Annotated in this window: 46 protein-coding genes; 28 read left to right on the top strand and 18 right to left on the bottom strand. The window is 60.2% G+C overall.

From position 1 onward, the window contains the following. Nucleotides 1-467: 467 nt before the first annotated feature. Nucleotides 468-1172: a haloacid dehalogenase type II gene (locus MUM_RS0114095; protein ID WP_010170791.1), complete on the bottom strand. Its 705-nt coding sequence runs from the start codon at nt 1170-1172 to the stop codon at nt 468-470. Between the two features lie 114 nt (nt 1173-1286). Between MUM_RS0114095 and MUM_RS0114100 the strand changes: the two genes are divergently transcribed. Both MUM_RS0114100 and MUM_RS1000000135030 read left to right on the top strand, forming a co-directional pair. Beyond that, the gene (locus MUM_RS0114100) at nt 1287-2147 is read left to right on the top strand and encodes a LysR family transcriptional regulator (protein ID WP_010170792.1); all 861 of its coding nucleotides are present in this window, start codon (nt 1287-1289) and stop codon (nt 2145-2147) included. 1658 nt (nt 2148-3805) lie between these two features. Then, nucleotides 3806-4441 (top strand): methyl-accepting chemotaxis protein, encoded by a 636-nt coding sequence (locus tag MUM_RS1000000135030; protein ID WP_442962342.1) that lies wholly within the window; start codon nt 3806-3808, stop codon nt 4439-4441. Here the strand turns inward: MUM_RS1000000135030 and MUM_RS0114110 are convergent. The 3 genes from MUM_RS0114110 to MUM_RS0114120 are packed head-to-tail and all read right to left on the bottom strand — an operon-like array spanning nt 4422 to nt 7423. Further along, nucleotides 4422-5690 (bottom strand): EAL domain-containing response regulator, encoded by a 1269-nt coding sequence (locus MUM_RS0114110; RefSeq protein WP_010170794.1) that lies wholly within the window; start codon nt 5688-5690, stop codon nt 4422-4424. The genes MUM_RS1000000135030 and MUM_RS0114110 overlap by 20 nt on opposite strands. Nucleotides 5691-5699: 9 nt before the next feature. Continuing rightward, nucleotides 5700-6083 (bottom strand): response regulator, encoded by a 384-nt coding sequence (locus MUM_RS0114115; protein WP_010170795.1) that lies wholly within the window; start codon nt 6081-6083, stop codon nt 5700-5702. Continuing rightward, the gene (locus MUM_RS0114120; protein ID WP_010170796.1) at nt 6068-7423 is read right to left on the bottom strand and encodes a sensor histidine kinase; all 1356 of its coding nucleotides are present in this window, start codon (nt 7421-7423) and stop codon (nt 6068-6070) included. The genes MUM_RS0114115 and MUM_RS0114120 overlap by 16 nt, the downstream gene beginning before the upstream one ends. 421 nt (nt 7424-7844) lie before the next feature. Here MUM_RS0114120 and MUM_RS0114125 point away from each other — a divergent pair, with 421 nt between their 5' ends. Genes MUM_RS0114125 through xylB form a run of 5 tightly spaced genes read left to right on the top strand, consistent with a single transcriptional unit; the run spans nt 7845 to nt 13837 of the window. Next, nucleotides 7845-9377 (top strand): sugar ABC transporter ATP-binding protein, encoded by a 1533-nt coding sequence (locus MUM_RS0114125; protein WP_010170797.1) that lies wholly within the window; start codon nt 7845-7847, stop codon nt 9375-9377. Nucleotides 9378-9402: 25 nt separating this feature from the next. After that, entirely contained in the window at nt 9403-10371 is a 969-nt protein-coding gene (locus MUM_RS0114130) for an ABC transporter permease subunit (RefSeq protein WP_010170798.1), read from the top strand. A gap of 33 nt (nt 10372-10404) precedes the next feature. Beyond that, a complete protein-coding gene (locus tag MUM_RS0114135; RefSeq protein ID WP_010170799.1) occupies nt 10405-11346 on the top strand; it encodes an ABC transporter substrate-binding protein in 942 nt (313 codons plus the stop codon). Nucleotides 11347-11367: 21 nt separating this feature from the next. Further along, nucleotides 11368-12360, top strand: coding sequence for a LacI family DNA-binding transcriptional regulator (locus MUM_RS0114140; RefSeq protein ID WP_029615887.1), 993 nt, complete (start codon nt 11368-11370; stop codon nt 12358-12360). A 1-nt stretch (nt 12361) separates the two neighbouring features. After that, nucleotides 12362-13837 (top strand): xylulokinase, encoded by a 1476-nt coding sequence (gene xylB / locus MUM_RS0114145; RefSeq protein ID WP_010170802.1) that lies wholly within the window; start codon nt 12362-12364, stop codon nt 13835-13837. A gap of 4 nt (nt 13838-13841) precedes the next feature. Here xylB and gcvA read toward each other — a convergent pair whose 3' ends face one another. Continuing rightward, on the bottom strand, nt 13842-14744 hold the full coding sequence (gene gcvA / locus MUM_RS0114150) for a transcriptional regulator GcvA (protein WP_010170804.1): 903 nt from the start codon (nt 14742-14744) through the stop codon (nt 13842-13844). A gap of 130 nt (nt 14745-14874) precedes the next feature. On the opposite strand from gcvA, the gene MUM_RS0114155 reads away from it, so the two are divergent. Next, nucleotides 14875-15648, top strand: coding sequence for an SDR family NAD(P)-dependent oxidoreductase (locus tag MUM_RS0114155; RefSeq protein WP_010170805.1), 774 nt, complete (start codon nt 14875-14877; stop codon nt 15646-15648). Between the two features lie 146 nt (nt 15649-15794). On the opposite strand, the gene MUM_RS0114160 is transcribed toward MUM_RS0114155, so the two are convergent. Together MUM_RS0114160 and MUM_RS0114165 are read right to left on the bottom strand one after the other, a co-directional pair. Further along, complete coding sequence (locus MUM_RS0114160; protein ID WP_010170808.1) at nt 15795-16649, bottom strand: NmrA family NAD(P)-binding protein; 855 nt, start codon at nt 16647-16649, stop codon at nt 15795-15797. Between the two features lie 96 nt (nt 16650-16745). Then, nucleotides 16746-17189: an Lrp/AsnC family transcriptional regulator gene (locus MUM_RS0114165; protein ID WP_008433323.1), complete on the bottom strand. Its 444-nt coding sequence runs from the start codon at nt 17187-17189 to the stop codon at nt 16746-16748. 130 nt (nt 17190-17319) lie between these two features. Between MUM_RS0114165 and MUM_RS0114170 the strand changes: the two genes are divergently transcribed. Both MUM_RS0114170 and MUM_RS0114175 read left to right on the top strand, forming a co-directional pair. Then, nucleotides 17320-18216, top strand: a complete 897-nt coding sequence (locus MUM_RS0114170; protein ID WP_010170812.1) for a DMT family transporter — start codon at nt 17320-17322, stop codon at nt 18214-18216. Between the two features lie 27 nt (nt 18217-18243). Beyond that, nucleotides 18244-19113, top strand: coding sequence for a hypothetical protein (locus tag MUM_RS0114175; protein ID WP_010170813.1), 870 nt, complete (start codon nt 18244-18246; stop codon nt 19111-19113). Nucleotides 19114-19161: 48 nt separating this feature from the next. On the opposite strand, the gene MUM_RS0114180 is transcribed toward MUM_RS0114175, so the two are convergent. The 3 genes from MUM_RS0114180 to MUM_RS0114190 all read right to left on the bottom strand — a co-directional run bounded on the left by MUM_RS0114180 (nt 19162) and on the right by MUM_RS0114190 (nt 23205). Beyond that, the gene (locus MUM_RS0114180) at nt 19162-21150 is read right to left on the bottom strand and encodes a peptidase U32 family protein (protein ID WP_010170815.1); all 1989 of its coding nucleotides are present in this window, start codon (nt 21148-21150) and stop codon (nt 19162-19164) included. 228 nt (nt 21151-21378) lie between these two features. After that, entirely contained in the window at nt 21379-21759 is a 381-nt protein-coding gene (locus tag MUM_RS0114185; RefSeq protein ID WP_010170818.1) for a RidA family protein, read from the bottom strand. 120 nt (nt 21760-21879) lie between these two features. After that, nucleotides 21880-23205: an OprD family porin gene (locus tag MUM_RS0114190; protein ID WP_010170821.1), complete on the bottom strand. Its 1326-nt coding sequence runs from the start codon at nt 23203-23205 to the stop codon at nt 21880-21882. A gap of 582 nt (nt 23206-23787) precedes the next feature. Between MUM_RS0114190 and MUM_RS0114195 the strand changes: the two genes are divergently transcribed. Continuing rightward, the gene (locus MUM_RS0114195; RefSeq protein ID WP_010170823.1) at nt 23788-24729 is read left to right on the top strand and encodes a cupin; all 942 of its coding nucleotides are present in this window, start codon (nt 23788-23790) and stop codon (nt 24727-24729) included. On the opposite strand, the gene MUM_RS0114200 is transcribed toward MUM_RS0114195, so the two are convergent. Beyond that, on the bottom strand, nt 24722-25627 hold the full coding sequence (locus tag MUM_RS0114200) for a LysR family transcriptional regulator (protein WP_010170824.1): 906 nt from the start codon (nt 25625-25627) through the stop codon (nt 24722-24724). The genes MUM_RS0114195 and MUM_RS0114200 overlap by 8 nt on opposite strands. A 144-nt stretch (nt 25628-25771) precedes the next feature. On the opposite strand from MUM_RS0114200, the gene treS reads away from it, so the two are divergent. After that, complete coding sequence (treS, locus tag MUM_RS0114205) at nt 25772-27838, top strand: maltose alpha-D-glucosyltransferase (RefSeq protein WP_010170825.1); 2067 nt, start codon at nt 25772-25774, stop codon at nt 27836-27838. On the opposite strand, the gene MUM_RS0114210 is transcribed toward treS, so the two are convergent. The 4 genes from MUM_RS0114210 to MUM_RS0114225 all read right to left on the bottom strand — a co-directional run bounded on the left by MUM_RS0114210 (nt 27816) and on the right by MUM_RS0114225 (nt 32880). Next, the gene (locus tag MUM_RS0114210; protein ID WP_010170826.1) at nt 27816-28820 is read right to left on the bottom strand and encodes a nucleoside hydrolase; all 1005 of its coding nucleotides are present in this window, start codon (nt 28818-28820) and stop codon (nt 27816-27818) included. The two genes, treS and MUM_RS0114210, sit on opposite strands and share 23 nt — an antisense overlap. Before the next feature lie 14 nt (nt 28821-28834). After that, nucleotides 28835-29863: a LacI family DNA-binding transcriptional regulator gene (locus MUM_RS0114215; protein WP_010170827.1), complete on the bottom strand. Its 1029-nt coding sequence runs from the start codon at nt 29861-29863 to the stop codon at nt 28835-28837. A gap of 179 nt (nt 29864-30042) precedes the next feature. Next, nucleotides 30043-31377: an OprD family outer membrane porin gene (locus MUM_RS0114220; protein WP_010170828.1), complete on the bottom strand. Its 1335-nt coding sequence runs from the start codon at nt 31375-31377 to the stop codon at nt 30043-30045. A 117-nt stretch (nt 31378-31494) separates the two neighbouring features. Next, nucleotides 31495-32880, bottom strand: a complete 1386-nt coding sequence (locus MUM_RS0114225) for an MFS transporter (RefSeq protein ID WP_010170829.1) — start codon at nt 32878-32880, stop codon at nt 31495-31497. 398 nt (nt 32881-33278) lie between these two features. On the opposite strand from MUM_RS0114225, the gene fimA reads away from it, so the two are divergent. The 16 genes from fimA to MUM_RS0114305 all read left to right on the top strand — a co-directional run bounded on the left by fimA (nt 33279) and on the right by MUM_RS0114305 (nt 51536). Then, nucleotides 33279-33824, top strand: coding sequence for a type 1 fimbrial major subunit FimA (gene fimA, locus MUM_RS0114230; RefSeq protein ID WP_010170830.1), 546 nt, complete (start codon nt 33279-33281; stop codon nt 33822-33824). 89 nt (nt 33825-33913) lie between these two features. After that, a complete protein-coding gene (locus tag MUM_RS0114235; protein WP_010170832.1) occupies nt 33914-34603 on the top strand; it encodes a fimbria/pilus periplasmic chaperone in 690 nt (229 codons plus the stop codon). A 51-nt stretch (nt 34604-34654) separates the two neighbouring features. Beyond that, entirely contained in the window at nt 34655-37243 is a 2589-nt protein-coding gene (locus MUM_RS0114240) for a fimbrial biogenesis usher protein (protein ID WP_029615889.1), read from the top strand. 22 nt (nt 37244-37265) lie between these two features. Then, on the top strand, nt 37266-37790 hold the full coding sequence (locus MUM_RS0114245) for a fimbrial protein (protein WP_010170835.1): 525 nt from the start codon (nt 37266-37268) through the stop codon (nt 37788-37790). 12 nt (nt 37791-37802) lie between these two features. After that, nucleotides 37803-38306 carry a fimbrial protein gene (locus tag MUM_RS0114250; RefSeq protein WP_010170836.1) on the top strand — a complete coding sequence of 168 codons (504 nt, stop codon included), beginning with the start codon at nt 37803-37805 and terminating at the stop codon, nt 38304-38306. 13 nt (nt 38307-38319) lie between these two features. Continuing rightward, the gene (locus MUM_RS0114255) at nt 38320-39219 is read left to right on the top strand and encodes a fimbrial protein (protein ID WP_010170837.1); all 900 of its coding nucleotides are present in this window, start codon (nt 38320-38322) and stop codon (nt 39217-39219) included. 164 nt (nt 39220-39383) lie between these two features. Continuing rightward, nucleotides 39384-40556: an EAL domain-containing response regulator gene (locus MUM_RS0114260; protein WP_010170838.1), complete on the top strand. Its 1173-nt coding sequence runs from the start codon at nt 39384-39386 to the stop codon at nt 40554-40556. Nucleotides 40557-40713: 157 nt separating this feature from the next. Continuing rightward, complete coding sequence (locus MUM_RS0114265; protein WP_010170839.1) at nt 40714-41340, top strand: response regulator transcription factor; 627 nt, start codon at nt 40714-40716, stop codon at nt 41338-41340. Continuing rightward, a complete protein-coding gene (locus tag MUM_RS0114270; protein WP_010170840.1) occupies nt 41340-43490 on the top strand; it encodes an ATP-binding protein in 2151 nt (716 codons plus the stop codon). Before MUM_RS0114265 ends, MUM_RS0114270 begins: the two co-directional genes overlap by 1 nt. A gap of 171 nt (nt 43491-43661) precedes the next feature. Next, complete coding sequence (locus MUM_RS0114275; protein ID WP_010170842.1) at nt 43662-44876, top strand: EAL domain-containing response regulator; 1215 nt, start codon at nt 43662-43664, stop codon at nt 44874-44876. A 70-nt stretch (nt 44877-44946) separates the two neighbouring features. Then, the gene (locus MUM_RS0114280; RefSeq protein ID WP_010170844.1) at nt 44947-45369 is read left to right on the top strand and encodes a hypothetical protein; all 423 of its coding nucleotides are present in this window, start codon (nt 44947-44949) and stop codon (nt 45367-45369) included. A gap of 209 nt (nt 45370-45578) precedes the next feature. Beyond that, nucleotides 45579-46163: a fimbrial protein gene (locus MUM_RS0114285; RefSeq protein ID WP_010170846.1), complete on the top strand. Its 585-nt coding sequence runs from the start codon at nt 45579-45581 to the stop codon at nt 46161-46163. Nucleotides 46164-46438: 275 nt separating this feature from the next. After that, complete coding sequence (locus MUM_RS0114290) at nt 46439-46969, top strand: fimbrial protein (RefSeq protein ID WP_010170848.1); 531 nt, start codon at nt 46439-46441, stop codon at nt 46967-46969. Nucleotides 46970-47036: 67 nt separating this feature from the next. Continuing rightward, nucleotides 47037-47774, top strand: a complete 738-nt coding sequence (locus tag MUM_RS0114295) for a fimbrial biogenesis chaperone (protein WP_010170850.1) — start codon at nt 47037-47039, stop codon at nt 47772-47774. 158 nt (nt 47775-47932) lie between these two features. Next, entirely contained in the window at nt 47933-50368 is a 2436-nt protein-coding gene (locus MUM_RS0114300) for a fimbria/pilus outer membrane usher protein (RefSeq protein WP_029615890.1), read from the top strand. A gap of 58 nt (nt 50369-50426) precedes the next feature. Continuing rightward, nucleotides 50427-51536, top strand: coding sequence for a fimbrial protein (locus MUM_RS0114305; protein WP_010170853.1), 1110 nt, complete (start codon nt 50427-50429; stop codon nt 51534-51536). On the opposite strand, the gene MUM_RS0114310 is transcribed toward MUM_RS0114305, so the two are convergent. From MUM_RS0114310 to MUM_RS0114320, 3 genes are read right to left on the bottom strand one after another with little or no spacing between them, the layout of a single operon-like run. Beyond that, on the bottom strand, nt 51523-54603 hold the full coding sequence (locus tag MUM_RS0114310; RefSeq protein WP_010170855.1) for an efflux RND transporter permease subunit: 3081 nt from the start codon (nt 54601-54603) through the stop codon (nt 51523-51525). The two genes, MUM_RS0114305 and MUM_RS0114310, sit on opposite strands and share 14 nt — an antisense overlap. A gap of 9 nt (nt 54604-54612) precedes the next feature. Further along, nucleotides 54613-55800: an efflux RND transporter periplasmic adaptor subunit gene (locus MUM_RS0114315; protein WP_029615891.1), complete on the bottom strand. Its 1188-nt coding sequence runs from the start codon at nt 55798-55800 to the stop codon at nt 54613-54615. Between the two features lie 29 nt (nt 55801-55829). Beyond that, a complete protein-coding gene (locus tag MUM_RS0114320; protein ID WP_029615892.1) occupies nt 55830-57455 on the bottom strand; it encodes an efflux transporter outer membrane subunit in 1626 nt (541 codons plus the stop codon). Between the last annotated feature and the right edge of the window lie 216 nt (nt 57456-57671).

Consider the following 57671-nt stretch of genomic DNA (forward strand, 5'->3'; position numbering starts at 1 on the left):
CCCCTGTAGGAGCTGGCTTGCCGGCGATGGTCGTTAACGATGACGCTGGCGTCCTGAATGAACGCGGCGCTCTCAGGTTTTTCGCCGGCAAGCCGGCTCCTACAGAAAAGTAGCTCTGCTTTCGCTTTGGCTTTTGCTGTGGCTTCTACCACTCAAGCCGGCCTGTAGGCCGCTGTGCTCTTGCTTTTGATCTTGATCTGACTGCCCCAATAAGCCCGAGGCCGAACGCAGGTGGTGCGGAGCGGGTAAACCGGCAGGACGCCGGTTTAGCCGCGCTGGGCCAAGGATGGCCCATCGCGGCGGCCCGCGGAGCAGCGCCGGAGTGAGGGAACACCGAGCCTAGGCGAGGTGCCGACAGGCGGGGCAGAGCCCTTTGCTTACTTTGGGGCTTTTCCAAAGTGAGTCGCTGTAAGAGCGAAACCATAAGCCGCCGTTACCCAACTAACGGATATGTACCCAAAACCACCTCACCACCCCAACGACTCAAACAACCCAGGCACCCCCTCCAGCGTCGGCAAAATCGCATCCGGCCGGTAGTCGGGCAGCAATGTGCGACCCGTTCCCCGGTCGATCCACACGCAGCGAAACCCGATATCCCGCGCCGCCGCGTGATCCAGATGCGGGCTCGCGCAAATATGCACCACCTCCTCAAGACCCACCCCCAACTGCGCATGGGCATGGTCAAACAACCGCCGATCCGGCTTGTAGGCCCCGGCCTGCTGGGCTGTGATCACCCGGTCAATGGTCCCGCCCAGTTGGGCAACGTTGCCGGCAATCACATCGTCATCCGTGTTGGAGACGATGCACAGCTGGTAGCCCATGGCCTTCAGCTGCTTAAGCGTCTGGACCACCTCGGGGAACGGCGGCATCGCACCGATGCGGTCCGTCAGGATCGCAGCGTCGTGCGCATCGGCTGGCAAACCCAACTCCTGCAGCGCCTGCCGTAACCCAAGCCCCGCCAACGTCCGAAAGCTGCGATGCGGCGGCGTTTGCTCCAGCGCATGTTCATGGCGGTCATACACGCTGATCAACGTCTCGGTATCGACCCTGTGCGCCCCCTTGGCGGTGAGAATCTCGTCGATCGCCGCACGCAAGCCTTCATCCCACTGGATCAACGTGCCGTAGCAGTCAAAGGTCAGCCAGAGCGGGCGAGGGGAGTGTTCAAGGGACATGGGGCACCTGTTCAGGGAAGTCAGTGATGACTGAAGCATAGGAACAGTACCCGTCAGTTGGAAATTAAATTACCCTCTTCAGCTCAGTTGAATTATCGATATGAAGGTCGCGCCATGTTTGATCTCGAACTGCTGCACACCCTGGTCTGCGTCGTGGATGAAGGCAGCTTCACCCGCGCTGCCGAGCGCGTGCACCGCACTCAGTCCACGGTCAGCCAGCAGATTCGCAAGCTCGAAGAGAGCGCCGGGCAGATGCTGTTGGTGCGCGACCGCTCCGGGCAACAGGTCAGCCCCACCGAGCAGGGCGAGTTGCTCACCCACTACGCACGCCGGTTGCTGAACCTGTCCCGGGAAGCGCGAGACGCCCTGAGCACCGAAGCCAGCGTGGTGCCGGTGCGCCTGGGCGTGCCGGAAGATTTCGACGCCGTGCGCATGGCCTCGATGCTCAGCGGGTTTGTGCGGGCGCGTCCCGAAGCGCGGCTGGAAACCGTCAGCGGCATGAGCACCGACCTGCGTCGGCAGCTGGACGCCGGCGAAATCGACATCGCCCTGGTCAAGCGTGAAACCAGCAGCGGCGACTGTCACGCCAGTTGGCCCGAGCCGCTGGTGTGGGTGAGCGGCCAAGACCAGGACCTTGACCTCGAGACCCTGCCACTGGCGCTGTTCCCCCAAGGCTGCATCTACCGCCAACGTGCCACCCGTGCCCTGGACAAGGCCCGGCGCAGTTGGCGGGTGGCGTTCGGTAGCCATAGCCTGACCGGGATTCAGGCGGCGGTGACCTCCGGGTTGGGGCTGAGCATTTTGCCGGTCAGCGCCGTGCTCGCCAGCCACCGCGTCTGTACCGAACTGCCACCGGTGCCGCCCTCGGAACTGGCACTGGTCAGTGGCGCCGAACGCCTGGGCCCGACGCACCAAGGCCTGATCGAATTCCTGCGGGAAGAGATTTCACTGCCACACACTGGTGCATCTTATTGATTGCATGCAACTTTTTGTGGCGAGGGAGCGTGCTCCCGTTGGGCTGCGCGGCAGGCCCAGCACCCTAATAAATAGCAGGCTAGCTAATTGGCGTGTTAATTGCCTTGGGTTATGGCAATTAGACATCACTCCCGGAGTTCGCCATGAGCAGCCTGTCGAGCAGCACGATGCAGTTATCTTCCGCCGAAAAAAGCTGGCTGCCCTGGTGGGGCAAGACCGGCAAGTTCGCCATGGGCTGGTCCTGCCGCCTCAACCGCAGCGTGTACCCGGTGATGGAGCAAACCTTCGAGGCCATCGCCGAAACCCGGGTCAAGCTTTTGCAAACCTGGACCCGGGAACAGTGGGAACACCTCAGCGAACTGGCCAGCGTGCTCACCCGCGACCCCGTGCTCACCGATAACAGCCTGCTGCTGGACAAACTGCAGCAGGCTGGCGACTTCTCCGAACTGTTTATCGTCGACCTCAAGGGCGAGGTGCTGACCACCACCTGGAACCCGTCCGCTCACCGCACCCTGAACCATCAAGCCCTGGCCGCCGGTCTCAAGGCGCCGTTCCTTCATGGCCCCTACAGCGACCCGCTGACCTTGCAGATCGGCCCTTCGTCCTCGCGTTTCCATGACGAAGTGACCCTGATGTTCTACCAACCGTTGACCCGTGAGGGCAGGGTGCTTGGCTGCCTGTGCGGGCGAGTGCCCAACGATATCCTCGGGGATTTGATCCAGCGCGAGGCCGGGCATATTTTTCCGGAGTCCGGCGATAACTACCTGTTCATGGTGCAATCGCGCTTCGACCCGGCGCTTCAGCCCGGTATCGCATTGTCCCGTTCACGCTTCGAGGACGGCGCCTTCACCCACGGCGAAAACCTCAAGAGCGGCGTGCACACGCCGTGGAAAACCGTGCAGATCCAGCGCCACACCGAACTGGAATTGCGCTTTATCGACCCGGCCACCCAACAACTGCACCCCGGTGTGCGCGAGACCATTCGCAAGGGCTCGAACCTGTTTGTCACCTATCCCGGCTACTCCGACTACCGCCACATCCCGGTGGTGGGCAAGGGCGTGACCTTTGAACTGCCGGGCTCGCCGGACCGCTGGGGCATGATGTGCGAGGCCGACCTGGAAGAGGTCTACCGCCGGCGCTCCCTGAGCCACGGCTTGATGAAACCTTACCTGGCGACCATGGCCGGTCTGTTTGCCTGCAATTTCCTGGTCCGTCACTACAGCGGCTTGCCCGCCGCCTGGACCGATGCGTGCGAAGTACTGAGCATGGTCGTGGCGGCCATGCTGTTCAGTCGCCTGGGGCCCAAGCGCCTGGCCGCCCGCCTGAATGAAATGACCGAAGTGATCCGCACCATCGCCGAAGGCGAAGGCAACCTGCGCCAGCGCCTGGACAGCGGGCGCATGGTCAATGACGAGACAGGCGACATGAGCCGCTGGATCAACAGCTTTATCGACCGCCTGGATTCGGTGGTCGGCCAAGTGGTCAAAGCCAGCCACAGCGTCGGCAACACCAATCAGTTGATGCTGGGCCGCAGCGAGGCGGCCGGGTTGATGTCCCATGAAGTGGCCGACGCCACCCACCGCATGATGATCATCGTTGAAGAGCAACTGGGGGAAATCCAGCAAGCCTCGGTGAGCGCCGAGCAAATGAAGCAGGCCATGGACGAGGTGGTCAGCCGCGCCCGCGAGCAATTCCTCGCGGTGCAGGTCGGCACCCAGTCGATTCGCGATGTGGTGCAGCGCTCCTCCGAAAGCGTGCAACTGCTGGACAGCCGCATGGCGCAGATCAGCAACATCACCGGGTTGATCAGCGACATCACCAACCAGACCAACCTGCTGGCCCTGAACGCGGCGATTGAGGCGGCCCGTGCCGGCGAGCATGGCCGCGGTTTTGCGGTAGTGGCCGACGAAGTTCGCACCTTGGCGTCGCGCACCTCCAAGGCCGCCGAAGACATTCGCCAGATGGTCGAAGGCTTGCAGAGCGAGACTCGCAAAGCCGTAGGCTTCATGGAAAACGGCGTAACCAATGTCGACAGCAGCCTGCGCCTGGCCGAGGATGCGTCGTCAGAAAACGTGCACCTGCACCAGGCGGTGGAGAGCATGTTCAGCATCATCCAGCAGCTCAATGCCCGCAGCCTCGACTATGGCAAGACCATCAAGCAGGTCAGCCACTCTTCGGAGCAGATGCGCCTGACCGTGGGGGTGTTGCAGACCAGCGCGGAAACCGTGCGGGTGAACGCCAACAAGTTGCAGAAGCTGGTGGGCTTGTTTGAGGTCAGTGGGGCTGCGGCCTGACCAGGCCACGTTTCTCCAGCAACAGGCGCTCCAGCTCCTGCATCGGCAACGGCCGGCTGAACAGATACCCCTGGATCTGATCGCAGCCGGCTTCCCGCAGGAACTCCAGTTGTGCCTGGGTTTCCACGCCCTCGGCCACCACTCGCAGCTTCAGGCTATGGGCCAGTTCGATGATGGTGCGGGTGATCGCCGCGTCCTGGGGGTTGCTGGTGACTTCGCGGATAAACGCGATATCGATTTTCAGCGTATCAATCGGAAACCGCCGCAAGTAAGCCAGGCTTGAATAACCAGTGCCGAAGTCATCGATGGAAATCTTTACCCCCATCGCCCGCAGCCGGTGCAGGCTGGCGATGGTGTGCTCAGTGTTTTCCATCAGCGAGCCTTCGGTGATCTCAACCTCCAGCCAATGCGGTTCTACGTTAACCCTGGCGAGGGACTGGGTGATGTCGGCAATCAAGTCTCCTTCGATCAATTGATGCCCCGACACGTTGACCGACACTTCGACGGCACCCACCGCACTGGATTGCCACTCGGCGATCTGGCGGCACACGTTGTCGATCACCCAGCGACCGAGCACCACGATCAACCCCAGGCTCTCCAGGATCGGAATGAATACCGCCGGAGACACCGCGCCATAGCCAGGCCGGTCCCAGCGCAGCAAGGCTTCAAGGGCACATACCTGACCGCCGGCCAGCTCGACCTTGGGCTGGTAGTGCAGTACGAATTCTTCACGTTCGACGGCCAGGCCCAGGGCTTTTTCCAGCTCCAGGCGAGCCAGGTCTCGGATGTTCAACCGGGCGGCGGCATGCTGGTGATGTTGCAGTTGCTGCTCCAGCATCAGGCTGTGATTTTTCAGCCGGTCGCCATGGGCCTTGAGCCGCAGCAGGTTACGCACCCGCAACCACAACTCGACCCGTTCCACCGGCTTGCTGATGAACTCTTCGGCACCGTTTTCCAGTCCGCTCAGGCGGGCGCTGGGCTCACTCAGGGCCGAGAGCATGATGATCGGGATGTTGGCGGTGGTCGGGTCCTGCTTGAGCTGGTTGGCCACTTCGTAGCCGTCCATGCCGGGCATCATGATGTCCAGCAGGATCAAGTCCGGCGGCTGTCGCGCCACCAGTTGCAAGGCTTCTTCACCACTGGCGGCGCTCAAGGTCTGGTAACCCTCGTGACGCAGCAGGGTTTCCAGCAGCTTGCGCACCTGGATTTCATCATCAACGATCAACAGCGTTGCGGGTTGGCTGGCCATGGAGAGGACTCACGTCAGAGGAGTAATGTTTTGTTGCAGCAGCGTGTCGATCACCTGGTACAGCTCTTTGTAGCGCAGCGGCTTGATGATGTAGGCGTCGCAGCCGGCCCGCAGGGTTTTATCGCGGTCTTCCTTCATGGCCATGGCGGTCAGGGCGATCACCGGGATGTGCGCGGTGTGCGGGTCCTGCTTGAGCAACGACGTGGCCGCCAGGCCATCCATGCCGGGCAACTGAATGTCCATCAGGATCAGCGCCGGTTGTTTTTCCCGGGCCAGGGTCAGCCCGGTCTCGGCATCGGCGGCCCACAACACGCTGTGGCCGGCGTTCACCAGCAGCAGGCGGGCGAGGCGCATATTCGCCTCGTTGTCTTCCACGATCAGGATTTCGGCCATGGGGCCTCCGTATCCGCGGCGCGGTGCAGCGGCAGCCACACCACAAAGCGGGCGCCGGCACCTTCGCGGCTGGCCACGGCGACGCTGCCGCCGTGCAGGTCGGTCAGTTGCTTGACCATCGCCAGGCCCAGGCCCGTGCCTTCGAATTTACGCGCCAGGCTGCTGTCGATCTGGCTGAAGGCCTTGAACAACTTGCTCATGTCGTCCCGGGCGATCCCGATTCCGCTGTCGCTGACGCTCAGCTCCAGGAACTGTTGATGCGCGCTGGGCTGCAGGGCAAAGCCGTGGGTGGGCCAGTCGCCGGGAATCTGCCCGACTTGCGAGCGACTCACCTCACGCACCGACAGGGTCACGGATCCGCCGTGCTCGCTGAACTTCACCGCATTGGCCAGCAGGTTGTAGATGATTTGCTTGGTCTTGCGCAGGTCCAGCTCCAGGGTGCCGAAGTCGTCCGGGCTTTCAAGCTTCAACTGGATACGTTGCAAGGCGGCCTTTTCCCGCACGATCAGCAGACTGTTGGCCAACAAGCCCGCCAACTCCACGGCTTCCAGCTCCAGGTCCATCATCCCGGCCTCGACCTTGGACAAGTCGAGGATGTCGTTGATCAGCGACAGCAAGTGCTGGCCACTGGTGAAGATGTCGCCAATGTATTCGCGCTGGATATCGCTCATGTCGCCCACCAGGCCGTCCTTGAGCGCCTCGGAAAAACCGATCACCGCATTCAGCGGCGTGCGCAGCTCGTGGGACATAGTGGCCAGGAACTCGGACTTCATGTGGCTGGCGTGTTCCAGTTCCAGGTTCTTTTCTTCCAGGGCGCGCTCAAAACCTTTGCGTTCGGCTTCTTCCTGCTTGCGCGCGGTGTTGTCGGTGCCGATCAGCAGATAGCCGATGATCGCATCGCTTTTATTGCGCAGGGCCGTCACCGAGACCATGGCCGACAGGCGACTGTTGTCCTTGCGGATATAGGTCAGCTCGTAGATGTCTTCGATGCCCCGGGAGGCCTTGAACACCAGGGCTTCAAAGCCCGGCGTGATCGGCGTGTCCAGTTCCAGGCTGAGTGCGGCGGCGCGGGTGATCAGTTCGGCGGGGTCGGAGATGTCGGCCGGGGTGACGCGGTTCAGCACATCGGCGGCGGCATACCCGAGCATGCGTTCGGCGCCGACGTTGAAGATCTGGATCACGCCTTTTTCGTCGGTGGCGATGCTGGAGAAGTAGGCGCTGTTGAAGATCGCGTCTTGCAGGGCGCCGGTCTTGAGCAGGGTTTTCTGGCGTTTGAATTCGACGATTTTTTCGGCCCGGGATTGGGGTTCGGGCGAGGTGTCGAGAGCAGGTTTTTCCATCGCAGGGCATTCCGTGAACTTCAGGCCCGACACCGCCGAAGGCCGTGCCGCAGAGCATGCTCACAGAAGATCGCACGGGTGCGATGAGGAGGAGATGAGGTCTTTTGACAATAGCAGACATTGTGGCGATTTGATGGCTGAAAACATCCCCCCGGAAGCTTTCAGCCCTCAAATGAATAGATTCAGCTCAATACCGCACACTGTGAGCGCAGAAACAACGCCGTGGCCTGCAGATAGTGGTCAGGCGTTAACCAAATGAAGGTTTATTCATCTGATGAAACGTTTAATCAATCGATAAAAGGCCTACGCAAGCGCTTGCGTAAACAAATGTATCTGATTAGAGTCGGCAGCAATCAGGTCTGCCGATGGCTGTCATCGGCACACGCTTGAACACAAAAATAATAAAACCAGGAGCTCAGTCATGAGCCTTGACCCCTTGCTTGAAATGCAGGGCATCAGCAAGACCTTCAATGGCCTGCGGGTGCTCAAGAACGTCAGCCTGAAAGTCTATCCCGGTGAAATTCACGCCTTGATGGGTGAGAACGGCGCCGGCAAATCGACGTTGATGAAGATCCTCTCCGGTGCCTACCAGGCCGATGACGGCGGCACCATCCGCATCGATGGCCAACCCGTCGCCAGTTACAACCCAGCCTCCGCCAAAGCCCTCGGCATTGCCGTGATCTACCAGGAACTCAGCCTGTGCCCGAACCTCACGGTGGCCGAGAACATCTACCTGGGCCGTGAACTGCGCCGTGGCTGGACCATCGACCGCAAGGGCATGGAAGCCGGGGTGGCCGAGGTGCTGGCAAGGCTTGGTGCAGAATTCACACCCAGCACCCGCGTCGCCAGCCTGTCCATCGCCGAGCGCCAACTGGTGGAAATCGCCGGGGCCCTGCATGCCCACGCGAAAATCCTGGTGATGGACGAGCCCACCACGCCGCTTTCATCCCGGGAGACCGACCGCCTGTTCGCGCTGATCAAACAGCTGCGCAGCCAGGGCCTGGCGATCATCTACATCAGCCACCGCATGGCCGAAATCTACGAGCTGTCGGACCGGGTTTCGGTGCTGCGGGACGGCGAGTACGTCGGCGAACTGGCGCGGGACGTGCTGTCGGCCGAGGTGCTGGTGAAGATGATGGTGGGCCGCGACCTTTCCGGTTTCTATAAGAAAGAACATGCCGCCTACGACCCGGGCCAGGTGGTGATGCGCGTACGTGACATGGCCGACGGCAAGCGCGTGCGCCACTGCAGCTTCGACCTGCACGCCGGTGAAGTGCTGGGCATCGCCGGACTGGTGGGCGCCGGCCGTACCGAGCTGGCGCGACTGATCTTTGCGGCCGACCCTCGTACCTCCGGCACCCTTGAGGTGGTCGGCAAGACCGTGACGCAGTTGCGCAACCCGGCGGACGCGATTCGGGCCGGCGTGGTGTACCTCACCGAAGACCGCAAGGCCCAGGGCCTGTTTCTCGACATGAGCGTGGCCGACAACATCAACGTGTGCGCCTGTGTGCCGGATGCCCATGCCGGCGGCGTGCTCGACCGTGGCCACGGTGCGCAGCGGGCACGTGATGCAATCAAATCGCTGTCGATCCGCGTGGCGTCGGGCAAGGTCAATGTCGGGGCGTTGTCCGGCGGCAACCAGCAGAAGGTGCTGTTGGCGCGGCTGCTGGAGGTCAAGCCCCATGTGCTGATCCTCGACGAACCTACACGGGGCGTGGACATCGGTTCCAAATCCGAGATCTACCGCATCATCAATCAACTGGCCAAGGCCGGCGTGGGCATCATGGTGATCTCCAGCGAGCTGCCGGAAATCATCGGCACCTGCGACCGCGTGCTGATCATGCGCGAAGGGCAACTGGTGGCCGAAGTGGGCGGGGCGTCCGGGCTGGATATTTCCCAGGAGGCGATTATCGACCTCGCCACCGGCAGCGAGCAGGTGGCGGCCCATGGCTAATTCAAACACGAGCGGGAGCAACACCATGACTGTGGCAACGATCGGCAAGGCTGAGCGTATTCGGGAACTGATGCGCACGGTGGGCATGTTGCCGGTGCTGGTGTTGCTGCTGGTGGGCTTTGCCCTGGCCAGCGAAAACTTCATGACCGTGCAGAACCTGTCGATCATCACCCAGCAGGCGTCGGTCAACGTGGTGCTGGCGGCGGGCATGACCTTTGTGATCCTCACGGCGGGCATCGACCTGTCGGTCGGTGCAATTCTCGCCGCCTCGGCGGTGGTTGCGCTGCAAGCCTCGATGTCGCCGCAATTCGGCATGTTCGGGATTGTGGCCGGGATCGGCTTCGGGCTGTTGCTCGGCCTGGTCAACGGCGGCCTGATCGCGTTCATGCGCCTGCCGCCGTTTATCGTCACCCTGGGTGCGCTGACCGCCATGCGCGGTTTGGCGCGCCTGTTGGCCGACGATAAAACCGTGTTCAACCCTGACTTGCCGTTCGCCTTTATCGGCAACGATTCAGTGCTCGGTGTGCCATGGCTGGTGATCATCGCCGTGGCCGTGATCGCGCTGTCGTGGTTCATCCTGCGGCGCACGGTGATGGGGGTGCAGATCTACTCCGTGGGCGGCAACCCGGAAGCGGCGCGTCTGTCGGGGATCAAGGTGTGGAAAGTCCTGCTGTTCGTCTATGCCATGTCCGGCGCTTTGGCCGGTCTCGGCGCGGTGATGAGCGCGTCGCGCCTGTTCGCCGCCAATGGCCTGCAACTGGGGCAATCCTATGAACTGGATGCCATCGCGGCGGTGATTCTCGGCGGCACCAGTTTTACCGGCGGCGTCGGCACCATTGGCGGCACGCTGATTGGTGCGCTGATCATCGCGGTATTGACCAACGGCCTGGTGCTGCTGGGCGTCTCGGATATCTGGCAATACATCATCAAGGGCATCGTGATCATTGGCGCGGTGGCGCTGGATCGTTATCGCCAGTCCGGTGCACGGACCTGATTTCACTCAAACAACAATCACAAGAGAGTCATCATGAACTTCAAACGCATGTTTCCTGTTGTCGCCTCCCTGGGCGTTGCCGTGTTGATGTCCCACGCCGTAGAGGCCCGTGAGCTGAAAGCCATCGGCATCAGCATGGGCTCCCTGGGTAACCCGTATTTCGTGACCCTGGCCGACGGCGCCACGGCCCGGGCCAAGGAGCTGAACCCAGCCGTCAAGGTGACCTCGGTGTCGGCCGACTATGACCTGAGCAAGCAGTTCTCGCAGATCGACAACTTCATCTCGTCCAAGGTCGACCTGATCCTGCTCAATGCCGTCGACCCGTCGGCCATGGCCTCGGCGATCAAGAAAGCCCGTGACGCCGGGATCGTGGTGGTGGCGGTGGACGTCGACGCCAAGGGCGTGAATGCCACGGTGCAGACAGACAACGTCGAAGCCGGCAAGCTCGCCTGCCAGTTCATCGTCGACAAGCTCTCGGGCAAGGGCAACGTGATTATCCAGAACGGCCCGCAAGTGACTGCGGTGACCGATCGCGTCAAAGGCTGTAAAGCGGCCCTGGCCAGCGCGCCGGATATCAAGGTGCTGTCGGACGACCAGGACGGCAAAGGCTCACGCGAAGGCGGCTTGAACGTGATGCAGGGCTACCTGACGCGCTTCCAGAAAATCGACGGCCTGTTTGCGATCAACGATCCCCAGGCCATCGGCAGCGACCTGGCCGCCAAGCAGCTCAAACGCAGCGGCATCATCATCACCTCCGTGGACGGTGCGCCGGACATCGAGAATGCCTTGAAGACCGACACCCTGATCCAGGCCTCCGCCAGCCAGGACCCATGGGCCATGGCTCAGACGGCGGTCAACGTCGGCAATGACATTCTCAATGACAAACAACCTGCCGAAGCGGTTACCCTGCTGACCCCAAAACTGATCACCCGCGACAACGTCGGTTCCTACAGCGGTTGGTCCAGCAAACATTAAGCGCGCGCAGGAGTGAGTACCGTGGCAACCATGGAGGATGTGGCAAGAATTGCCGGGGTGTCGACGTCGACGGTTTCGCACGTCTTGAACGGCACCCGCAAGGTCAGCCCGGACACGGTGCAAGCGGTGCAGAGCGCGATCAGCCAGTTGGGCTACATCCCCAATACGCTGGCGCGCTCCCTGGCGAGGTCCACCACCAACACGATTGGCGTGGCGATCTCGGCGCTCTCCAACCATTACTTCAGTGAAACGGTGCACGCGATTGAAACCGAGTGCGCCAAGCACGGCTACATGATGCTGTTTGTCGATACCCACGACGATCCCGAGCAGGAGCTGCGCGTGGTTACGGCGCTGCACCACCGGCGGGTGGACGGCATTCTGCTGGCGCCGTCCACCGGTTCGCTGGCCCTGGAATACTTGCAGGCCAATGAAGTACCGGCGGTGTTGGTGGACCGGATGATGAGCGACCGTTTCGATCAGGTCGGGGTGGAAAATACGCTGTCCACCCAGGCCCTGGTGACGCACTTGATCGAGCATGGCCACCGGCGCATCGGTTTTATTTCCGGGCGGGCGGGGCTGGGCACTTCCGATGAGCGCGTGGCCGGTTATCACGCTGCGTTGCAGGCGGCAGGATTGCCGCTTGATCCACAGTTGCTGGTCAATGGCGGCTCCAGCAGTGAGCCGGCGCGCCACGCCACCGCGCAGTTGCTGGCCCTGGAGACGCCACCCACGGCAATCATGGCGGGCAACAACCTGATGACCCTCGGTGCAATGCATGCCTTGCGCGATGCGCGCATCGAGGTGCCCGGGCAAATGGCCCTGGTGGGCTTCGATGATTTTGACTGGGCGGACTTCTTCGTACCGCGCCTGACCCTGATCGCACAACCGGTGCAGGAACTCGGCGCGCGTGCGGTCAACCTGCTGCTTGAGCGCATGGCGTCGCCCAAGCGTAAAAAACACAGCGTGCGGCTCCCGCCCACCCTGAAGATTCGTAATTCATGCGGCTGCCCCTGATATGAACAACCCGGTTTCCCTTGGCATTGATCTTGGCACCTCGGAACTCAAGGCGATCCTGATGGACGAGCACGGCCGCGTCCTCGCCCATGCCGGTGCGCGCCTGACGATATCGCGCCGGCACACGGGCTGGTCCGAGCAGGCGCCGGAGGATTGGTGGCACGCGTGCCTCAGCGCCCTGGACCAGTTGCGCGCGGATCAGCCGCAGGCTTATGGCCGCGTGAGCTGCATTGGCTTGTCCGGGCAGATGCACGGCGCCGTATTGCTGGGGGATGACGACCGGGTGTTGTACCCGGCCATCCTCTGGGATGACTCCCGCGCCATGGCCCAGGCCGAAGCCCTGGGCCGCGAGTTTGCCGAGGTCACCGGCAGCTTGCCGATGGCCGGCCTCACCGCGCCGAAACTGCTGTGGCTGCAGCAGCACGAACCCGATGTATTCGAGGCAATTGACTGCGTACTGTCGCCCAAGGATTACCTGCGCCTGCGTTTGAGTGGTGAGCGTGTGAGCGATGTGTCCGACGGTGCCGGCACGTTGTGGCTGGACGTGGCCAACCGGCAATGGTTCGAGCCCATGCTGCGTGCAACAGGTTTGCGATTGGCCCAAATGCCAAGGCTGGTGGAAGGCGGGGCGGCCAGTGCTCATTTGAACGCTGCGGCAGCGCTGCGCCTGGGCCTGGCCGAGGGCCTGGTGATTGCCGGCGGTGGTGGGGACAACCCGGTGGCGGCGGTGGGCATCGGCGCGGTGAATGCGGGGGATGCGTTTATCACCCTTGGTACCAGCGCGGCCATTGTTGCGATCACCGACCACGCGGCGGGCAATCCGGCGAGTGCCGTGCATAGCTTCTGTCATGCACTGCCCAATCGCTGGTACACCATGGGCGCCATGCTGGCCGGAGCCAGTTGCTTGCGCTGGGTGACACGGTTGACGGGCGCTGTCGATGAGCAGGCGTTGCTGGATCGCGTGCAGGCCGAGTTGCCGATCGGGCAGGCTGTGGCGGTTTCCAATCCGTTGTTCTTGCCGTACCTGGCGGGCGAACGTACGCCCCATAACGACCCGTTGCTGCGCGGTGGTTTCATGAACCTGGGGCATGACTGCACGCCGGCGATGCTGGGTTATGCGGTGATGGAGGGGGTCGGGTTCGGGCTGCTGGATGCACTGAATGCGGTGCAGTCAGCCGGCGCCACGGTGGGCGCCTGCGCACTGGTGGGCGGTGGCGCGCGCAGTGAATATTGGGCGCAGTTGCTGGCCAATATTCTTGAGCGGGAGATCTACACCTTGCACGGCAGTGAACTGGGTGCGTGTATGGGGGCGGCGAAGCTGGGGTTTGTGGCGAACGGGCAGGGCGCGGCACTGCTGAGGGCGGGGATGCCGGTGAAGGCCCGGTTTTTCCCGGAGGGTGCGCAGGCAGCTGTGCTGCACGCGCGGTATCGCAAGTTCCAGGGGCTGTTGGGCGCCGCCAAGGCGTTGCACGATTAAATTCCTACTGGGCCAGTAACCAGTCACGAAACACCTGCACTTTCGCCAGCTCGCCGCATTCCGGCCGGTACACCACGTAGTAGGCCAGGGCCACGGCGCTTTTGACCCGGCCAAATGGGCGGATCAGGCGCCCGGAAGCCAGGTCGTCGTGCACCATAACGCTGCGGCCCAACGCAAGGCCTTGCCCTTCGATCGCCGCCTGCACCACGGCCGCCGAGTTGTTGATGCGCAACCCGTGGCTGGCATCCGTACCCGTTTGCCCCATGGCATCCAGCCAGGTTCGCCAGGTGGGAAAGCCCGGGTCTCCGGCCATGGAAAGGTCATGGATCAGCGTGCATTGCGCGAGTTGTTCCAGGCTGAGCGTGCCGTCAGCGAGGGCTGGATAGTTGGGGGAGCAGACGGGAAACAGGTCCTCGTCCATCAACTTGATTGCGGTTAATCCGGGCCACCTGCCGGTGCCATAGCGCACGCCGATGTCGATACTTTCCGCGAGAAAATCCAGGGGCTTGAGGTTGGTGTTCAGCAGTACATCGATCTCCGGATGCAGCTGCTGAAAACGCTCCAGCCTGGGCAACAACCACTTGCCGGCAAACGCCGGGCTGACCGTCACGGTCAGGTCGGCACTCTGTGACGCTTCCTTCAACCGCGCCAACCCCACCCGTAACCGATCAAAACCCTCGCGAATATCCGGCAACGCCGACCGGGCCACGTCCGTCAGCAACAACCGCGTATTGCCGCTGCTGGCCCGGGTGAATAACGGCACCCCGAGCCACGCCTCCAAACTGCGCACTTGCTGGCCGACGGCGGCTGAAGTGACGTTCAGCTCTTCAGCTGCCGCAGAGAAGCTTTGATGCCGGGCCGCGGCTTCGAACGCGCGCAGGGCGTTGAGGTATCCAAGTGAGTTCATCTAAAGAATTTCTTTAATGACGGCAAAAGAGATCTGGTTTGTTGGCCTTACGCCAAGCCGCAAGAATAGCAGGCAACCCGGCGATAACAGTAACAGGCGCTGGAAACCCTACACTCAGAGGTTATTTGCCATGCAAAGATTTTCTTCCAAGGTTGTGATCGTTACCGGTGGCGGTTCGGGTATCGGCAAAGAAGTCGCACGCCGTTTTGTGGAAGAGGGCGCCAATGTGGTGATTGGCGGTCGTGACGCGGCCAAACTGCAGCGCGCTGCTGAAGCAATCGACCCAAGCGGCACCTCGATTCGCGCACTGGCCGGCGACATTGCCAACCCGGCCACGGCCCAGGCCCTGGTAGACGAGGCGGTGAAGGCGTTCGGCGGGGTGGATATCCTGGTGAACAACGCGGGCGTGTTCCGTCCCAAGCCGTTCCTGGAAGTGGATGCCACGGAATACGACTGGTTTCTCGACACCATCCTCAAAGGCAAATTCTTCATGGCCCAGGCGGCGGCGAAAGCCATGCTGCAACGCGGTGGCGGTGCGATTGTGCAGACCGGTTCCCTGTGGGCGATCCAGGCCATTGGCGCTACACCGTCGGCGGCGTACTCGGCGGCCAACGCTGGGGTGCATGCGCTGACCCGCAACCTGGCGATTGAGCTGGCCTCGTCCAATATCCGTATCAACACCGTGGCCCCGGCCGTAGTGGAAACCCCGGTGTATGGCACGTTCATGGACGAAAACCAGGTCAAGGCAGTGCTGCCGACCTTCAACGCCTTTCACCCGTTGGGCCGTAATGGCCAGCCGGCGGATATTGCCCAGGCAATCCTGTTCCTGGCGTCGAGCGAGGCTTCGTGGATTACCGGTACGGTGTTGCCTGTCGATGGTGGCGTGACTGCGGGCCGTAACTGACTGGGCAACCCGGCCTGGCCTTAAACCTGTGCCAGGGCTCTTGTGGTGAGGGGGCTTGCCCCCCGCTGGGCTGCGAAGCAGCCCCAAAAAAAACGGGAGCGCTTCGCACTCCAACGGGGGACAAGCCCCCTCGCCACAGAGACGATTCAGGCTTTGGCAGCCAGTTCGCGCAGCACCTTGAGCAACGTGGTCTCACCCTTGACCACCCCGGCATGCTCAAAGCAGATCCAGCCTTCATTAAACCCATCGATCATGCGCATGCGCGGCAACGGATTCTGCGCACCTTGTTCCCTAAACATCGGCTCCCAGGTATCCCGAGGCACCACCTGCGCGATCACGCCGCGACCGAGCACTTCGGTCAAGGTGCGGGCAATGTCGTTCGGGCTGACCCACTGGCCTTCCAGCTCAACCACCCGGTGCCCGCTCCAGTGTTGCTGCAACAGTTGCGCGGCGAGGCGGCCGACGTCAGCGGTGGCGATCATCGGTACGGCTTTATCCAGCGGTTGCAGGAAGCTGTTGATCACCCCGTGTTCACGGGCGGCGACCACGTCATAGGCCGCGTTTTCCATAAACCAGCCCGGACGCAGGAAGGTCACCGGCACGTTCAACGCGCTCAGCGCCTGTTCCATCAAGGTCCGTTGAGTCAGCAGGTTAACGTGCTCGGCCTGGGCGCCGATGGTCGACAGGCACACCACCTTTTGCGGCGCAGCAGCCTCGATGGCCTGGGCAACGGCGGCAATCACCTTGCGCGCCTCGGGAAAACCGGGCGCCGGGTCGAAGTCCGACGGCGGCAGAATGAACACGCCGGTGGCGCCTTTGAACGCTTCGGTAAGTGCGGCGGCGTCGTCCATGTTCGCGATGGCGACCTCGCAACCCAGCGCGGCCCATTCGGCGCCTTTGGCGGCATCGCGGATCACCGCGCGCACCGGTTGATGATCATTGAGGAGAAACCGCGCCAGGGCGCCGCCGACTTTGCCTGTGATTCCGGTAATGACATACATGGTGTTTACGCCTGTTGTTCCAATGTGTGGATCAAGCATAAACACCGCACCCGATGCACAGAATAGCGATCCCGTCACTGCATCAGTGACTCAAAGTCACGAGTCGCCAAGTGGCGGCAACCGGCGTTTTACCGGGGTTTTCTTGACGATGGCGGTGTTGGTTTCGGCGTACGCGTTGAGCCGGTCCAGCAGGGTGTCCAACTGATCCATGGTGCGCACGTGCAGGCGCGCAATGAAGCAGTCATCGCCGGTCACCTTGTCGCATTCGGTGAACTCCGGGATCGCCTGGATCTGCCGTTCCACTTCCTGCAGTTTCCCGGGCAGCGGGCGAATACGCACGATGGCTTGCAGCAGATAGCCAAAATGCTTGGGGTCGATGTCCACGGTGTAGTTTTTCAATACGCCGCGCTCTTCCAGGCGGCGCAGTCGCTCGCCGACACTGGGGGAGGAGAGGCCGGTGATGCCCGCCAAGGCCTTGAGGGACAGACGTGAATCATCCATCAGGGCGGCGATCAGTTGCTGGTCAATGCTGTCAATCATGGTCGCTCCGAAAGCCACTGCGCGGGTTTGCCTAATAAGAATAGGCGAAACACACGGTTCGCCTTATTTAGAATCTGGAGTCGCTGCAAGTCAGATTGCCATAATTGAGCCTCACTTGAGGAGCTCATTCATGGACAAATCCATACGTCGCGGTTCATGGGAAATGGTCGCCGCCATGCTGATATCCGGCACCATCGGCTGGTTTGTACTGGTGTCGGGTGTGCCCGTTGTCGAGGTGGTGTTCTGGCGCTGCGTGATCGGCGCAGTGACGTTGCTGGTGGTCTGCTGGCTGATGGGCTATCTGCGACTTGACCTGCTGAGCTACGCCAAATTGGGGCTGGCGATGCTCAGCGGCGTGGCGATCGTGGGCAATTGGTTGTTGCTGTTTGAGTCCTACGCCAGGGCTTCAATCTCCATCAGCACGGCGGTGTATAACGTGCAGCCGTTCATGCTGGTGATGCTGGCCGCAGTGTTCCTGGGCGAGAAAATTACCGTGCAGAAGCTTGCCTGGCTGAGCGTGGCGTTCATCGGGATGCTGGCGATTGTCACCGCCCATGGCGATCAGCAAAACGCCGGAGATGACTATCTGGTGGGCGTGGCATTGGCGCTGGGGGCGGCGTTTCTGTATGCGATTGCGGCGCTGATCATCAAGCGCTTGAAGGAAGTGCCGCCGCATTTGATGGCGTTGATCCAGGTGACCACGGGCGCCGTGCTGCTGGCGCCGCTGATGCAGTGGCAGAGCCTGTCCGCCTCGATGGATTCGTGGGCGGCACTGCTGACCCTGGGCGTGGTGCATACCGGCTTGATGTACGTATTGCTGTATGGGGCGATCCAGAAGTTGCCCACGGCAATCACCGGGGCGCTGTCGTTTATCTACCCGATCGCGGCCATTTTTGTTGACTGGATTGCGTTTGGGCATCGCCTCGGTTGGCTGCAATGGCTCGGCGTGGCGGCGATTCTGCTCGCGGCGGCGGGGCTGCAGCGGGGTTGGTGGTGGAGACCAAAAACTGGTATGCAGACGAGCTGAATCCAGGCCGCATCTCAGGAGAATCAAATGTCTGCATCGGAGCATCTAGCGAAAGAGCAATTTCTTTCAATGCTGGAAAAATCAGTAAGGCCCTCATTTTTCTTGTTGGTCATCAGCTTTCTGGTCTTCTTCGATTCCGTGATGGTGTACTTTTCCGGGGGGGGGATCGTAGGCCTCCAAATACCGGGGAACACGCTCAATCTAGAGCTCGGGATAAAACTCCTGATTGGGTTTATTGCCTTTTCAGGCCTGATTTCCCTCGCTTTGCCCGTTATATACAGCCTGGCAGGTACGCTTTATCTTGCCTTTGGCGTACCGGCGCTTACCGGGTTTGAGAACTGGATCCTGAGCGCATCCGGAATCACGGGACGCGAAACGTTCAACGTCAGATACCGGCGCAATCGGGATTGCGTCAGAGCGTGGGAGTTAAGAGCGGAGGCACATGAGACGCAGAGTGACTTTTTAATCAATCTGTATAACAACCATGCTGCGCGACGCAAGGCCGATCGAGCAGAGCAGCACACGAACCAGTACTACGCCTTCTGTGCATTCTTCCTGACGGCTTTTAACTTCTGGTTACCGGGAGGCTCACAAGCCAGCACCTTATGCGGGTGGCTCGAAATGCAAACAGGATCGAGCATGCTGATTGGGTTAATCCTGCTTGTATTGTTTTTATTGATGGTTGTGCCATTTCACGTCGACCGCGCTGCAGGCGAAGACATTTACCATCCGCCGCTGCATCAAAGGCTTGAACAGCGGGATGAGCAATCCTTCCAGCGCCAGCGCGCGCTTGATGCCCAACTGGAGCGTGATGTGCAGGAGCGCAAGACGAAGCGGGAAAAACGCCTGAAAAATGAAGAACACCGTCTGGAAGACGGCGACATTGACGAGACTTGATGAGCTGTCAAACGAGCACAACGCTAGCGCATTGTGCTCGTCCGTCACTTAGTGCGGTGCGCGAGGGATGGTCTTGAGCAGGTCGTCCGGGCTGATGTAACCCACCACGCTGCCCGGTTGCGGCAGGCCAAGGATGTGGCCCTTGATCTTGCCGATCACATGCATCTCGCACGGCTTGCAGTCGAACTTCAGCGTCAGCACTTCATCGCCGTGGATCAACTGCATCGGTGCCACCTTGGTCTTCACGCCCGTCACGCCCTTGGCCTGTTTCGGGCACAGGTTGAACGAGAACCGCAGGCAGTGCTTGGTGATCATCACCGGCACTTCGCCGGTTTCTTCGTGGGCTTCATACGCCGCGTCGATCAGTTGCACGCCGTGACGGTGATAGAAGTCGCGGGCCTTCTGGTTGTAGACGTTGGCCAGGAACGACAGGTGCGATTCCGGGTACACCGGCGGCGGCGTGGTTTCTGCCTTGCGGCCGCCCCGTGGATGAGCCTGGATACGCGCCTCGGTCAGCGCCTCGATCACTTCACGGCGCAAGGCCTTGAGCTGCGAGTTCGGGATGAAGAACGCCTGCGGTGCATCCAGCTCGATTGACGTGGCGTGGTACTGAGTGGTGCCCAGTTGGCCCAGCAGGTCGCGCAGGGTTTCCAGCGCCTGTTCCGGCTTGTTGGCCACGCCGAACGGACCGGGCAGGGCGACGCTGGCGCTGATGCCTTCCTCGCTGGTGACGGTCAGGTCCAGGCGATCTTCCAGCAGGCGGGCCACCCACGACACACCGATACGGCGCTCGGCAGAGGTCTTGAGCAATGCCTGCTGCCAGTTATGGTCCAGGTTACGGTTCAACGGATGATTCGGACGCAGTTGATGCAGGCCGGCCGGCATCTCGTTGGGCTCGACGCGGTAGCGATAGCGTTTTTCGCCGTCCTCTTCAAACTCACCTTTTGGCTCGGCAATGTTGGCGCGGAAGCCCACCACTTCGCGCTTGATCAGCACGTTGAGGCCGTCACCGTTGGACAGCGGCTCATGGGTGATCACTTGCAAGTCGCGCTTGCCGGCTTTTTCCACCACACCCACCGGCAGGCCGGTAAAGGTCGGGGTGTCGAAGGCGCCGATGTCGACCTTGCGGTCAGTGACGAAGTAGTCGGTGCTGCCACGGTGGAAGGTCTTTTCCGGGTCGGGCAGGAAGAAATGCGCAGTACGGCCGCTGGACGCGCGGGCCAGGTCGGGGCGGTCTTCGAGAATCTCGTCGAGGCGCTGACGGTAATAGGCGGTGATATTCTTCACATAGCCCATGTCCTTGTAGCGGCCTTCGATCTTGAACGAACGCACGCCGGCATCCACCAGGGCACGCAGGTTGGCGCTCTGGTTGTTGTCTTTCATCGACAGCAGGTGCTTTTCAAAAGCAACCACGCGGCCCTGGTCGTCTTTCAGGGTGTAGGGCAGGCGGCACGCCTGGGAACAATCGCCACGGTTGGCGCTGCGGCCATTCTGGGCGTGGGAGATATTGCACTGGCCGGAGAAGGCCACGCACAAGGCGCCGTGGATGAAAAACTCGATGGCCGCGTCGGTTTCGTCGGCAATCGCACGGATCTCTTGCAGGTTCAGCTCGCGGGCCAATACCAACTGCGAGAAACCCGCCTGGTCGAGAAACTTCGCCCGGCCCAGGGTACGAATGTCGGTCTGGGTGCTGGCGTGCAGCTCGATGGGCGGAATATCCAGCTCCATCACCCCCAGGTCCTGGACGATCAGCGCGTCGACGCCGGCGTCGTAGAGCTGGTGGATCAGCTTGCGGGCCGGTTCCAGCTCGTTGTCGTGCAGGATCGTGTTGATGGTGGTGAACACCCGCGCATGGTAGCGCCGGGCGAACTCCACCAACTGCGCGATATCGCTCACGTCGTTGCAGGCGTTATGGCGCGCGCCGAAACTCGGGCCGCCGATGTACACGGCGTCGGCGCCATGCAGGATAGCCTCGCGAGCGATGGCAACATCGCGCGCAGGGCTGAGCAATTCCAGGTGATGCTTGGGCAAGGACATAGTTTTTTTAGTCAGGCTTGTCACGGAGGCGGGCATTGTAGCTGCGAAATGCCTTATCGACATCTATCAGGGCCTACGTGCGCTCCCACAGTGGAATGCAGTCAACTGTGGGAGCCGGGCTTGCCCGCGATGCAGGCACCACGGTGTATCCGTTACACCGAGGCGATCCCATCGCAGCCTCGCTGGGGCTCGACAGCTCCCACATTGGAGCGTCGACCCCCTTAGTCATCAGGCCTTGGCAGCCATCGCCGTGACTTCAACCCGCATGCCTTCCACCGCCAGGGCGGCCACGCCAACCGCTGCACGCACGGGCCAGGGCTTGGCGAAATAGCGTTTGTAGACTTCGTTGAAAGCAGCGCGATCGGCCATGTCGGTCAGATAAATGGTCAGGTGCATGACCCGGTCAATCGAGCTGCCGGCACGTTCCAGGGCCACCTTGAGGGCCTGCAGGGTGCATTCGCTTTGCAGGGTGATGTCGCCCAGTTCCAGGCTGCCGTCGGCGCGGGTGGGAATTTGCGTGGAGACGAGGATGCCGTTGAAGCCGATGACGTCGGAGGAGATGGAATCCGGATCGAGGTCGGGGGTGAAAGCGAGGTCGTGGTTGGCCATGAAGGTCTCGTTTTGCTGCAGAGTGAGGCCGCGCAGTTTAACGCCTCCAGCAGAACTGCCAACCCAAATAGCCGATCACCGTGCCAGCGACCGACGTCGCCGGCACGTCCCGGGAAGGGCTTACAGGATGCTGAACGGGTAATTGACGATCAGGCGCGTATCGTTGACGTCGCCGCCACTGCCCGACTCGGAACTGCCGGTGTGGTAGGCCTGGCGCAGGCGGAACGCGAGGTTTTTCGCCGGCCCGCTCTGGACCACGTACTTAACTTCTACGTCGGTTTCGTGCTCCTTGGCGCCGTCGCCGTAGGCGCCGAGATAGGCACTGTTGGCGGGGGTGTGGCTGCCGTCAATGTCGGAGCCGTTGATGTAGCGGCTCATGAAGCTAAGTCCCGGCACACCGTATGGCGCCATGTTCAAGTCGTACCGCAGGGCCCAGGAGGCTTCGCCTGGGCCGTTGAAGTCAGACCATTGCACCGAGTTGGCCAGCAGGATCGAGTCGCCGGCCGCGGCGGCGCCGTTGTCACCCGCGCCGATATAGTCGAACGGCTCATTGCCATCGATCTTCTGGAACGACAGCGTCAGCGTGTGGGCCTGCAGGAACGAATAGGCCGCCGCCAGCGAGTACGCCGTGGTGTTGATCGTGCCTGCATTGGCACTCCCGGTATCGAGGGTGCGGTACAGGTTGCCGTCCAGGGTCACCGACTGGCCATTGCTCAGGGGCATCACGTAATTGAGGTTGGTGTAGTACTGGCGCCAGACGTCCTGCAATTCGCCGGCGTACACCGTCGCGCTCAAGTCCGGGGTGAAGGTGTATTTGCCCCCGACAAAACTGGCACTCTTGGTCGCTACGTTGGCGTAGGTGGCAAAGATATCGTGCTCATGGTTGGTGGTATCGCCACCGTTGGTCGCGGTGAAGTGACCGGCTTCCAGGTTCAGGCCGGCGATTTCGTTGCTGGTCAGGTCAAAGCCTGTGGCGGTCTGGTCGAGCAACCCGACACCACCGACGGCAAACACCGGCGCAGTGGGCTGCATTTCACCGTATTTGAGCTGCGTCCTGGAGATCCGCAGTTTCAACGCACCACCCAGCGAGCCGTAGGTGTCCTGAGGGTCGCCGTTGCGATCAAGCGGCAGGTTGCCGGTGTTCGCGTATTTGCGCTGGGAGTCGAGTTTCAGCCCGCCGTAGGCATAGGCGTCGACGCCGAACCCGATAGTGCCCTGGGTGAAACCGGAGATGTAGTTGGCCATGACGCCTTGTGTCCAGTCACGCTGGTCGGCGCGGCCTTCTTCCCGGTTACGGTTCAAGTAGTAGTTGCGCGCGACGCCGGTGAGAGTGCTGCCATCGACAAAACCCTTGGCGTCTGCCTGATCCGTTACTGATTCTGCCAAAGCCACTTGGCTCAGGCTGCTGGAAATGACCAGCGCTAATAGGCTCCACTGTTTAACCATGGTTATAGCTACCCCGGATAGATTAATCGCTAATAGTTGCGTGCGCAGGTGCACGGCCTTATTTTTTATGGCGCATATAACTTTTGGGCAGGCGATATTAAGACGGGCATTCAAGCCGGGTTTCGCGTGTTGTAGTTTTAGCCGGGCACCCCCTGGCGGGCGGCGCTGGCCTTTGCGCGATGGGGGATTTTTAACCGGTTTGCGGTAAAGGACCAGTGAAGGGATGGTTAAACTCGATTAATTAAAATTCACTATACCGCTGCGCGTGCTGCTGTAGTTTTGGTCGTGTCTTAGCCGCTCTGCTTCGACAAAATCCTTTGGTTTGCCGCCGCAGTCTCTGCGGCGGATTTTTTTATGGGCGTTAGATGTATAAATTTTTAACCTGTTTATAAAGTGGCACTTTGATAGTTGGTTAATTCAAACTAAGCACCTGCGTAGAAGAACGGTTCACTTCTGCCCCATTTCGCACAACTGCTGTGCGAGGCGAGGGATTAATCCCGCGCGATTGAGTGCCTATAGTTCCATCACCGCCGCAACGTCCCACGAGGCGTCGCGAAGTCCAGCCGTAGATTGGTGATCATAATGAACCGTGAATTCAAGCCTGACGTGACCGATACCCAGCCCCTGCACCTGCTCGATGCCGAATACTTCGAATACAGCAAAGCCGCCAACCCCATCAGTGCCAACCTGATCACCCGCATTCCCTACCACAGCTTCCCGGCCTCGCTGTACGACAGCGGCCCGTCCCGGGTTGTGCCGCTGGACCTCAGCGAGGCACTGGGCTGCGAAGGCCCGGCCACCGGTCCGGGGCTGTGTGCGAACTTCATTCGCTTGAACGCCGGCGACACGCTGGACCTGCAACCCAACGCCACCTCACAGGTGTTTTATGTGATCGCGGGGCAGGGCAGTGTGGTTCAGGGTGAGCATCGGATCGAATGGTCCAAGGGGTGCTTCCTGGCGCTGCCGGGCCTGCAGCCGGCGCACTTCAGCGCAACAGAGGATGCGCGCCTGTACTACGTGCATGACGAACCACTGCTGCGTTATCTGGGCGTGACCCGCAGTGCCGACCGCTTCGTGCCAACGCTGTACCCGGCGGAGCTGGCCAACGCCAAGCTGCGTGAAGCCGCCGATGATCCCCGCGCCCAGGACCGCAGCCGCATCAGCATCCTGCTGGGCAATCGGCATTTCCCGCAAACCCGCACCGTAACCCATGTGCTGTGGGCGATGTACGGCATCCTGCCTGCCGGATCGATTCAAAAACCCCATCGGCACCAGTCGATTGCGCTGGACTTCATCATCGATTGCCCAAAGGGATGCTACTCGCTGGTGGGCACCGAGCTGGACGCCGACGGGCAGATCCGCAACCCGGTGCGGGTCGACTGGTCGCCGGGGCTGGCTTTTGTCACACCGCCGGGTTACTGGCATGCCCATTTCAACGAGTCCGACACCGAGGCGTTCCTGATTCCGATCCAGGACGCCGGGCTGCAAACCTACCTGCGCTCGCTGGATATCCGCTTCAGCTGACGCGCTTCCAGTGCGGTGTTTCGCCGAGTTGCTCGACGATAAAGTCGATGAAACACCGCACCTTGGAAGACACGATGCGCTTGGGTGGATAGACGAACCACACCGCCGATTCGCGGCCGGCGATCCGGATACTCCACTCAGGCAACCACACCACCAGCTCGCCGGCGTCAATGCGCTCGGCCACCAGCCAGTCGGGCAGCAAGGCAAACCCCAGGCCTTGCTGTACGGCGATCATCTGCGCGTCCAGGTCGTTGATCCGGAGGCAGTCTTTATGCACCAGCGGCGACACTTCAGGCCCGTTGGCGAAAGCAATCTCAGCCGCCCCCAGAATCCCGGGCAGTGCCGCCAGGTCGGCAGGTCTGCACGGTGCCGGGTGTTCCCGGCAAAACCCCGGGCTGGCCACCAGCCGGTAGTTTTCATCGCAAATCTTGCGGGCCTTCAACGTGGAATCCGCCAGGGTGCCAATTCGGATCGCCAGGTCCGCGCCGGCGTGGATCAGGTTGACGTGGCGGTCATCCAGCACCAGTTCCAGCTTGATCTGCGGGTAGCGGGCCAGGAACGCGTTCAAAGTGGGCAGCACATGGTGGCGGGCAAAGGCGGGCGGCAGGTTGAGCTTGAGCACGCCACGGGGCTGTTCGTTCAGCGCCGAGGTGGCCGCCTTGGCCTGCTCCAGTTCGTCCAGCACCCGGCGTGCGTGCATCAGGAAGGTCTGGCCGCCCTCGGTCAGGCGCAGCGTGCGGGTCGAGCGGTTGAACAGGGCGATGCCCAGGTCCTGCTCCAGGTCTTTCACGTAGCGTGAAACCGTAGACGCCTTGATGCCCAGCCGGTCGGCGGCGCGGGAGAAGTTATTCCCCTCGGCCGCTTCCACAAAGGCGGTTAACGCTGCGAAGTAGTCCACGTGCAGCCCTCGGTCTTGATGGTGGGTGACGGCCAATGCAACGAATGGCCGCTCAGGGCCTCATACAATAACCAACGGTGCGGCGATGCAAGCTCAAATGCAGGCGCCGGAATCGAATACTTAATGAGCGCAGGTGATCGATTTATGACGGATGCCGAGAAGAATCATGTGGCCTGGCTGGTGGAACAATCGATGCTGCACGCCGCTAAACAGCGGGCCAAACTCTACTCGGGGCAAGGCAGGCTGTGGCAACAGCCTTATGCACACACGCGGCCCCGTGATGCCTCAGCCCTGTCATCGGTGTGGTTCACGGCGTACCCGGCGTCTATCGTTACCCGCGAAAACGGCAGCGTGCTGGAGGCCCTGGGTGATGAAACCTTGTGGCATGCGCTGTCGAAAATCGGCATCCAGGGCATTCATAACGGCCCGCTGAAACGCTCGGGCGGCCTGACGGGCACCGAGCACACGCCGACCATTGACGGCAACTTTGACCGCATCAGCTTCGACATCGACCCGCAACTGGGCACAGAAGCGCAGCTTCAATCCCTGGCCCGCATGGCCGCCGCGCATAACGCGGTGATCATTGACGACGTGATTCCGTCCCACACCGGCAAGGGCGCGGACTTCCGCCTGGCCGAGATGGCCTACGAAGACTACCCCGGGCTCTACCACATGGTGGAAATCCGCGAGGAAGACTGGCCATTGCTGCCCGAGATTACCGAAGGTCGGGATGCACAGAACCTCAGCCCGACGCAGGTCGACGCCCTCAGAGACAAGCACTACATCGTCGGCCAGTTGCAGCGGGTGATTTTCTTCGAGCCCGGGGTCAAGGAAACCGACTGGAGCGCCACCGACGTGGTCATGGGCGTGGACGGCAAGCCCCGGCGCTGGGTGTACTTGCATTACTTCAAGGAAGGCCAACCGTCGCTGAACTGGCTGGACCCGACCTTCGCCGCGCAGCAGATGATCATTGGCGACGCACTGCACGCCATCGATGTGATGGGCGCGAAAATCCTGCGCCTGGACGCCAACGGATTCCTCGGCGTGGAGCGCAAACTCGAAGGTAACGCCTGGTCTGAAAGCCATCCGCTGTCCATCACCGGCAACCAATTGCTGGGCGGCGCGATTCGCAAGGCGGGCGGCTTCAGCTTCCAGGAGCTGAACCTGACGGTGGACGACATTGCCGCCATGTCCCACGGCGGCGCCGACCTGTCCTATGACTTCATCACCCGCCCGGCGTACCAGCACGCGCTGTTGATGGGGGACACCGAATTCCTGCGCCTGATGCTCCGGGAGATGCATACCCTCGGCATCGACCCTGGCTCACTGATCCATGCCTTGCAGAACCATGACGAACTGACCCTTGAGCTGGTGCACTTCTGGACGCTGCACGCCCATGACACCTACCTGTACCAGGGGCAGACCTTCCCCGGCGGCATCCTGCGCGAGCATATTCGCGAGCAGATGTACGAACGCCTGGCGGGCGAGCACGCGCCGTATAACCTGAAGTTCGTGACCAACGGGGTGTCCTGCACCACCGCCAGCATCATCACCGCGGCGCTCGGGATTCGCGACCTTGAGGCAATTACCCCCGCAGATATCCAGCAGATCCGCCAGATTCACTTGCTGCTGGTGATGTACAACGCAATGCAGCCCGGCGTGTTCGCACTCTCCGGATGGGACCTGGTCGGCGCACTGCCGTTGCCGGCAGAGGACGTTGCCCATTTGATGCTGGATGGAGACACACGCTGGATTCACCGCGGCGCCTACGACCTGGTAGACCTGAACCCGGACGCGCCGCAGTCCGCCGGGCACATGCCGCGCCCTAAAACCCTGTACGGCAGCCTGACCCGCCAGTTGACCGACCCGGAATCGTTTGCCTCCCAACTGCAAAGAATCCTCGCGGTGCGCCGTGCCTACGACATCGCCGCCAGTCGCCAGATCCTGGTGCCGGACGTGCAGCACCCGGGGCTGTTGATCATGGTTCACGAATTGCCGGCGGGCAAAGGCACCCAGATCACCGCGCTGAACTTCGGCTCCACCCCCATCACCGAAACCCTGCACCTGCCCGATATTGCGCCCGGGCCGGTGGTGGACATCATCAATGAGCGGGTAGAGGGTGATTTGACGCCCGAGGGGGACTTCACCATTACGCTGGATGCATATGAAGGCTTGGCGTTGCGGGTGGTCAGTAGCTCACCGATGCTTTGAGCGGCTGCATCGACAAGTACCGTTCGATGATTTCCAGCAGCAAGCGGTTGTCCACGGTCTGCAATACGTTCACCAGGCCAGTGGTAGGTGGTGTGATGCCAACGTCCAGCCGCAGTGGCAGCTTATAGCGCCAGGTTTTGCCCCGCGTACGGCCGGCGCGCAGTTCTACTTCCGTGTAGTACTGCGTGGCCGTGGCAACGCGCGGATCCAGCAACCAGGCAATCACTAGGGCGTCATGGACCCAGCAACCGGCCAGGCTGCGGGTGGCCATTGAATAGTCGATCCAGGGCCTGAACGTCTCGCAGATAAAACGGGCGAGGGGCGTATCGAGTTGCTGGATACGGTCCAGGTCGTGGTGCGTCATCAGGGTTTGCGTGGTGACGTCCAGGGGCACCAGGGTGATATTCGCGCCACAACCGAGGACACGGTCCGCCGCTTCCGGATCGAAGCCGAAGTTGGTGTCCTTGATGAAGTCATCCAGGGCGAAAACACCGCCCATGATCACGATTTGCCTGACCGCCTTGATCATGTCCGGGTAGCGTTCAATCGCCAGCGCCACGTTGGTCAGCGGCCCGATCGCCACCAGGGTGATTTCCCCGGGGTTCGCGCAAATCAACTGGCCTATGGCGTCGGCCGCTTCCTGCGGCGGGGCCTCGAAATTCAGGGGAGGGCGCACGCCATTCCATAAATGCGCGAGCTGGCGTTTATGGACGGTGTTGTCCAGCGCATCGCGCCAGGGCCCGCCGGGTTCCTGCAGTGCCTGGGTGCTGCCCCTGACCACGGGTAGCGAGCGGCCGGTTCGGGCCATCAGGTCTTTGGCGACGTTGTAACCCACGGCGCTGGGGGTGTTGCCTGCCACCGTGGTGACCAGTTCAAGCGACAGTTCGGGTGCAGCCAGTGCCAGCGCCAATGCCAGACCGTCGTCAACATTGGCGCCTGCAATCCCGTTTCCGGGATCGCAATCAATAATTAAACGTTTCATTTCACCTTCTTTTTTTAGACTCGCGGTGTTTGCACAGCGCCGCATCCGCAGGACTCACCAATCACCAGACGGTGAGAAAACTCTTGCAGCTTCACCTCGCCATTCCAGGCCAGCAGCATGGCAATGGCGGCTTTGGCCATCTCGCGCACGGGCTGGCACACGGTGGTCAGTGACGGCGCATAGAACGCCGACTCCTCGGTACCGTTAAAGCACACCAGGGCTACCTGTTCGGGGACTTTTATGCCGTGTTCCGACAGGGCCCGAATACAGCCGATGGCTTGCGCTTCGTTGGAGCAAAACAGCGCGCGGGCCGGGGGGCCGGCGGCCAACATGCGCTGCGTCGCGTCATACCCGCCTTGTCGTGTGTAGCTGGCGGGCAATATCCATTCGGCGCGTTCTTCAATGCCGGAGTCCGCCAGCGCGTCACGCCAGCCGTTCAAGCGGTCCTGGGCGTTGAGCATTTCCAGGGGGCCACAAATGATGCCTACCTCGCGGTAACCATGGCTCAGCAAATGTGCAGTGACTTGACGTGCAGCGCCGCGCTCGTCGACCCGCAGCATATTGACGGCCAGGCTGGGGTTGACCCGGTCGAGCATCACAAAAGGCGTGCCGCTGGCCTGGATCAGCTCGATATGCGGGTGGCGGTCGACGCTGGTGTAGAACAGGCCATCCACCCGCTGGCTCAGGAGGTTGTTGATCAGGTTCAGCTCACGCTTGCGGCAGTCACCGGAATCGCCCAGCAGGATGACCAGGCCGTTGTCCAATGCTTCCTGTTGCAGTGCATGGGCGAAGGAGGCGATGAAGGTATTCGAGATATTCGGCACAACCAGCCCATAGGTGCGGGTTTTGCCCGAGGCCAGTGCCTGGGCGACGCCATTGGGCCGGTAACCGGTGTGTTTTATGGCATCCAGGACACGCTGGCGTGTCGCCTTGGCGACGGGCCTTGGGCCGTCGTTGATCACATAGCTGACGACCGCGACCGAGGTTCCTGCTTCGCGGGCCACATCATCGCGTGTGGCCCGGGTGGGATACTGTTTTGTCAAAGCGACCTGCCATTTCCTGTGAGTCGATGGACACGCGGGCGGTACCCGGTAACAGGTCTACCCGCGTAGATGTTTACGGCAAGAGAAGGGGCTGAGATGGGCGGCATTATCACTGCTGGTTTATTTCAGTTTGATGACCTGTGTACGGCTTCGCTTAGACACCCGCAGCCCCGTCAGGGTCAGAAGATCGCGTAGGTGTAGCTGAAGATCACACGCGCCTGGTCCACCGCACCCACGTTGGGAATGCCGCTGCGGAAACTGCCTTCGCGCAACGAGGTGCCAAACCCTTTCAACGGACCGCTCTGCACCACGTAGTCGATGCGCATGTCACGTTCCCACTCCGAGTAGCGGCTGGCGCCGTCGACCGAGCGGATGTTGTCGCCATGCAGGTACAGCGCCGAGGCCGAGAGACCGGGCACGCCCAGCGCGGCGAAATCGTAGGAGTACTGGGCAAAGTTGGTGTTTTCGCCTGCACGGATGAACGAGTTATCCATCACGTCGGTAATCAGGTAGACGCTGGCGCCGCCGTTGCCTTCGCTGTTGCCGGCGCCGCCCACTACGTTGCCCTGGTTCAAGTACACGGTGCCGCCGGAGTCAGACACCTGCTGGCGGCCGAGCATGAATGCGTTGCCGCCCAGGTAGTAGGTGAACGCCGCACTCCAGGTGGTGTTATCCACTTTGCCCGGTTCGCTGGCGTAGCCGCCGTTGTTGTTGAAGAGGTAGCCGGTGGTGCCGTTTTTACCCTGGGATTTGCTGTTGAAGTAGCGCAGGTCGGTTTTAAAACGGGAGTTTTCACCCAGCGGCGTGGTGTTCAACAAGCCAAGGAAATCCTGGGTGTAATAGTCCTTCAGGTCGGCGCGGTAGTACTGCAGGGTGGTGGTGGGGGTGATTTTCCAGTCGGCGCCGGCGTAGGTGAATGAGTTGCTGTCCTGGGTGCCACCGACAATGGCCAACCCTGTGGAGTTGGAAGACGCACGCCCCGTGGAGCGGTTGAGTTGCCCGGCATTGATCGTCAGGTTATCGATGTCTTTGGACGTTACCGTCACGCCTTCAAAGGTTTGCGGCAGCAACCGGCCGTCGTTGGCCACCAGGATCGGCAGGTTAGGCTGCAGCGCGCTGCCGGCGTGGAACTCGGTCTTGGACACGCGAAGCTTGGCGTTGGCCCCGAGGCGGCTCCAGCTGTCCACCGGCGTGCCGTCCGAATCGACCGGTGCGAGTGAGTTCGAGGTGCTGGCAGTTGGGTGTTGGGTACCACCGGAAAGGTTGAATGCCTGCATGGCTTGAACGTCGAGACCGAAGCCGACCGTGCCTTGGGTAAACCCAGAGAGATAGTCGAGTTTGAAACCCTGGGTCAGTTCGTTCTGATCGACGCCCGGGGTGTTCGGGTTATCACTGCGAAGGTAAAAAGTGCGCGCGTTGACCGACGCCGTGCTGTCGTCGATAAAGCCTGCGGCCAGTGCTTGTTGCGCAAGGATACTGGTAGTCACTGCCAGTGCGAGGGTGGACCGTTTCATGTCAATGCTCCTATGGATTGCCGATTTACAGGCATGGCTTCGCCCGACTGGTGGTTGAACCGTCGTGCGGGTTTGCGCCTTTCTGCGAGGCGTCAGTGGTTTTTCAGGGGGATGAAACTAGATAGCATCTTCCAGCGCGTTGAGGTCGCGCCCACGGGTTTCCGGGGCGACAAAGGTCGTCACGAAACCGATCCCGGCCATGGCGACAAAGTACCCGGCAATCGCCCACCAGTGGCCGGTCCAGGTCAGCAGCGCGGCAGCCACCAGAGGCGCGGTACCGCCGGAGAGGATCGAGCCCAGCTCCTTGGCCAGGGCGAGTTTGGTGTAGCGGTTTTTTACGCCGAATATCTCGACGCTCCAGGCCGCCTGTACGCCGAAGATACCCAGGGAAGCGAGGCCCATGCCGACCACGATGGTGGTCATGACAATAGCCGGGTCGCGGGAATCCAGCAGCATGAACGCCGGGAAGGCGTAGAGCATCAGCAGCAGGCAGAAACAGCGGTACACGATGCGTCGACCGAACCGGTCAGACAGCCAGCCCGCCAAGGGGATGATCAAGAAGCCGAGGATCGACGCGATCAACACGGACTGGGTCGCGACAGATTTGTCCACCGCAAGCACCTTCACCACATAGCCGACGATAAACCCCTGGGCCAGGTAAGACGGGCCGTTCTCGCCAATGCGCAGGCCGACCATGGTCAGAAATGCCCGGCTGCCTTTCCAGAAACCAACCGGCTGTACAGGGGCAGTGAGGGCGTTATCGCGCTGCGCTTGCAATTGGGCCTTTCGAAGTTCGAACACCGGCGTTTCCCGCAGGTTGCGCCGCAGCCACAGGGCGGCCAGGGCAATCAGCGAACTGCACAGGAACGGAATGCGCCATCCCCAGTCCTGCAATTGCTGTTGATCCATTTGCACCACGGCCAGCCACACCAATGAAGCCAGCAAGGTCCCACTGTTGGAGCCCAGGGCAATCACCGAAGACACCAGGCCTCGTTGTTTGGCGGGCGCGAACTCGCCCAGCATCACCGTGCCTGCGGCCAATTCGGCGCCTGCACCAAAGCCCTGGGTAAAGCGCAGCAGTACCAGGCATGCCGGCGCCCAGATACCGATCGATGCATAGCTGGGGATCAAGCCGATCAACGTGGTGGAAGCACCCATCAACACGACGGTCGAAACCATGACCACCTTGCGGCCTTTACGATCACCCAACCACCCGAAGAACAGCGCGCCGATCGGCCGCGCCACAAAACCCACCGACCAGGTCGCGAAGGTGGAAAGCAACGCCATGGCAGGCGACACATTGGGGAAAAACACATCGCCGAAGATAAGGCCCGCCGCCAGGCCATACAGGGCGAAGTCTGCGTACTCCATTGCCGTGCCCAGCCAACAGGCGAGGGTGGCGCGATACAACTCCCGGCGTCCTTGCGGGGTTATCAAGCTTTCATCCGCTGCGCCCCATGCGATAGGCGCATCGGGTTGAGCAGCACTTGCAACTGTCGACATCAAAAAACTCCTGATCCAAGGAAGGCCCGGACATGACCATTGGGTGTGTTTGTTCTGCTTCTACAGCTATCTACGCGCGTAGATAACTGACCTTGAAAATCGGCCCGGGGTAAACCTCAAAGGCCGATGGTGGAGATCCTTGGGCGGATCTTAGGCAGGGTTGTATTGCAGTCGAATGACAGATGTGGCGGTGGATGCGTGCACGGCATCGCCAATGAAACGGCTCGGTGGAGGAAATTTCTCCGGCGTACGGAATTATCGCTCTAAACCCAAGAGGTTTCATAAAACCCGGCGGGAACCTGCTCCATTCTTATTCCTTAAAGAGCTACTTATAGTTCGGGTGCTTGAGTTGCCTTATACCAAGTACTGGAATCCCAAAAGATATGGAGTTTAGAGTTATGCGGAAAATTAATCTGATTAACAGCGTGATTGCAGCCTCACTGCTGTCTGTAGGCGTGGCTCACGCAGACATTACAACAGTCAATGGCGGCACCATTCACTTTCAGGGTGAAGTTGTTAACGCAGCTTGCGCAGTTGATACGGGCTCTACTGACCAGACCGTACAACTGGGCCAAGTGAGAACCGCGGCACTGAGCGCGGCCGGCCAGACCAGTACGGCTGTTGGTTTTAATATCCAGCTGAATGACTGCGATACCTCGGTTTCATCTCAAGCGTCTGTCGCGTTCACGGGTGTCACTGATCCCACCAATACCGAAGCGCTGGCCCTGGAAAGCTCTGCTGCCGGTGCTGCAACCAACGTCGGCGTTCAGGTTCTGGACCGCGTAGGCACCCCCCTGACATTTGACGGCGCCACGTTCAGCAACCCGTTGACCCTCAATGATGGCACCAACACCTTGCCGTTCCAGGCACGTTACATCGCAACGGGTGTAGCCACAGCGGGTACTGCCAACGCCAACGCGAACTTCAAAGTGCAATACCAGTAACCCGTAACTGACAAGGATGTGCTCAGGCCAGGAAGGCCTTCTTGATGTAATAAGTGTGTGTTCGCCAACAAGATTGACGTGAAAAAATCATGATAACCGCAAAGACAATTCCAACCCTGCTCGCATTGGCAGTGGCTGTTCTCGCCAGCCCCGCGGAAGCGGGCGTGGCCCTCGGTGCAACGCGCGTTATTTACCCTGCAGATCAGAAACAAACAGCGCTGGGATTAAGTAACAACAATAACAAGGACACCTTTCTTATCCAGTCCTGGGTTGAGAACAGTGAAGGCAAGAAAGACGGTCGGTTTGTCATTACACCGCCCTTGTTTGTGATGCAGGGGAAAAAGGACAACACGCTGCGTATTGTCGATGCCAGCAACAGTAGCCTGGCGAAAGACCGGGAAAGTTTATTCTGGATCAACGTCAAGGCCATTCCGTCTGTAGACAAGGCCCAACAGAAAGACAATACGCTGCAACTGGCAATCACCAGCCGGATAAAACTGCTGTATCGCCCACGGGATCTGAGTATTTCCCCGGAAGACGCACCGGCAAAGTTGACCTTCAAGCGCAGTGGGAAAACCCTGCTCATTACCAATCCCAGCCCTTACTTCCTGACCATCACGGAACTTGCTGCCGGTACTCGGACGCTGGAGAACGCGATGGCGCCGCCTATGGGCTCCGTGACAGTGGGCCTGCCTGGGGACACGGCCGGGGCGATCAGCTATCGAACCATCAACGACTACGGTGCGCTGACGCCAGTGATGAAAGGAACCGAGCAGTAAATAGTGTTGAGCGAATCAATCCCGGGTTATGGAGCTGGCGGTAACACACACATGAAAAATGGAACCTGGGAGTCAGCACGTAAAAGATCACTGTTATCACCCTTGGCGTTGGTTCTCGTAGTCCCCTTTTATTCGGCGCGTGCAGACAACTATTTCAACCCGCGATTCCTTGCCGATGACCCTGCATCAGTGGCGGATCTCTCTGCCTTTGAAAAAGGCCTGGAGGCGCCTCCCGGCACCTACCGTGTGGACATCTACATGAACGATGGCTACATGGCGACCCGGGACGTTACCTTCGCCAAAAGCCCCGATGGGCAGAAGCTGGAACCGTGCCTGACCCGCGCTCAACTCGCGTCCTTCGGCATCAACACGTTAGCCGTGCCCGAGATCATGGCCATGAAGAGCACGGCGTGTGTGCCGTTTACGCGACTCATCAACGACGCCACCAGCACATTCGACGTTGGCCTGCAGCGCCTTTCCCTCAGCGTTCCCCAGGCACTCATGGGCAGCCAGGCGCGCGGGTACATTGCGCCGGAACTATGGGATGACGGCATTACCGCGGGCTTGCTCAATTACAACTACACCGGCAGCGAAGTGCGCAGCGAAGAAGGCGGGACGTCGAGCTATTCGTACCTCAGCCTGCAAAGCGGGATCAACCTCGGCGCCTGGCGCTTGAGGGACACCACGACGTGGATCTACAGCCACGGCGCGGGGACGGAAGAAAACCAGTGGCAGCACACCAACACCTATCTGGAGCGAGGCATTTCCTCCTGGCACAGTCGATTGACCCTGGGCGACGGCTATACCGCAGGCGACATCTTCGATGGCATCAATTACCGGGGCGCTCAAATTGCGTCGGACGACAACATGCTCCCGGACAGCCAACGAGGGTTTGCACCGGTTGTACGCGGGATCGCCCGAAGCACGGCCAAGGTGTCGGTGAAACAGAATGGGTATGAAATCTACCAGACCACCGTGCCTCCCGGTGCTTTCACCCTCAATGACATCTACGCGCCAGGCACCAGCGGCGACTTGCAGGTCACGGTGGTGGAGGCGAACGGTTCAACACAGACGTTCACAGTGCCTTATTCGTCAGTGCCGATGCTGGAGCGTGAAGGCCACGTGAAGTACTCGCTGACGGCGGGGCAATACCGCAGCGGCAATGCACAGCAAGACACACCGGAGTTTCTCCAGGGCGCGGCATTCTGGGGTTTGCCCCATGACTGGACGGCCTTCGGAGGCACGCAGTTCTCGAACAATTACCGCGCCGTCGACATTGGTCTGGGCAAGAACCTGGGCGACCTCGGCGCGATATCGGCCGACCTGACCGAGGCCCATGCGACGTTGCCTGACGGCACTGAGCACCAGGGGCAGTCCCTGCGGTTTCTTTACAATAAATCCATCAATCAGTGGGGGACCAACCTGCAACTGCTGGGCTATCGCTATTCGACGAAAAATTTCTACACCCTGGCTGACACGGCCTGGAGCCGCATGAGCGGCTTCACGGTGGTCAACCAGGATCAATCTGTTCAGATAACGCCGCAAATCACCGATTTCTACAACCTCAACTACAGCAAGCGGGGTCGCTTCCAGGCCACCTTGACGCAACAGATGGGCAAGACATCCACGCTGTATTTAACCGGGAGCCAGCAGAGCTATTGGGGAACCGGGCAGTCGGATGAGCAACTCCAGGTCGGGTACAACAGCACATTCGAAGACATCAGTTGGGGGGTGAACTACAGCCTGACAAAGAGCGCCTGGGCCGATAACAAAGACCAGTTACTGGCCATCAATATCAGTATTCCGTTCAGCCACTGGATGCGTTCAGACAGTCATTCGTCCTTTAAAAACACCAACGTCAGCATGAATGCATCCAGTGATTTAAAAGGGCGGGACACCAGCACGGCAGGGCTTTATGGCACGTTGCTTGACGATCACAACCTCAGCTATAGCGTCCAGACGGGATACGCCACGGGCGGGCACCAAGAGGCATCGAAAACCGGCAACACCTCGCTGAACTACCGTGGGCCCTATGGCAATGCCAACCTCGGCTACAGCACCAGTGACGACTATAGCCAGGTGTATTACGGCGTCAGCGGTGGGGTGTTGGCGCACGCGGATGGCGTGACCTTCAGCCAGCCGTTGAACGACACCATGGTGCTGATAAAAGCACCGGGGGCAGATCATGTCGCCATCGAAAACCAGACCGGTATACGCACAGACTGGCGCGGATACGCCGTGCTGCCCTATGCGGTGGACTATCGCGAAAACCGCATCGCCCTGAACACGGATTCCCTGGCCAACAACATTGAGTTGGAAGACCCCATATCAAGCGTCGTGCCGACGCGTGGGGCGGTGGTGCGCGCCGACTTCAAGGCCCGCGTGGGGATGAAAGTCCTGATGACGCTGACCCACAACGACAAGCCCGTACCGTTCGGTTCAGTCGCGTCTTATGGCGAGGGCCAGGCCGGGAGCATTGTTGCAGACGGTGGGCAGGTCTATCTGACCGGGCTGTCACCCACCGGGCAAATCAACGTGAAGTGGGGGGAGGGTGCGCAGGATCACTGCCGCGCAACGTACAGCCTGCCCGCCGACAGCCAGGCGCAGGCCTTGAGTTATGCCTCGGCGGCGTGCCGGTAATCGAAACAGGAATGTGCCACCCATGAAAAAGTACCTTTGTGTCCTGGGCCTGATGCCGTGCTTCGCCAGTCACTCTTATGCAGCCGACACCAGCATTTCCATCACGGGTTACCTTAAAGACAATACCTGTTCGGTGTCGGTCGACTCCAAAGGGTTCACCGTGGATTTGATGAGCAACGCGGCCAAACAACTTAACCGAGTGGGGGCGACGACTGTTCCTGTGCCCTTCAAGATCGTCTTTGATAAATGCGGCAGCTCAACGACCGGGGTCAGGATTATCTACGGTGGAACATCAGACGAAGACAACAACACACTGTTGAAAATTGGCGCGGGCACTAATGCCGCCAGTGGTCTGGGTATACAGATACTGGACAGTGACAAACAGCCAATCCCTCTAAACGCCGCGCCCCAATCCCTTAGTTGGTCCCCTCTGATCGCGGGCCAATCCAATACCCTGAATTTTTATGCGTGCCTGATGGCGACACGTTCCCCGGTGACAGCGGGGGTCGTGAATGCAACTGCCGATTTTACCCTTGAGTTTCAATGAAGGAGGCTGGGAATGAACGGTATAAAGGCGGCCCTGCTGGCAGGGTTACTACTGACTGCCGGGATCATGAACGCCGATGCGGCAGACGTGACCATCACGGTCAACGGGCGAGTGGTAGCCCACCCTTGTACGGTCTCAACCCCGCCGGCAGCCGTGGTGCTGGGGGACCTGTACGCTTCTGATTTCAGTCAGGCGGGGGCAAGCTCTGCCTGGTACCCGGTGACGCTGGGCCTGACGGACTGCCCGGTGGGCACATCCAGAGTCACCGCCACCTTTACAGGCACTGCGGACAACACGGGTTATTACCAAAACCAGGGGAATGCGCTCAATCTTCAGTTGGAGTTGCAGGATACCAGCGGCAAAAATTTGAATAATGGAAACTCCACCAGTGTCCAGGTCAATGAGTCAACACAGTCAGCCAGCGTGTCGCTGCAAGTCCGTGCGTTATCCGTTAATGGCAATGCAACGCAAGGCAGCATTCAGGCCCTGATTAACGTGACCTATACATACTCCTAGTAAGGTGTGGAAGATGAAGATAAAAATCAGCGCCCTGTTCGTGCTGTTACTCACCTTGGGACTTTCAACCAGTGCCAATGCTTTTTTGTGCTATGTGAACGGAGTTATTAGTGTCGATGGCGGTGGCGGCAATAACGTCTATGTCAACCTCGATCCGTCCGTTCAAATAGGCCAAAACATCGTAGTTCACCTGGGCAACAGCATCAGCTGTATGAACGAGGACCCGGCTCACTTTCTAGACCCTATAAGGATTATTTCCGGCCAATACACCGGACCGCTCAATAATCTTGCTGGCAGCATAAGCTATTACGGGGCGTCGTATGGCTTCCCTATTAACACACCCACGATTACGGTCAACCATACATGGGGCACACCCATGCCATGGAATACCATACTGTATTTAAAAATTATCGGCAGTGGCGCCTCGGGAATCACGGTCAACGCGGGGCAGATGCTGGCCAGACTCACCATGGAGAAGGTTGACTCCGTTCCCTACCAAATCATTACCTGGAATATTTACGCCAATAACACCGTGGTTGTTCCCACGGGTGGCTGCGATGTCTCCTCACGCAATGTGACCGTAACCCTTCCTGATTACCCGGGATCAGCCGCAGTGCCATTGAACGTGCACTGTGCGCAAAACCAGAACCTGTCCTATTTCCTGACGGGTCCGACCACCGACAGCGCCAACACCACCTTTAGCAATACGGCTTCCGCGTCTCCCGCCTCCGGTATTGGCGTGCAGCTGTCAAACGCCAGCGGCGTGATCGCGACCAACCACAATATTTCGCTGGGCTCGGTCGGCGTCAGCCCCGTAGAGCTAGGGATGACGGCGTCCTATGCCCGCACCGGTGGGCAGGTCGTCGCAGGAAATGTGCAGTCCGTTATCGGTGTCACCTTCGTTTATCAATAGACGCCTCCAACAGGTCGGGGCATCCGCCAAGGCTTCACGTTCAACCAATAAAAGCCTTCTGCCATCTCCTCGGAAATTTCCCTGCGATATGCAGGAAAACGGCTTTCGTAATTCGCCAATAAAGACGGCAGCATGGCGGCAACGAAAACAGGGTCTGTACCAACATGATTTCTTTACGAATTCTCGTACTTGAGGATCGCCTGCCACGTCGCAAAGCCATTGCTCAGGCCTTGACGGTGCTGGGCGTGCGTGCGGTTTTCCAGGCGGGGGAATGTGAAAAAGCCCTGGACCTGATCACCCGTGCAGAAGGCGTGGACATCGTTATCTGCGACTTGAGCAACGAGAAGCTCGGCTATTTTGACTTCCTGATGCTCGCGGGCCGGGCACGCCTGGTGAATGCGCTGATTTTAGGCGCGACCCTTGAACCTCAGTTCTTACGGGCAGTGGAGTGCATCAATCAGTTTTCACAGCTCAAGTTGATTGGTGTGATGGGCGTTGTCGCGCCCGTGCAAGACCTGAGCACGATCCTGCGTGATTACATCAAGCACAAAACCTTTTCACCGTTGTTGGTCACGGATTCCTTCAAGTTGCCTACCGAGCCCGAGGTCAGAAATGGCCTTGAGGCGCGGGAGTTCAAGGCGTGGTTCCAGCCCAAGTTCGACTTGCGGACCGGCGCCCTGTGCGGCGTGGAAGCGTTGGCGCGTTGGGAGCACCCAACCCGTGGGTTGCTGCTGCCCGGTGAGTTTCTGCCAGCGGTGCTGGCGTACGACCTGATCGACGACATGTTCAAGCAGGTGTTTGCCCAAGGCCTTGACCTGCTGGTTGCCCTGCGAGGCCGCAATATTACGCTGCAGGTTGCGTTCAATTTGCATGCGTCGCAATTGGCCCGTTTTGATTTGGCGCTGTACATCGAAAACGCATTGATTGAGCACGATCTTCCAGGCTCGGCATTGATGTTCGAGTTGGCCGAAAACGGCCTGCTGGATATGCCAGTGGCCACCCAGAAAAGTTTGCTGTGTTTGCGCCTGCTGGGGTGTGGCCTGTCGATCGATGATTTTGGCACCGGTTTTTCTTCGTTGACGTTGCTGTGCCAGCTGCCTTTCCAGGAGTTGAAACTCGACAGTTCGGTGGTGCAGGATTTATCCGACCTGCACAGCAAGGCCATGATGATCAGCACGATTGCGTTGGCCCGCGCGCTTGAGATCAGCCTGGTGATCGAAGGTGTCAGCAGCCAGGAAATACGCGACCAGGCCCTCGCCATGGGTGGAACCTTTGCACAAGGTTTTCACCTGGCCAAACCCATGAGTGCACGCCGCTTGAAAGAGTGGCTGGAATGACACAGCCGATCTGAAAATGACAACGCGCGAAGGGCAAAAATAACCCGCATTGTTCAGGTGCGGTTGGACTAGACTCTGCCGGTGTAGTCGCTTGCCTCCCTCTACGCCTTCTCGTTTCGTGGTCTGTGTCCAGATAAACACAATAAGTGAGATAGATATGCGCAAGGCGCTGGTAGTGGACGACCACCCGATAGTTCGGGCGACGGTCAAAATGGTCTTGAAACAGGAAGGTTTCGAAACAGTAGTAGAGGCGGGCGACGGTGCCGACGCTGTGCAACAGGCGCGTCAGGAGACGCCGGACCTGGTAGTGCTGGATATTTCGATGCCCAAGCTCGACGGCCTGGAAGTCATCCGGCGCATTATCGACCTGAATATCGCCACGCGAATTCTGGTCCTCACGTCCCTGGAAGCCGGGCTGTACCTCAAGCGTTGCATGAGCGCGGGCGCTGCCGGTTTTATCTCGAAGATCGACGACTTGGACGACCTGCGTCGCGCCGTCAAAGTGCTGATGTCCGGCTACACGTACTTCCCCAACCTGGCAATTGGTTCGGTTCGGCGCAGTGACGTCGAAATGAATGAAGCGCGGGTGATCGAAAACCTGTCGGATCGCGAGCTGGTGATCCTCAAGCATCTTGCGCAGGGGCGCAGTAACAAGGAAATCGGCGACTCGATGCTGCTCAGCAATAAAACCATCAGCACTTACAAGACGCGTTTGTTGGAGCGCTTTGAAGTGACGTCAGTCGTGTCACTTTCGGAAGTGGCCAAGCGCAACAGTATTATCTGATGAAGGCCGCCAAAACGATTGTTGCCGCGTTGCTGATCGCCGGGGTGCCATTACTGGCGCGGGCGGAACCGCACATTGCCGGCACGCCCGATTTCGAACTCGACATGGTGGTGCGCACCCAGGGTCAATCCACGCTCTATTGGGGTATGGCGCTGGCAGGGCTGGGTTCTATCCTCTGTTGGAACCTTGGGGTGCTGCTGTGGCGGCGCAAGGCCGATGACCCGCGTCGGGTCCTGGCGACATTTGTCGCCAACATGCGCGAGATGATCGATAACGTCCCGCGGCCGGTGTTCATTCGCGACCATGAGGGCCGCCTGGTCGCGTGCAACAACAGCTACCTGGATTTCCTGGCCATGGACCTCAACCAGGTCCTGGGCAAGCCCATCACCGAACTGCAACTGATGCCGTTGTCTGAATCCCGGCAATACCACGAGCATTACCTCAGGGTTGTGCGCGAGGGTGTCCCGCTGATTGGCAGCGGCAGCCTCGTCGCGCCGTACGGGGAAACGCTGGCGCTGTTCTACTGGATTTTCCCCTGCTTCAATGCTCGCGGGCGGGCGGTCGGGGTGATTGCGGGATGGGTGGATGTCAGTGACCGCGAACAGTTGATGATTCAGTTGAAGGCCTCACAAAAAGAGGCCGACGACGCCAACAACGCGAAGACTTTGTTCCTGGCAACCATGAGCCATGAAATTCGTACGCCCATGAACGCCGTGCTGGGCATGCTCGAAATGGCCAGCAAACGGGCCGAACAAGGCATTATCGATCGGGTGTCACTGGACATCGCCTCCAGCGCCGCCAACAGCCTGGTGGATTTGCTGGGTGACATCCTGGATATCGTGCGCATTGAGTCCGGCCAACTCACCCTGGCGCCGAAAAGAGCCAACCTGTATGACGAGGTGCTCAAGGTCGCCCGTATCTTTGATGGCGTCGCGCAGCAGAAATTTCTCGAACTGCAGATTGATCTCGACCCCCAGGCGGACTGTGAAGTGCTGGTCGACGCCATGCGGGTCAAGCAGGTGTTGTCGAACCTGTTGAGTAACGCGATCAAGTTTACCGTCAGAGGCCAGGTACGGTTTTTTCTGCGCTGCACCCCGGTGGTGGATGGCTCCGAGCTGGACCTGACATTGAGCGTCATCGACACCGGCATTGGCATCTCGCCAGAGGACCAGGCCCTGTTGTTCAGCCCCTTCACCCAGGTCGGCCAGCCGGCTGAGGCGATGCGTACGGGGTCGGGACTGGGCCTGGCCATTTCTCGCACGCTGTGCGAAATGATGGGCGGGCGCTTGACCTTGTCGAGTGAGCTGGGGCGGGGCACCCGCATCGACGTGAGCTTGCGCCTGCCGGTGCTTGAAAACCTAGCCCCGACCACCCACGACTCAGTCTCGCCGGTGCTTCGAGCGAAGCGCCTGAGTGTGCTGGTGGTGGACGATTACCCGGCAAACCGTTTGCTGCTGTCCCAACAGCTGACGTACCTGGGGCATGACGTCGCCGACGCGGAGGATGGTGCACACGGCCTCAGGGCATGGCGCCAGGGTACGTATGACGTGGTGATCACCGACAGTCACATGCCGATCATGAACGGCTACGAGCTGTCCCGCGCCATCCGCGACGAAGAACAGCGCAAAGGCTCGAAACCCTGCGTCATCGTCGGCCTGACCGCCAATGCCCAGCCCGAGGAAAAACAGCGGTGCCTGAATGCCGGCATGGACGACTGCCTGTTCAAGCCCATCCGGCTCAGGGAGCTGAGTGCCCGGATGTCCATCATCGAGCCATTGGCACATCCCCATGAAGCGCCCTTGGCCATGGTGGGGCAGGGGATCAATCTCGACCTGACCTCACTGATCCAGTTGGCCCGGGGCGACGAGGACTCGGTCAGCACCATTACCAAGAACCTGGCGCTCAGCCTGGAAGAGGACATGTGCGTGCTGATGCAATGCTACGCAAACATGGACATCGAAGGCCTTGCCACGCTGGCACACCGGATAAAGGGCGGCGGGCGGATTGTCGGCGCACAGAACGTGCTGATTCGTTGTGCGCAGCTGGAAACGGCCTGTGAGGAGGCGGAGCCCGGCGAAGTGACCGCCGCCACCCTGGCCCTGGAGCAAGCCATGCTTGCACTGAAAGCGGCCTTGATCGCCTTGCCGTGAACCCCCGGGGCCAAGGGCCCTTGGGTCAGCCTTCGGACGTTTCCTGTTCGTGTCGGAAATTTCCGTTTGGCACACGGAGTTTTTCCAGAGGCCATTAGGACCAATCCTAAATACACAGCAGGGGTGGGGCGCAATAATTTACCGGTCCCCATCACCTGTGTAAGAACCGCCATGTCTTTCCTACCGATACGCGTTCTGGTTATCGAAGAACAGCCTTTCAAACGACTGATCGCAACGAGCGTTTTTCAGGATCTCGGTTGTGAAGACGTCACAGCGGTTGCCGACGGTGCTGCCGCGCTGGAGGTACTGGCGCTTAACGGTCCGGTGGACATCGTGTTGTGCAGTTTGAAACTGCAATGCACCCAAGGGCTGTCGCTGATCGAGGACCTCAGTCATGGCGGGCTGCTCAAGGCGCTGATCATTTGCAGTGTTTACCCGGCGAACCTGCACGGCGCCCTGGATCGTATGCTGTCGATGCACGGTGTGAAGGTGTTGGGGTATGTCGATACGCCCGTACGGGCCAGTGAGATAGGCCCCATGGTGGCCGGTTTCCTGGAGTCGCTGGCCGTGCGAAGAACGGACGTTTCAAGCTCCCTCAATCTGAAATGGTTCACCCAGTCCGCCTTGAAAAAGGCAATTCAGGAGAATGAATTCAGGGCGTTTTTCCAGCCAAAATTCAATTTGGTCACCGGCGCGGTGGACAGCATGGAAGCCTTGGCGCGGTGGGACAACCCAAGCTATGGATTGTTGTCACCGGCTGATTTCCTGCCCTTGCTGAACAGCTTCTACCTGATGGACGAGTTGTTTTTCGCCCTGTTTGAACAGGGCTTGATGGTGTGGCAGGAAGTCCTGGCCACCGGACGGCAGATGAATCTCGCCTTTAACCTGCAGGCGGAGCAATTCAGCAACCCGCAATTGGTCGCAGGTATCAGCGGGTTGATTGAACGTTATCAGGTACCGGCGTCCTGCCTGACCTTTGAAATTACCGAAAGCGGTTTGCTCGAAACTTCCCCGGCGGTGCTGGAGAGCCTGATCCGTTTGCGGATGATGGGCTCCGGGTTGTCCATCGACGATTTTGGCGTGGGGTTCTCATCGTTGGAGCGCCTGTGCCAGTTGCCCTTTACCGAGATAAAACTCGACGGCAGCTTCGTTCAGGACCTCGATACCAACGCCGCCAATCGCGCCATTGTCAGCAGCACCCTCGCGCTGGGTGAGGCGCTGAACATGTCGGTGGTGGTGGAGGGTGTCGAAACCGAAAAACAGCGCCAGTCATTGATCAAGCTGGGCTGTGTGCACGCTCAAGGTTATCTCTGTGCGCGGCCCATGAGCGCCAATCGGCTGCTGTTGTGGCTGGACTCGCAGCGCGCGTCGATCAACAACGTTTGAATACAGGCCATCAGTGCGGCTGAATGCTTACTGGGTGTTCAGTTTTCTCGTGGGCCAGGAAGGGTGTTTCATGGTGAATCCAAAGTTGCGTGTCTTGTTGGTTGACGAAGAACAATCCAGGTTAGTCAGCATAGAAAAGAACCTCTCGGGGCTTGGCTACAGTCGTGTTGCCCCGCTGACATCATTCCGGGATTTATTGGTGATACTGGATAACGCGTTATGCCCGTTTGACCTGCTGATTATTCATCAGGTCGTGCTGGAAAATGCAGGCGAAGTGCTTGAACAGTTAGTACGAAGTTCGCCGGCAATTAAACATTTACTGGTTTACCAGGGCAATACGCTGCAGGTGCTTTCCACAGTTGAGTCGTCGTCATCGTCGATGCGCTTTGCGTTGCCTGGCCCGCCGGACCGAGAGTCCATCAAGCAAGTAATGGGATTTATCGACAAGGTCGAGTTGCATGAGGTTTACGGCAAGCAGCGGGTGTCTGTTTAGTTACAGGTGTATCGGGAAAAATACCGACGGTGCTGGAAATGTCATTGTTTAAGCCGGAAGTTTCCCTTATTGCAAAGGGACTTTTAACGTTGAAGGGGTTGGCCGGAAAAAACATTATTCACTGCATGCAAGGTGCGCAGTCACAGCGAAGCAGTGAACGGTTCGCCGAGCATTTCGATCAATGATGTTTTAACCTTTCGAGGCAACTTATGACGCGCACATACCGTATCGTCGCGCTCGCAGCGCTGACGTCGACCTTCGTGATACCGGCTGCACAGGCAGGCGATGGCACCGTTAACTTTAAAGGCCAACTGATTGGGCAGACGTGTACCGTCAGTGTGAACGGTGGCAGCAACATGGGCACCGTTACGCTGCCTACACTGGGCACTATGGCCCTCGGCGCCGTAGGCGCCACCGCGGGTAGAACCCAGTTCACCATTGGGCTGAGTGCATGCGGCACTGGGAATAGCATCCAGGATTTCCTGCAAAACTTAACGGGCAATAGTGTGATTGGCAAGACGGCATCCACTTACTTTGAGAGCGGCCCAGGCGTCGATCCCACCACCCGGAACATTATTAACACCGGTGGTGCCACCGGCGTGCAGCTCCAGTTGCTTGATTCCGACGGCGATGTGATCAAGGCCGGTGACCCGGGCCAACCGCGAACCCCGGCCATTACTAATCTCGCCACCAACGGTGGCGTGATGACTTACGGCGTCCAGTACATTGCCAACGATGTTATTGCGCCGGGCAGCGTCGTGGGCTCGGTTACCTATTCCATCGCCTATAACTAAAACCCACAAGGACTTGAGAGCGATATCGCTGATCAAGTCTTTGGTATATCCATTTCAACCAAAAAGCCGTTTGGCTGCACTTATACGAATTGAAAGTTGAAGCCTTCGGAAGAGTCTTAACTCTGGTAGGAAATTTCCGAAGCCGTTGCAGGACTTTTCAATTTGAAGGGTTTCACTAAAAGAAACATCATTCACCCTGTGCAAAACGCACCGCCATATTGCAACTGCGAGTGGCCTGCCGGGCATTTATCCAACTAATGATTTTGAGGCAACTTATGAACCGTACTTACCTCGTTCTTGCAGCGGCGACTTCCGCATTCGTGATGTCTGCTGCACAGGCCTCCGACGGCACTATCAACTTCAGTGGCCAACTGACGGCTCAAACCTGCACCACTTCGGTCAATGGCACGAGCAATGTGGGCACCGTAACGCTTCCGACGTTCTCGATTGCGTCGCTGGCGAGCGCGGGGGCGACTGTTGGTGCCACCAACTTCACCATTAACCTGAGCGGCTGCCAGGGCACCATTGCGACCGCCGCTGCGATATTTGAAGCGGGCGCGGGCGTCGACCCGACCACCCAGAACATCCGTAACACCGGTAATGCGACTGGCGTGCAACTGCAATTGCTCGACTCCAATGGTGCTGTGATCAAGGCCGGTGATACCAGCCAAACCGCCAACACTGCACGTACCACTGTGACCGGCGCCACTGCCGTGCTGCCGTACGCCGTTCAGTACATTGCCAGCGCGGCAACCACCGCCGGTACTGTCGTGGGTTCGGTGACCTACTCGATCAACTATCAGTAAAAGCTGCGCGGTCAGCGCATCTTTCAGGAAGCTGGAAGGTGCGCCGACGATGTCGGGAGAGAATGATATGCAGCGTAAAAAGGCCTGGTGCCGTTGCGTCGTGATGATCGCGGCCGTGCTCGGTTGTTCCCAGGCGATGTCTTCGGTCGTCATCACGGGCACCCGTGTGATTTACCCGGCTGACAAGAAAGAGGTCACCGTCAAACTGAACAACAACGGTGCCAAACCCGTCCTCGTTCAGTCGTGGATTGATGAGGGGGATGCTGCGTCCACGCCAAGCAACTCTTCCGCGCCGTTTGTGATTTCTCCACCGGTCTCCCGGGTTGATGCTGCCAAGGGGCAGAGCCTGCGCCTGATGTTTACCGGTGCTCCGCTGGCGTCCGACAAAGAGTCGGTGTTCTGGCTCAATGTGCTGGAAATCCCGGTCAAGGCCACGGGGGAGCAAAACATGCTGCAAATGGCCTTTCGCTCACGGATCAAAGTGTTTTATCGACCTGCCGATTTACCCGGTACACCGACAGCGGCCATCGAGGCGTTGCAGTGGAAGGTCGTCGCACAAAAGAACGGTACTTATGGGCTGCAAGCCTACAACCCCACTGCTTTTTACGTTTCGCAAAGTGACCTGGCCCTGGTTAACGGCGGCCAGCGAGTACCGAGTGAAGCGGGAATGGTCGCGCCCGGCGAGACCCACACCTTTGGCTTGCCCGGCCTGAAGTCGATGCCGGGCCCCGGCGCCAACGTCGAATACAGCGCCATTAATGATTACGGCGCCCTGGTGCCCACTCGGGTACCCGTCAAGCCTTAGGCCCTTCTGGCCCCAATCGTTTTCACCCTCTGTTGTCCGGGTAATCTATGACTACGCTCTCTCCTCTGCGCATGCGCCGGAAGGAAATCTGCTGCTCCAGCGTCGGCTGTTCGCCGATTTGGGGCCGTCGACTGTTACTGATCGCCAGCGCACTGCTGATGCCTCACGCGATGGCCGAAGACGTGCAGTTCGACGATTCCTTCCTTCCGGCGGGCTCAAGCGGGATTGACCTGACGTTGTTCCAAAGTGGCAACCCGGTCATGTCGGGCACTTACCGGGCCGACATTCTGGTGAACTCGACCCTGAGCATGCGCCAGGATATTCGTATCGTGTCCGACGCCAAGGGCAGGAACCCCATCGTCTGCGTCGACAGCCGCATGCTGGAATTGATCGGTGTAAACGTGGAAGCCCTGTCGCCGGCGGCGCTGGCCAAGCTCGACGCCGGACAATGCACGTCCATCGCCGAGGTGATCGATGAGGCGACAGCACTGTTTTCCACCGAGACCCAGCAACTGGACTTCAGCATTCCGCAGGCGGCCATGCGGCGTAACGCCCGCGGGTATGTCAGCCCTGAGTTATGGGATCGCGGTACCACCGCCGCGATGCTCAGCTATGACTTCAACGCCAACCACAACAAAAACCTGTCGGGTACTGACGATTCTGCCTATGTCGGCTTGAACGCGGGGTTGAACGTGGGTGACTGGCGCTTGCGGCACAACGGATCGTTGAATTGGGACAGCCTGACCGGCACCAAGTACCAGGAAATCAACACGTTCGCCCAGCGTGACCTTACCGCCTTGCAAAGCCAACTGACGGTAGGCGAGGCCAACACCAGCGGCGAGATTTTCGACACCCTGGCCTATCGCGGGGTAGAAGTGGCAACCGACGACCGCATGCTGCCAGAGACGTTGCGCGGGTATGCGCCCGTGGTACGCGGGATCGCCCGCACCAATGCCCGGGTCACCATCAGCCAGGGCGGCAATGTGTTGCTGCAGACCACGGTGGCGCCTGGCGCCTTCGTCATCGATGACCTGTATGCCACCGGCTATGGCGGCGACCTGCAAGTGACCGTACTGGAAGCCGATGGCACTCAGCAAAGCTTCATCGTGCCCTATGCCTCGGTCAACCAGTTGCTGCGGCCTGGCACGTCGCGTTTCAGCGTGACGGCGGGCGAGACTCGCAATAACTACATCGATAAACAGGTCGGGCTGCTGCAAGGCACCTATCAATACGGCTTGGCGAATTCGCTGACCGGTTATACCGGCGCCCAGGCCAGCGATGGGTACCTGTCGGTGCTGGGCGGTATTGCCTTTGGCACCCCCATCGGCGCCTTCGGGGTCGACGTGACTCACGCCCAGACAGAACTGCCGTCCGGCGATCAGCAGGGGCAGAGCCTGCGGGTGTCTTTCAGTGAAAACGTGCAAAGCACCGGGAGCAACTTCTCCCTGGCAGCGTATCGTTTTTCCACCAGCGGTTACTTTGATTTCAACACCGCCGCGCTGTTCCGGGACGCTCAAGAGCATGGCACCGACACCAGCCAGATTGGCCAGCCACGCAGTCGCCTGACCTTGTCCCTCGACCAGAGCCTGGCCGGCTGGGGGCATTTGTCACTGAGCGGATTTACCGAAAACTACTGGAACGAACCGGGCGAGGATGTCCAGTACCAGATGGGCTACAGCACACAAGTCGGGCGAGTCAGCCTGGGCTTCAACCTCAGTCGCAGCCGCTCCGGCCTGGCCGAGATGCAAACCACTGAGTTGTTTACCGTGAGCATGCCGATCGAGTTCGGCTCCTCGTACAACTCGCCGCAGCTGTCGGGCCGTTTGGCCCGCGACAGCCAGGGCAAGTACAGCCAGCAAGCGAGCGTGAGCGGCAGTGCCGGTGAGGATCATGAATACGGCTACAGCCTGACGGCCGACCGCGATGGCGCAAGCCAGTCCACCGACACCTCGGTCAGCGGCCAGTACATGGGCTCCAAAGCCCGGGTCAACGGTTCCCTCAGCGAAGGCGATGGCTACAGCAGCCTCTCCCTGGGTGGTGGCGGCACGATTGTGGTCCATCCAAAAGGTGTGACGTTGACGCCTTACACCGGTGAAACCATGGCGGTGATCAGCGCCCCCGGTGCGGCCGGCGCGAAGGTGGTGGGTTATCCAGGCCTGCGGCTCGATGGCAACGGTTCGGCGGTGATCAACTATCTGCAGCCTTATCAGTTGAACGAGATCGCTATCGACCCGGACGGTATATCCCAGGACGTCGAGCTGAGCGAAACCAGCCAGAAGATCGCCCCCCGGTCGGGTGCCGTGGTAGCGGTGGACTTCGCCACGGTGCACGGAACTGCCTTGTTGTTGAACGTGCGCTTGAAGGACCAGAGTCCATTGCCGTTCGGTGCCACCGTGGTGGATGACGCAGGTAACCCGGTAGGCACTGTAGGGCAGGGCGGGCAACTGTATGCACGTATCAAGGACGGCACACAAAGCCTGCTGGTCAATTGGGGTAAAGAGAGTGGTCAGACCTGCACGCTGAAAGTGCCGGCCCTTAAAGAGCAGGGTCAGATATTGAAGGGCAACGCGCTGTGCCTGAGTGCTGGGTCATGAGGTATGCGGCGAATGCAGCGGTGCCGTCTTCAGTCAACTATACGTACAGAGGTAATCCATGAAGGTGCTTTATTCCCTGATCGCCGCATTGGTGTTGTGTGGCCTTGCGCAGTCGGCGCAGGCGGTCAATTGTGTCTACATCAATGGTAACAAGGGGTTTATAGGCACGTTCCCGTTGCAGATCAGCACCCTCAGTGTGCCTCGGGATGCGCCAGTGGGCACCGTTCTCTATCGGCAGAACTTTAGTCAGACCGGTGGAGGCTACGATACCAAGTGTCTCAGTACGGGTGGGGCGGCAACCATGAACACTCTTTTAGTGCTGAAGAGCATTGGCGCCAATACCGGTTACAGCACCGGTCCTTACGCCAACTTCGTCTATCAAACAGGGGTAGCCGGCATCGGTGTCGCTTGGGTTAACGGGACATCCGTGCAAACTGCTGCCGTGAGGGCAGCGATTCCAAATGGCTGCACACTGTCGGGAACCGTTGACTGTTCCATAACGGGACTCAAGATTGCGCCAGCAACAGGGATGGTGCTGATAAAGACCGGGCCAGTGGGAACCGGCACCATCAACGGCAGTTCGCTGGGCACTCTGGAACAGGATGTCACAGTTAACGATGGCGGTACCATTAGAGCCAACTCCGTGGGGCTGACCGGCAGCATCAACATCGTCGCCCTGACGTGCATGACCTCGGACGTTAATGTACCCATGGGCACCAACAAGATTGCGTCGTTCAGTGGGATAGGTTCGGCCAGCACGCCAGTGAACTTCATGATCAGCCTGACGGGTTGCCCAGGATTTCCCGGTTATTACGGCAACGCCAGTTCGATTCCGACAAGCTCGCAATCGGCGGTCATCAGTGCGGGCACCCTCGTGCCCAATACCCTCAGCCTGCGATTGGACCCGGTCGGCACACCGATTGATGCCAGCAATGGCGTGTTGAGCCTGTCAGCGGCTGCAGACCCGGCGACGGGTGTGGGTCTACAGGTGCTTGATGCTTCCGGCGCACCGTGGGCGCTGTCCCAAAACAAATTGTTGAACCTTCCGATAGCCGCTGGCACCACATCATTGAACATCCCGCTGAGCGCGCGTTATATACAAACGGCAACCACGGTGACTGCGGGTTCCGCCAACGCTGTTGCGAATTACACCATCATCTATCAGTAGCCACGCCTGGCGCCTCATCCTGGCCAGGGACCGGCCGCTCAACCTCCTGATGGTGCGTCGAACCAATAAACATATACATCGCCGGCACCATGAACAGCGTCAGCACGGTACCAATCGACAACCCGGCGAAGATCACCAGGCCCATGTCATGCCGTCCCGCAGCCCCCGCACCCGATGCCCACACCAGCGGCACCACGCCCAGCACCATCGCCGCCGTGGTCATCAGGATCGGGCGCAGACGCACGCCGGCCGCTTCTTCTATCGCCTCGCGCTTGCTGTGACCGGCGCGCTGCAGCTCGTTGGCAAACTGCACGATCAGAATCCCGTGCTTGGTGATCAACCCCAGCAACGTCACCAGGCCCACCTGGGTGTACACGTTGATGGACGCAAACCCCATGGTGATAAAGGCCAGCGCGCCAAAGAGAGCAGGGGGCACCGAGAACAGGATCACCACCGGGTCGCGGAAGCTCTCGAACTGGAAGGCCAGGGCCAGGTAGACGATCAGGATCGAGAACATCAACAGCCCAAAGAACCCGCCGGATTCCTGCATGAACTGGCGCGACTCGCCAGAGAAGTCCGAGGTGTAACCCGACGGCGCTATGTTGGTCAGGATCGTGTTCAGTTTCGCCAGCAGTTCGCCCTGGGCCACGCCACTGACGCCTGACAAGGTGGCCGAGTTGAGTTGCTGGAAGTGGTTGATCGATTCCGGCTGGGTCGAGGTCTCGATATGCGCCACGGTGCGCGCCTGGATCATTGCACCCGAGGGCGTGCGAATGTAGTAATCGAGGATCTGGTCCGGGTTGAGGCGGTCGACTTGCAGCACCTGGGGAATGACTTTGTACGAGCGCCCGGCGGTGGAGAAGTAGTTCACGTAGTTGCCACCCAGCGCGGCGGACAGCGCCGCGCCGACGTCAGCCTGGGTCATGCCCAGTGCGGCGATTTTTTCCCGGTCGACCACCAGCTTGGCTTGTGGTTTGTCGAGTTTCAGGTCCATGTCGGAGAAGTAGAACAGCTGCTGTTTCAGTGCCTCGGCCACCACCGCCTGGGCGACTTCATTGAGGTTTTCCACCGAGTCGGTGGTGGTGATCACAAATTGCACCGGCAACCCTTGGGCGCCCGGCAGCGACGGCAGCGGAAAGGCCGCGATGGTGGCGCCCGGTACCTGGTTCCATTTCTGCTGAAGTTCCAGGATCAGTTGGGCCTGGGAACGCGTGCGATCGTCCCAGGTTTTGAGCAGCACGCCGCCCAAGCCCTGGTTGAGGATGGGCAACCCGGTCAGCTGGAACATCTGCGCGTATTCAGGCTCTTTGTTGGCGATCTGAAACGCCTGGTCGGCAATGCGCTCCATCTGCTGCGGAGAGGCAGTCGGCGGGCCCTTGATCTGCATGAACACCAGCCCCTGGTCCTCGGTGGGCGACAGCTCGCTTTTGGCAGTCATGCCGCTGGCGGCCACCAGCAGGAACAGCAAGAAACCAAACGTCACCAGCACCGGCCACACGTTCAAACCGCCTGAGAGTACGCGGTGGTAACGGCCCCGCAACCAGTCAAAATACTGATCGAGCTTGCGCGCGAAGCGGCCTTCTTCCTGCCCGGACTTGAACAGCCGCGACGTCATCATCGGCGACAGCGTCAACGCCACCACCGCCGACACGGTCACCGCACCCGCCAGTGAGAAACAGAACTCCTTGAACAGCGCCCCGGTCAGCCCGCTGCGCAGGCCGATGGGCACGTACGCGGCAATCAGCACCACGGTCATCGCGATGATCGGGCCACCCAGTTCCCGCGCCGCGACCAGTGCCGCCTCCAGCACGCCTTTACCTTCTTCCTTGATATGCCGGTCGACGTTTTCCACCACGATAATCGCGTCGTCCACCACCAAGCCGATCGCCAATACCAGGGCGAGCAGGGTCAGCAGGTTAATCGAGTACCCCAGCAGGTACATGATGAAGAACGTCCCGACCAGCGACAGCGGGATCGCCACCAGCGGCACAATCACTGCACGGAACGAGCCGAGGAACAGGTAGATCACCACCGACACGATGATCATCGCCTCAACCAGGGTTTTCACCACCTCATAAATCGAGGTATTGATGAACGCCGTGGAGTCATACACTATCTCGCCGCGCACCCCGGTGGGCAGTTGGGACTGCAGCTCGGGGAAGGCTTCGCGCACACTGTCGGCGACCGTCAGGATGTTCGCATTGGGGGCCGTCTTGATCCCGATGAACACCGAACGCTTGCCGGAAAACGCCACGCTGCTGTCGTAGCTTTCGGCGCCGAGGGTGACGGTGGCCACATCCTCCAGGTACACCAGGGCATCGCCTTTCTGCTTGATCACCAGCCGCTTGAATTCATCCACCGTGTGCAAGTCGGTCCCGGCTGTCAGGTCGACCGTCACCGTCTGCCCGCGGGTGGAACCGACGGCAGACAGGTAGTTGTTGTTGGCCAGGGCGGTGGACACGTCCTGGGCGGTCACGTTGTGCGCCGCCAGCTTGTTGGGGTCCATCCAGGCCCGCAGGGCGAACTGGCGCCCGCCGAGGATCTCGGCGGTTTGCACGCCCTGGATCGAATCCAGCTTGGGCTTGACCACCCGCACCAGGTAATCGGTGATGTTGTTGGTGGGCAGCGTGTCGCTATAGAAGCCCAGGTACATGGCATCCGTGGTCTGCCCGACCGCCACCGTAAGCACCGGTTCCTGGGACTGGGCCGGCAGTTGGTTCTTGACCGAGTTGACCTGGGTATTGATCTCGGTGAGTGACTTGCTGGCCTCGTAGTTCAGCCGCAGCGTGGCGGTAATGGTCGAGACGCCGGTGATGCTCGTCGAGGACAGGTAGTCGATACCCTGTGCCTGGGCGATGGCCGACTCAAGCGGCTGGGTGATAAAGCCGGCTACCGTCGATGCGTCCGCACCGTAGTAGGCCGTGCTGATGGTGACCACGGTATTTTCGGTGCGCGGCCATTGGTTCACCGGCAGTTCGAAGATCGAACGCAGCCCCAGGATCAGGATGAACAGCGAGACGACAATCGCCCAGACCGGTCGCTGAATAAAGGTATCGGTAAGCTTCATGGGACACCTTTAGTGTTCTTGGGGAGTCGGCGCGGGATCGTTCAGCGGCGCGGCGCTGTTATCGACCTTCACCGGCGAGCCATTCTTGAGCTTCATCTGGCCGCTGGTGATCAACAGATCACCTTCCTTCACGCCCGACAGGATGGCCACCTGGTCGCCCCGGGTTGGCCCGGTCTTGATGAAGGTTTGTTGCGCCGTCAGCACTTCCTCACCCTTGTCGTTCTTGCTTGAGGTGGCGATGAACACCGTGGTGCCGTAAGGGTTGTAGGTGACCGACGTCTGCGGAACGGTAAGGTAGCGCTGGGTCGCTCCTGAGGTGACCACGGCGCGGGCAAACATCCCGGGCACCAGGCTTTGCTTGGGATTGTCGACGGTGGCTTCCACAGTGACGTTGCGGGTGGTCGAGTCGAACTGGGTGTCGATGGTGCTGACCTTGCCGGTGAAGGTTTGATTGGTCAGGCCGTCGGCCGTCACCGAAACCCCTTGGCCAATGGCGATGGCCTCCAGTTGGGTCTGCGGCACCGTGAAGTCGATGTAGATAGGGTCGAAGGTTTGCAGGGTAGCGATCTTGTCGCCGGGGTTGAGGTACTGGCCGGGGTTGACGCTGGTGATCCCGATGCGCCCGGCAAACGGTGCGCGTATGGTTTTTTTCGCCACCAGCGCACGCTGTTGCTCGGCGGCGGCGAGCTTGGCTTTCAGGTCGGCGGTGTCGGTGTCCACTTGGGCCTGGGAGATGGCGTTGACCGCCAGTTGGGCCTTGTCACGTTTGAGGACGATCACGGCCAGGTCGGCGGTGGCCTCAAGGGAATGCAACTGCGCGATGTCCGAGTCGGCATTCAACTGCACCAGCAGCGCCTGGGCCGCCACCTCTTGCCCGGGCGTGAAGCCGAGGGTGCGTACGATGCCGCCCACCTCGGTGGTCACATCCACCCCTCTGACCGCCTTCATCGAGCCCACTGCGGTGACATTCGGCTGCCAATCGCTGAAGGGCACCTTCATGGCCGTGACCACGGAGGCGGGCAGGGGCATCTTGGACTGGGCGATCAGCGCCGAAATCTGCACGAACTTCACCCCGGCAATGATCGCCACAATCACCAGCACCACCACGATCATGACGAGCATCGGCCGCCACAGTCGACGCTTGCGCGGTGCGCCGGGCTCGGGTGGCAGGGGAGAGGCAGTAATGACGTCAGCCATGGGTGTTCTCGCTGTATCAAGAGTTCAGTTCAGTCGAACCGTGCCGAATCGGCAGGCGCTGCCTTGTTGTTGGCCGGCATGATCTCGTTCCACGATGGCAGGCCGAAGCGATCCGGGTGGCCCTTGGTGGCAGGGTCCACATCCGTTCGGTTCCACCAACCGCCCCCCAATGCCTGGAACAGCGCAGTGGTGTCGCTGTAGCGGGAGGCCTGTGCCTTGACCCGCGCAAGCACGGTGTTCTGGTAGGTCTGTTGGGCGGTGAGCAGGTTGATGTACGCCACGGCACCGAGCTTGAACTGTGCCTGCACCAAGTCCAGGTTGGCTTGCGCGGAGCGCTCGGCCACCACCTGCTGGTTGAGCGCATCGGCATCGGCTTCCAGCGCCCGCAGCGCGTTGGCCACGTCCTGGAATGCGCCAATGACGGTGCCACGATAACGCGCCGCCGACTCGTCGTAGGCCGCCACGGCCGCGCGTTTGCGATGTTCGAGCGCGCCGGCATCAAAGATCGGCTGGGTGATCGACCCGGCCAGGCTCCACACACCGCTGCCCGCCGAAAACAGCTTGGTGCCGCTGGCCACCGTGGAACCCACCGACCCGGTAATGCTGAACTGCGGCAACTGATTGGCCACGGCCACGCCTATGTTGGCGCTGGCCTGGTGCAGTTGCGCCTGGGCAGAACGCACGTCCGGGCGTTGGCCCACGATGGCCGAGGGCAGGCTGACCGGCAGTTCTTCCGGCAAGTGCAGGGAGGCCAGGTTGAAGCGCTCGTCCCGGTCCTGATTGGGAAACCGGCCGAGGTAGGCCATCAACTGGTTGCGGGTCTGCGCCAATTGCTTTTGCAGGGGCGGCAAGCTGGCACGGGTTTGCGCCAGTGCGGTCTGCTGCGTCAGGACGTCGCTATCACCGATGGCACCCAGCCGCCGCTGCGACTGCAACACGTCGAGCTGGTCGCCCTGTAGCCGGATGATTGCCTCGGTTGAGGCGATTTGATCACGTATCGACGCCAGGCTGACCGCGGTATTCACCACATTGGAGGTCAACGTGAGGTACGTCGCCTCCAGCTGGAAGCGTTCGTACTCGGCTTGCGCCGTGGTGGATTCGATTTGCCGGCGCGTACCGCCGAACACATCCGGGGCATAGGACACGCTCAACGACGCCGAACTCACCGTGAGAATCGGCGACTCCGGCAGGCCCGAGGTCACCCCCGATACCTTCTCGCGGGCTTTCTGCACATTGCCGCTGACGGAAGGGAACAACGACGCCTGGTCGGCATAGACCAACTCGTTGGCCTGGCGCAACGCGGCTTGAGCGGCGGTGACATCCGGGTTGGCGCGCAAGGCTTCTTCGACCAGGGCGTTGAGGGCTGGCGAACGGAACAACGTCCACCATTGCCCGGGAATATCCATCCCGGCGATCAGCCGCTGCGCTGCGCCGCCGGCGTCGATGTCGGCCTTGGCGGTAGCGGTTAGCTTTTCCCGTGAGTAATCAGCGTTAGCGGGCACCTCGGGGCGCGCGAAATCGGGCCCGACGGTGCAACCCGCGAGGGCAATGCACAGCAGGCTCAACGGAGCCAGAAGGTGTGGTTGTCGAAAAAGGGCGCGGGGGTGCGCCACTTGTTGCGGTCCCGATGCAAGCTGCCGAGGCTGCTCTTTCATATTTACTCTGATTAATCAGTAGGTTGACTGCTTTATTGGTTGAGCGATGAATGCAGGCGCATCGGTTAGGGCCGCCGAAAAATGGCTCGCGAGTAGCCGAATTCAAATCAGTGTAGGTGGTGCCGGCCGGTACGCAATGTCAGTACGTGCCGACCCTTAATGAAAATGCGTTATGCGCATTAATATTGAATTAGGTTATGCAATATAAGTATTTTA

Origin of the sequence: Pseudomonas sp. PAMC 25886, assembly GCF_000242655.1 — a bacterium.
Lineage (GTDB): Bacteria > Pseudomonadota > Gammaproteobacteria > Pseudomonadales > Pseudomonadaceae > Aquipseudomonas.

Bases quoted from the DNA above. Each gene is read 5' to 3' on its own strand.
- MUM_RS0114095 (WP_010170791.1), bottom strand. From the start codon at position 1,172: ATGTCCCTTGAACACTCCCCTCGCCCGCTCTGGCTGACCTTTGACTGC.
- MUM_RS0114100 (WP_010170792.1), top strand. From the start codon at position 1,287: ATGTTTGATCTCGAACTGCTGCACACCCTGGTCTGCGTCGTGGATGAA.
- MUM_RS1000000135030 (WP_442962342.1), top strand. From the start codon at position 3,806: ATGGACGAGGTGGTCAGCCGCGCCCGCGAGCAATTCCTCGCGGTGCAG.
- MUM_RS0114110 (WP_010170794.1), bottom strand. From the start codon at position 5,690: ATGGCCAGCCAACCCGCAACGCTGTTGATCGTTGATGATGAAATCCAG.
- MUM_RS0114115 (WP_010170795.1), bottom strand. From the start codon at position 6,083: ATGGCCGAAATCCTGATCGTGGAAGACAACGAGGCGAATATGCGCCTC.
- MUM_RS0114120 (WP_010170796.1), bottom strand. From the start codon at position 7,423: ATGGAAAAACCTGCTCTCGACACCTCGCCCGAACCCCAATCCCGGGCC.
- MUM_RS0114125 (WP_010170797.1), top strand. From the start codon at position 7,845: ATGAGCCTTGACCCCTTGCTTGAAATGCAGGGCATCAGCAAGACCTTC.
- MUM_RS0114130 (WP_010170798.1), top strand. From the start codon at position 9,403: ATGACTGTGGCAACGATCGGCAAGGCTGAGCGTATTCGGGAACTGATG.
- MUM_RS0114135 (WP_010170799.1), top strand. From the start codon at position 10,405: ATGAACTTCAAACGCATGTTTCCTGTTGTCGCCTCCCTGGGCGTTGCC.
- xylB (WP_010170802.1), top strand. From the start codon at position 12,362: ATGAACAACCCGGTTTCCCTTGGCATTGATCTTGGCACCTCGGAACTC.
- gcvA (WP_010170804.1), bottom strand. From the start codon at position 14,744: ATGAACTCACTTGGATACCTCAACGCCCTGCGCGCGTTCGAAGCCGCG.
- MUM_RS0114155 (WP_010170805.1), top strand. From the start codon at position 14,875: ATGCAAAGATTTTCTTCCAAGGTTGTGATCGTTACCGGTGGCGGTTCG.
- MUM_RS0114160 (WP_010170808.1), bottom strand. From the start codon at position 16,649: ATGTATGTCATTACCGGAATCACAGGCAAAGTCGGCGGCGCCCTGGCG.
- MUM_RS0114165 (WP_008433323.1), bottom strand. From the start codon at position 17,189: ATGATTGACAGCATTGACCAGCAACTGATCGCCGCCCTGATGGATGAT.
- MUM_RS0114170 (WP_010170812.1), top strand. From the start codon at position 17,320: ATGGACAAATCCATACGTCGCGGTTCATGGGAAATGGTCGCCGCCATG.
- MUM_RS0114175 (WP_010170813.1), top strand. From the start codon at position 18,244: ATGTCTGCATCGGAGCATCTAGCGAAAGAGCAATTTCTTTCAATGCTG.
- MUM_RS0114180 (WP_010170815.1), bottom strand. From the start codon at position 21,150: ATGTCCTTGCCCAAGCATCACCTGGAATTGCTCAGCCCTGCGCGCGAT.
- MUM_RS0114185 (WP_010170818.1), bottom strand. From the start codon at position 21,759: ATGGCCAACCACGACCTCGCTTTCACCCCCGACCTCGATCCGGATTCC.
- MUM_RS0114190 (WP_010170821.1), bottom strand. From the start codon at position 23,205: ATGGTTAAACAGTGGAGCCTATTAGCGCTGGTCATTTCCAGCAGCCTG.
- MUM_RS0114195 (WP_010170823.1), top strand. From the start codon at position 23,788: ATGAACCGTGAATTCAAGCCTGACGTGACCGATACCCAGCCCCTGCAC.
- treS (WP_010170825.1), top strand. From the start codon at position 25,772: ATGACGGATGCCGAGAAGAATCATGTGGCCTGGCTGGTGGAACAATCG.
- MUM_RS0114210 (WP_010170826.1), bottom strand. From the start codon at position 28,820: ATGAAACGTTTAATTATTGATTGCGATCCCGGAAACGGGATTGCAGGC.
- MUM_RS0114220 (WP_010170828.1), bottom strand. From the start codon at position 31,377: ATGAAACGGTCCACCCTCGCACTGGCAGTGACTACCAGTATCCTTGCG.
- MUM_RS0114225 (WP_010170829.1), bottom strand. From the start codon at position 32,880: ATGTCGACAGTTGCAAGTGCTGCTCAACCCGATGCGCCTATCGCATGG.
- fimA (WP_010170830.1), top strand. From the start codon at position 33,279: ATGCGGAAAATTAATCTGATTAACAGCGTGATTGCAGCCTCACTGCTG.
- MUM_RS0114235 (WP_010170832.1), top strand. From the start codon at position 33,914: ATGATAACCGCAAAGACAATTCCAACCCTGCTCGCATTGGCAGTGGCT.
- MUM_RS0114240 (WP_029615889.1), top strand. From the start codon at position 34,655: ATGAAAAATGGAACCTGGGAGTCAGCACGTAAAAGATCACTGTTATCA.
- MUM_RS0114245 (WP_010170835.1), top strand. From the start codon at position 37,266: ATGAAAAAGTACCTTTGTGTCCTGGGCCTGATGCCGTGCTTCGCCAGT.
- MUM_RS0114250 (WP_010170836.1), top strand. From the start codon at position 37,803: ATGAACGGTATAAAGGCGGCCCTGCTGGCAGGGTTACTACTGACTGCC.
- MUM_RS0114255 (WP_010170837.1), top strand. From the start codon at position 38,320: ATGAAGATAAAAATCAGCGCCCTGTTCGTGCTGTTACTCACCTTGGGA.
- MUM_RS0114260 (WP_010170838.1), top strand. From the start codon at position 39,384: ATGATTTCTTTACGAATTCTCGTACTTGAGGATCGCCTGCCACGTCGC.
- MUM_RS0114265 (WP_010170839.1), top strand. From the start codon at position 40,714: ATGCGCAAGGCGCTGGTAGTGGACGACCACCCGATAGTTCGGGCGACG.
- MUM_RS0114270 (WP_010170840.1), top strand. From the start codon at position 41,340: ATGAAGGCCGCCAAAACGATTGTTGCCGCGTTGCTGATCGCCGGGGTG.
- MUM_RS0114275 (WP_010170842.1), top strand. From the start codon at position 43,662: ATGTCTTTCCTACCGATACGCGTTCTGGTTATCGAAGAACAGCCTTTC.
- MUM_RS0114280 (WP_010170844.1), top strand. From the start codon at position 44,947: ATGGTGAATCCAAAGTTGCGTGTCTTGTTGGTTGACGAAGAACAATCC.
- MUM_RS0114285 (WP_010170846.1), top strand. From the start codon at position 45,579: ATGACGCGCACATACCGTATCGTCGCGCTCGCAGCGCTGACGTCGACC.
- MUM_RS0114290 (WP_010170848.1), top strand. From the start codon at position 46,439: ATGAACCGTACTTACCTCGTTCTTGCAGCGGCGACTTCCGCATTCGTG.
- MUM_RS0114295 (WP_010170850.1), top strand. From the start codon at position 47,037: ATGCAGCGTAAAAAGGCCTGGTGCCGTTGCGTCGTGATGATCGCGGCC.
- MUM_RS0114300 (WP_029615890.1), top strand. From the start codon at position 47,933: ATGCCTCACGCGATGGCCGAAGACGTGCAGTTCGACGATTCCTTCCTT.
- MUM_RS0114305 (WP_010170853.1), top strand. From the start codon at position 50,427: ATGAAGGTGCTTTATTCCCTGATCGCCGCATTGGTGTTGTGTGGCCTT.
- MUM_RS0114310 (WP_010170855.1), bottom strand. From the start codon at position 54,603: ATGAAGCTTACCGATACCTTTATTCAGCGACCGGTCTGGGCGATTGTC.
- MUM_RS0114315 (WP_029615891.1), bottom strand. From the start codon at position 55,800: ATGGCTGACGTCATTACTGCCTCTCCCCTGCCACCCGAGCCCGGCGCA.
- MUM_RS0114320 (WP_029615892.1), bottom strand. From the start codon at position 57,455: ATGAAAGAGCAGCCTCGGCAGCTTGCATCGGGACCGCAACAAGTGGCG.